Raw genomic sequence first — 56,510 nt, forward strand, 5'->3', positions numbered from 1 at the left:
GTGACACATCGTCGATGAGCATGCGTCCATTATATACATAGCTTGTCTATATATTTTCAATCGGCTATGTCGCCATATCCGAACGGCATCGGCGTGCGGGCGGCGTGCAGAACAGGGCGGATGCCGCGACCTCGGGTCGCGGCATCCGCCCCGTCATCTCAGCGGATCCAGTTGGAGCCGCCGTCCGACCAGCTGCCGCGCGTGGGCGGAGGGTGGTCGGCGCTGTGCACTCGCGATTCGCGCTCTCCGGAACCGTGCCGGAGAGCGGCCAGGAGCACCTGGCCGCAATAGCGCAGGCTGCGCTGCATGCCGTACTGCATGCCGCGCCCCATGCGGTCGAGGGATTTTTTCATCAGGGTGTCTTCGTGCCTTCCGTGTGCGCGTCCGGCGCCCGCCCGAGGGCAGGCGCAACGGACACTCGTGTGCCGTTCGTCGATCGACGAACGGTTTCCGAGTGCCATCGCGCGGGAAGTCGACCCTGTGCCGACACACCTCGTGTGCCGATCCTGTGCTCGGCCGCGGCCGAGAAGACCGCGGCTTAAACAACACAGGGCGTCGTCCCCGTCAAGGGACGACGCCCTCGATCGCAGATGTACTCGGTAAGGAGGAATCCGCGATCGCTGCGTCAGACTGCTCTGCGACCGGACCCGTCAGCGCACGCGCTGGGGTGTGTCCGGCCGGCTGCGCCTGTCACACTCACGAAGGAAAAGCCCTGACGGGCTTCGACTACTTGAGGGTGACGGTTGCGCCGGCCTCTTCGAGCTGAGCCTTTGCCTTCTCGGCGGCTTCCTTGGTGGCACCCTCAAGAACTGCCTTGGGGGCGCCGTCAACGAGTGCCTTCGCCTCACCGAGGCCGAGGCTGGTGATAGCGCGCACCTCCTTGATGACCTGGATCTTCTTCTCGCCGGCAGCCTCGAGGATGACGTCGAACGCCGTCTGCTCCTCGACCTCTTCGGCGGGAGCGGCAGCTCCACCACCGGCAGCGGCGACCGCGACGGGTGCAGCAGCGGTGACCTCGAAGACCTCTTCGAACTTCTTCACGAACTCGCTGAGCTCAATGAGCGTGAGCTCCTTGAACGCCTCGATCAGTTCGTCGTTTGACAGCTTTGCCATAATCTCTCTCCTTGTATCTCGTGTCTAACCGCGTGGCCGTTCAACCCCTGAGGGTCGTCAGCTCGCGGACTCCTGCTTCTCACGCAGCGCCTCGACCGTGCGAACGGCGTTGGAGAGCGGTGCGTTGAACAGATATGCGGCTCCGAACAGCGAGGCCTTGAAGGCGCCGGCAAGCTTGCCGAGCAGAACTTCACGGGACTCGAGGTCGGCGAGCTTGCCTACCTCAGCGGCGCTCAGGGGGTTACCGTCGAAGTAACCGCCCTTCACGACCAGAAGAGGGTTTGCCTTGGTGAATTCACGCAACGACTTGGCAACCGCGACGGGGTCGCCGTGCACGAATGCGATCGCGGACGGACCGACGAGCTCATCGTCGAACGACGAAATGCCCGCGTTGTTCGCGGCGATCTTGGTCAGCGTGTTCTTCACCACGGCGTAGCTCGCGTGCTCACTGATGCTCGTGCGAAGCTGCTTGAGCTGCGCAACAGTGAGACCGCGGTACTCGGTCAGCAGAACGGCCGTCGAGTTCTGGAATTGCTCCGTCAGCTCGGCAACCGTGGCTTCCTTGTTCGCCATGGCCATCCCTTGTCTCTCGTCTTGCTGACGCTCCGCAGGGTGCGGGGCGCCGCCAGAGACCGTCGGCGGCTGTCGAAGCGGTGAAGCGGAAGGCATAAAAAAAGCTCCGGGCACAGGAGCCGGAGCGCACACGACACGAGGTCGTGTTCTGAACTTCGTCACCTGCGTGGGCCTTCGTTTTCACGAACTTCGGTGGCGCGCCCTCGCGGGCACGCCAACGACCAACGGTCTTTGGCTTTCCACAACAGTAACACACCCGCCCGCGCCCGCGAATCCGTGCTCCCGAGACGTGCGCACCTGAGCCCTCGTTCCTCGATCCCCTTCGACACGCTCACGGGTCCGGAAACGAAGAGGAGCTCGGCGCCGGAGTGCGGACAGACCCTCCCGTGCAGGACAAGTCAGGAGGCTCGGGAATAGTTGACACAAGTCAATCAGTTACATATAGTTGACATAAATCAATTACATGAGTGGCGCACCGTCGAGCCATGAAATCCATCCTGAGAAATCGGAGAATCCCATGGCACGCACTGCCGCTGCGGATGTCGCAGCACCCCCCATCCCGATCGACGCCGATTCGTCGCCGGCGCCGATGAGCCACCGCCAGGTGCTCCAGGCCCTCTCCGGCCTGCTGCTCGGCATGTTCGTCGCGATCCTCGCCGGAACCGTCGTCTCCTCGTCGCTTCCCCGCATCATCTCCGACCTGGGCGGCGATCAGGGCGCCTTCACCTGGGTCGTCACGAGCACGCTGCTCGCGACCACGGTCAGCACGCCCATCTGGGGCAAGTTCGCCGACCTCTTCAACCGCAAGCTGCTCATCCAGCTCTCGCTCGTGATCTTCGTGCTGGGTTCGGCACTCGCCGGCTTCTCGCAGGACACCGGGACGCTCATCGTCTTCCGCGTCCTCCAAGGCCTCGGCGCGGGCGGCCTGACGGCTCTCAGCCAGATCCTCCTCGCCGACATCATCAGCCCCCGTGAGCGCGGCCGGTACATGGGCCTCTTCGGAGCGGTCATGGCGGTCGGCACGATCGGCGGCCCGCTCATCGGCGGTGTCCTGACCGACTCCATCGGATGGCGCACCAACTTCTTCGTCGGAGTGCCCTTCGCGATCGCGGCCATCCTGCTGCTGCAGTTCACGCTCAAGCTGCCGAAGCGCTCCTCGAAGGGCGTCAAGGTCGACTACCTGGGCGCCGCGCTCATCGCCGGCGGCGTCTCGCTGCTGCTCATCTGGGTGACCCTCGCGGGCAACCAGTTCGAGTGGGCGTCCGTGCCGTCGTTCCTGATGCTCGCCGGATCCGTCGTGCTCATCGGGCTCGCGGTGCTGACCGAGTTCAAGGTCAAGGAACCGATCATCCCGCTGAGCCTGTTCCGCAACCGCACCTTCACCCTCGCGGTCGTCGCGAGCATGGCGGTCGGCGTCGCGATGTTCGGCACCTCGGTCTTCCTGAGCCAGTACATGCAGCTCGCCCGGGGCGCGACCCCCACCCAGTCGGGACTGCTCACGCTCCCGATGATCGTGGGCCTGCTGCTCGCCTCGACCGTCGTCGGCAACCTCATCAGCCGCTTCGGCAAATGGAAGGCCTTTATGGTCACGGGCGGCGTGCTGCTGACGGTGGGCACAGCGCTCATGGGAACCATCCGCTACGACACGAACTATGTGCTCGTCTCGGTGTTCATGTTCATCCTGGGCGCCGGCGTCGGCATGGTCATGCAGAACCTCGTGCTCATCGTGCAGAACTCGGTCGAGCCGAGCCGCCTGGGCACGGCGAGCGCCTCGGTCGCGTTCTTCCGCAGCCTGGGTGGCGCGGCCGGCGTCTCGGTGATGGGCTCCATCCTCGCGACACGGGTCATGACGCTCATCACGGAGGGGCTCACGAGCCTGGGCGGACCCGCCGCAGGCGCGGCCGGCTCCCTCGAGGGCGGCACCATCCCGAACGTCGCGGATCTGCCCGGCCCGATCCGCACGGTCGTCGAGGCCGCCTACGGCGAGGCCGTCGGAGACGTGTTCCTCGTCGCCGTCCCGATCGCCCTCGTCGCCCTCATCGCGATCATCTTCCTGCCGAACGCGCTGCTCGGCACCAAGACGGCCGTCGAGCGCCTCAACGAGACGAAGGCCCAGAAGGAGGCCGAAGAGGTCGAGGATGTCGAGGAGACCCTCGTCGAGGTGACGGCCGGCATGATCGGCGCGACGCCGCAGACGGGCGCGATCGAGATCCAGCCTCCCGCACGTCCCTGACCATGGACACGGCTATGCTCCAAACGATGAGCGAGAGCGATCACAAGAGGATCGACGCGGCGATAGCCACCGTCGAGGATCAGTTCGGCGTGCTCGCCAACCGGGTGCGGGAGAACCTCCAGAACCAGGCGACGAAGGTGCATCCCGAGCTGCAGGCGGGAAGCTACAAGCTGCTCATGACGATCGCACGCGGCGGCCGCACGAGCGCCGGCTCCCTCGCCGAGACGCTGCACTCCGACAAGAGCGTCATCAGCCGCCAGGCGAAGGTGCTCGAAGAGCTCGGCCTCATCAGCCGCCACGCCGACCCCCGCGACGGCCGCTCGACCCTCTTCGAGGCCACACCCCAGGCGGTCGAACGGATCACGCAGATCCAGGCGACCAGGCGCGCGGAGCTGTACGAACGGCTCCGCACCTGGACGACCGACGAGGTGGAGACGCTCGCCGAGCTGCTCAAGCGGCTCGTCTGAACTGCACCCCGGCGCATGATCGTCTGACGGCACGTCACAGTCCCGCGGGCACGTGGAAAACCAGGTGCCCGCGGGACTTTCGCGTGCAGGGAGGCCGCGGGACTAGTCGCGCCAGGAGTGCTGCGGGTCGTAGCCCAGCACCCGGCGGGCCTTGTCGATCGACAGCAGGGTGTCGTGAACGCCCAGCTCGCGTGTGAGCGGGACGCCGGGGAACACCTCGGCGACGAGCTCGGCGTTCGGCCGGGTCATGACGGTGTCGGCGGCGGCGATGATGAACCGGTCGAAGCCCGTCACGTCGAGCTCGAGGGCCTTGAGCACGGCCTGGGCGCCGTCGCGGCCGTCGATGTAGCCCCAGAGGTTCCACTTGCGCCGCGCGGCGTCCGCGTCGAAGGAGGGGAAGGCCGCGTAGTCCTCCGGGTTCATGACGTTGGAGAAACGCAGGGCGATGATCTTGAGCTGCGGGTTCCAGCGCACGAGCTCGATCGCGAGCTGCTCCTCGAGGTGCTTGGTGAGCGAGTAGACGCTCTCCGGACGCGCCGGGTACTCCTCGTCGACGGGGATGTAGGGCGGCGGCACGTCGAACGGAAGACCGAGCACGGTCTCGCTCGAGGCGTAGACGATGTTCATGATCCCGGCGCGCTGGGCGGCCTGGAAGACGTTGAAGGTCACGATCATGTTGTTGTGGAAGGTCTGGATGTCGGAGACGATCCCGGGCGCGGGGATGGCGGCCAGGTGCACGATCGCGTCGAAGCCCGTGTGCCGGTCGTCGACCCCGAGGATCGCGTCGACCGTCTGGCCGTAGTCGCGCAGATCGACCTGCACGAAGCCGGCGCCGCGCTCCCCTGTCGCATCGAGGCTCGTGACCTCGTAGCCCTGCGCACGCAACTCGCGCACGACGGTGCGCCCCAACTTTCCCGACCCACCGGTGACTGCGATTCTCATGGTTCCATCATCTCGGATCGCGGGCGCTGCCGTCCGCCATCACCGGGCTCGTCCTCGACAGCGAGGCCCGGCCCGTCCGCCTCGACCGCCGACGCCTCGACGGCCGCGACCGCCCGGCCTTCCGCAACGAGCTCGCCCTCGTCGTCCTCGGCATCCATCATGGGCTCGTCCGACCGCGCGCGGGCGCCCTCTGCGGGCTCCACGAACGGCAGGTGCACCTCGAAGCGGGTGCGCCCCGGCCTGCTCTCCAGCGTGACGGTGCCGTTCTGGGCGGCGACGACGGCGTGCACGATCGAGAGGCCGAGGCCCGTGCTGCCGGTGGCGCGTGACCGCGAGTTGTCGCCGCGTGCGAAACGCTCGAAGATGACGTCCCGCACTCCGGCGTCGATGCCGGGGCCGTCGTCGGTGACCGAGAGCACCGCCTCGCCGTCGTGGGTCTCGAGGGCGAGCACGACGGTGGTGCCCGGGGGCGTGTGCACCCGCGCGTTCGTGAGGAGGTTCGCCACCACCTGGTGCAGCCTCGGGGCGTCGCCGAGGGTCTCGACGGGCTCGTCGGGCAGCTCCATCTCCCACTCGTGGTCGGGCCCGGCGACGTGCGCGTCGCTCAGCGCGTCGACGGCGAGCCTGCTGAGGTCGACGGGCCGGCGTTCGAGCTCGCGCCCCTCGTCGAGCCGCGCGAGCAGCAGCAGGTCTTCCACGAGGGTCGTCATCCGCAGCGACTCGGCCTCGATGCGCCCGAGGGAGTGCGTGACGTCGATGGGAAGATCGTGCTGCACACGGCGGGTCAGCTCGGAGTAGCCGCGGATGGAGGCGAGAGGCGTGCGCAGCTCGTGACTGGCATCCGCGACGAACTGACGCACCTTCGCCTCGCTCGTCGCCCGCGCGCGCAGGGCGGCGCCGACGTGGTCGAGCATCCGGTTGAAGGCGACGCCCACCCGGCCGACCTCTGTTCCGGGATCGGTGTCGCCCTCGGGAACGCGCGGCGCGAGCGAGACGTCACCGCGGTCGAGGGGCAGCTCCGACACCCGGGTCGCCGTCGTCACGACACGTTCGAGGGGGCGCAGGGCCAGGCGCACGAGACCGGCGGCGAGCAGCGCGACGAGCGCCATGCCCACGACCGTGACCACGGCGATGATGGCGATGAGCTTCGCGACCGTGTCTTGCAGGGGGCCGAGCGACAGTCCGATGACGAGCGCCTCGCCGCCCGGGCCGTCGAGGGTGAAGACCCGGTACGATCCCAGGTCGCCGCCGAGTTCGACCGTGTGCGGGCGATTGTCGTGCGGCATCCCCGCGATCTGCGCCTGCTGATCGCTCCCGAGCGACTGGATCTCACCGGCCCGGTCGAGGTAGCCGGCCGACAGTATCTCGCCCCGGGCCTCGACGACGGCCAAGCTGCCCTCCGGCTGCGCGGGGGCGTTGAGGATGAGCTCTGCCCAGGGCGGGCTCTCTCCGCGAGGAGACGGCGCGAGCACCGGGCTGCCGGGCTGGATGATGGCGCGCCCCGCTCGGTCGACGGTGTTCGTGAGCTGCTCGTCGAGCTCCGTCGTCAGATAGTTCTCGATGTACACAACACTCACCACGCCGATGACAGCGCTCACCACCGCGAGCAGTGTCACGACACTCACCACGAGCCGACGCCGAAGCGTCCACGAACGACGTCGGCGTGGGGTCAACCGGCGGCCTTGAGCATGTACCCGGCGCCGCGCACCGTGTGGATCATCGGCGTGCGGCCCTGGTCGACCTTCTTGCGCAGATAGGAGATATAGAGTTCGACGACGCTCGACTTGCCCCCGAAGTCGTAGCTCCAGACGCGGTCGAGGATCTGCGCCTTGCTCAGCACGCGCCGCGGGTTGCGCATGAGGAAGCGCAGCAGCTCGAACTCGGTGGCCGTGAGGTCGATGGGCTGGTTGTCGCGCGTCACCTCGTGGCTGTCCTCGTCGAGCACGAGATCGCCGATGACGATCCGCGGATCGACGGAGTCGGCGACCACGGCTGTCGAGCGGCGGATGAGGCCGCGCAGCCGCGCGACGAGCTCTTCGAGGCTGAACGGCTTGGTGACGTAGTCGTCTCCCCCCGCCGTCAGCCCGGCGATGCGGTCGTCGAGCGAGTCCTTCGCGGTCAGGAAGAGCACCGGGGTGTCCTGCCCGTCGGCGCGCAGGCGCGAGAGCACCTTCATGCCGTCGAGGTCGGGCATCATGATGTCGAGCACGAGGGCGTCGGGGCGGAACTCGCGCACGAGGCTCATCGCTTGGCGGCCGCCCGAGGCGGTCTTGATCTCCCAGCCCTCATAGCGCAAGGCCATGGCCACGAGGTCGGTGAGAGCGGCCTCGTCGTCGACGACGAGCACCCGGATGGCGCTACCGTCGCCTCGGCGTAGACGAGGGGCCGTCGCGCTCGCCGATGCGGGCGCGAAAACTGTTGCTTGTGTCATGTCTTCTAAGTATCTCCTGCTTCCTATGAACAGGCTGTGTGACCATAATGGCCGGTCAGGGCGATTTCATGATATTGGCAACTCGCATTGCCCGCTCATCTGCGCATCATGAGCGCGGCCCAGTGTTTTCATGGATCACACATAGTCCCGACATAGCCGCGCTCCCTAGCTTCGGAACCGGCCGACCCAGCACCCGTCCTGACGGTGCCGGCCCGACTCGAGGAGGACCATGTTCGCCAGTTATCTGCGCCGCGAGCTGCTCGGCAGACGCAAGCAGACGATCATCATCGCCATCGGGATGGCGCTCGCCATCGCGCTCGTCATCATCGTCACCGCGGTCGCGGCGGGGGTGAAGGATGCCCAGGCGACCGTGTTGCAGTCGGTATACGGCATCGGCACTGACCTCACCGTCACCAAGCCGGCCGAGACACCGACTCCGGGCGAGGGCGGCCCTCGCTTCCAGTTCGGCTCCGGCGAGGGGCAGACGGCGGACGGCAGCACGAACCTGAGCCGGTCCCTCCTGACTGCCGCTCGAGGAACCCAGACCTTCGACGCGGACGAGCTCGACACGATCACCGGCATCGCCCACGTCGCGGCTGCGGCCGGCACGCTCGCACTCACCAGTACGACATTCAACGGCGAGCTCCCCGACTTCTCCCAGCGGCAGCAGGGAGAGGCGCCCGGAAGCGGGCCTCCCGCGGGTGGCGCCGACGGCGGCGGCGGCAGCGCCTTCGACATCGACTCGTTCACGGTGCTCGGACTCGACCCCGACGGATCCGCGATCGGGCCACTCTCTGCCGCAACGCTCACCGACGGCCGTGCCTTCACAACAGATGACGCGAGCAGCGATGTCGTCGTGCTCGACGAGAGCTATGCGACATCCGCGGATCTCGCAGTCGGCGACACTCTCGCCATCGGGGGCTCCGACTTCGAAGTCATCGGGATGGTGGCGTCGAACGGGTCGGATGCCTCGACCGCGAGCAACGCATACATCCCGCTCGCTGTGGCGCAGAGCCTCGCCGAACTCGACGGGCAGCTCTCCACCGTCTACGTGCAGGCGACCTCCTCGACGGACATCGCCCAAGTGCAGGCCGACCTCGAAGCGGCTCTTCCCGAGGTGGCCGTCAATACCCAGGCGGATCTGGCCGAATCGGTCTCCGGATCGCTCAGCACGGCCTCCGATCTGATCTCGAGCCTCGGAACCTGGCTGTCGGTCATCGTGCTCGCTGCTGCGTTTCTTCTGGCGATCCTGTTCACGATCTCTGGGGTTGCACGGCGCACCCGTGAGTTCGGAACGCTCAAGGCGATCGGCTGGAGCAACCGCAGGATCGTGGGTCAGGTGGCCGGGGAATCCGTTGTGCAGGGCCTCCTCGGCGGCGTGCTCGGCATCGTCGTGGGCGTCGTCGGGATCGTCGTGGTCAACGTCATCTCACCCACTCTCACGGCCGCGGCTTCGGCGACGGCCTTCGCCCCACCCGGCGGCGGAGGGCGAGGGGGCGAGAGCGGATTTGGCGGCGAAAGCGGATTCGGCAGCGGCGGATTCGGCGGCGGCGGATTCGGAGGGGCGGCAGCGACCGCGAGCGATGTGACCCTCACGGCGCCGATCACGCCGAGTGTGATCCTCGTCGCTGTTGGCCTCGCTGTTGTGGGCGGCCTGCTCGCGGGCGCTTTCGGCGGCTGGCGCGCCTCCCGTCTGCGACCCGCGGAAGCGCTCCGGAGCGTCGCATGACCACGCTCACCACTCCCACAGAACCGAACAACCGTCTCATCGCAGCACCGAACCACGAAGAGAGCTCACCATGTATGAACTGACGACCGTCTCCAAGGACTACCCGCAGTCGCGCCGCACAGTCACGGCGCTCAGCAAGGTCACCCTGTCCATCCCCGACGGCCAGTTCGTCGCCATCCAAGGGCCGACGGGCGGCGGAAAGTCGACGCTGCTGCAGATGCTCGGCGCTCTCGACCGGCCGACGAAGGGCACAATCGCCCTGGGCGGCTCCGAGCTCTCGACGCTTCCGGATCGGGCACTCACCCGCATCCGGGCCCGCGAGATCGGCTTCGTCTTTCAGGGGTTCAACCTCATCCCCACCCTCACCGCCCAGGAGAACGTCGAGGCGGCCCTCGTTCCGTCACGGATAAGCGCCAGCGAACGCTCCCGGCGCGCGACCGAAGCTTTGGAATCCGTTGGCCTGGCCGAGCGCGGCACGCATCTGCCCGCCGAGCTCTCGGGCGGCCAGCAGCAGCGGGTGGCGATCGCGCGAGCTCTTGTGAAAGAGCCCGAGGTCCTGCTCGCCGACGAGCCGACGGGCAACCTCGACGAGCAGACCCGTGACGAGATCATGGACCTGCTCGAGGGGGTGCGCCGCGATCGCGGGCTCACTCTGATCATCGTGACGCACGACTCGGCCGTCGCCCGCCGAGCCGAACGGAGACTGCACATCAAACAGGGAAAGGTCACCGAGATGAGCTGACCCGGGTGTCCGCCCCGGGGACGGAGCAGCGGGAGGTACCGTGGACACGTGGCCGACCTTGTACTCTCGCTCCCCGGGATGGAGCCGGAGCCCCCGATCATCCCTCCCCACCTCTCCCGCGTCGTCGCCGACTCCACCGATCGAGTCGCCTGGCTCCGCGCACGCAGCCGGGGGATCACGGCCACGGATGTCGCGAAGCTGTCGACCCCGGCATCCATCGAGAAGGCCGCCCTCGACAAGCTCAACGGCACCGGCTTCTCGGGCAACGCCTACACCGACCACGGGCGCGCCCGGGAGCCCGAGATCGCCGCGTGGGTGCGCGAGCGGTACGGCATCGAGCCCAGCACGACTCTCTTCCACGCGGCGCACGAGCGTCGGCACCTCGCGACACCCGACGGCCTCGCTGTGACGGCGGCCGGCGCACTCGAGCTCGCCGAGATCAAGACGACGACGAAGCCGTGGCGGAGCGTTCCGCGCTCCTACCTGCGCCAGGTCTGGTGGCAGCAGTACGTGCTCGGCGCCGAGCGCACGCTCATCGTGTGGGAGGAGCACCGCGACTTCGTGCCCGTCGGCGAGGAGCCGGAGTGCCGCTGGATCGACCGCGACGAGCGCGAGATCGGCGAGCTCGTCGCGAAGGCGAACCAGCTCATCTCGCTCCTCGGACGTCTGACCGCCGCGGGCCTCGCGGCCGCGCCCGAGCCGCGCGACGATCCCGGCCGCTACTCCGACTACGTGCCCTCCTACCGAGCGCTGGGCTGATCGTGGCGGTCGCCTTGCTCCACGGCCTGGGCAACGACCGCTCACAGCTGCCCGCGCTGCTCGGCAGCACGATCCCCGCGTCGCAGACGGTCGTCGCGCCGGATGTGCGCGCCCACGGCGCCTCCCCGCTTCTGGGCGAGCCGCGGGACTTCCGCCTCGACGCCCTCGCCGCAGAGCTCGCCGAGCAGATCCGCGAGGGTCTCGCCGGCGACACCTCGCCGATCATCCTGATCGGCGTGTCGATGGGCGCGGCGCTGGCCCTGCGCATCGTGCTCGACGCGACGCTGCCCGTCGAGCGGGCCGTGTTCATCCGCCCGGCCTTCACGAGCGAGTCGCTGCCGCGCAATCTGCGGGCCTTCCCGGTGATCGGCGAGCTGCTCGCCGAGCTCGGGCCGGCGCGGGGCGAGGAGGTGTTCCGTTCGAGCGAGCTCTTCCGCGGCATCCGCGAGCAGTCGCCGGCGGGGGCTGCCGCCGTGCTCGCACAGTTCCGAACCCCGGATGCCGCGGCTCGCGCCATCCGCCTCGTCGAGGTTCCGCGCAACGTCGCCTACCGCGACCCCTCCGAGCTCGCCGCGGTGACCGTTCCCGCAGCCGTCGTCTCGGCGCAGCGCGACCCCGTGCACCCGGAGGCGATCGCCCACGAGTGGCACGGCGCTCTGCCCGAGGCGCGGCTGTTCACGATCCCCCCGCGCGACGACGGGGCGCGGGCGCAGGCCGCGGAGTGCCGCAGGGCCGTCGCCTCATGGTTGGGCTGGGCCCGTGGATGAAGCAGACCTGTGGATGAAGCAGACCTGTGGATGAAGCCGAACCTGTGGATGAAACTGTGGAGAATTGGGGAGAAACTCGGCGAATCGGTGGATAAGCGAGCCCTGCCTGTGCGAATCAGGGCATCTTGAGTTGAGATAAATCGTCTTCGATCAGGTATTTGACCTGAAAGCCCTCTCGATGGCCAGGACGCTCCCCGTCGCGACGACCGTTATCCACCGTCGAACGGCATGTGTATAGCCGTGTAGAGAACTCGCCGCGGCCATCCCGATCCGCCGGCCGATGGTCACGAAGAGGTAACTTTTATTGACGCCCCCGTAACACCGGTGACTCATTGACTGGGTTGACTGATGAGGGAGCACCGGGGGTCGCACGCGCGAAGCCGCAGCGATGCCCGACGAACCAGCGGAAGGCCGAACGATGAAGCAGAGCACCGCAGACTCCCAGCACAACGCAGTCCCATCGGCCCAACAGCTCCCGTCTCTTATGCGGGCGATGGTCATCGACGCGCCCGGCGGCCCCGACGCCCTGCATCTCGCCGAGGTGCCGACCCCGCAGCGCGTGAATGCCGAGCTGCTCATCAAGGTCGTCGCCGCCGGCATCAACCCCATCGACGCGAAGACCCGCGCAGGCGCCGGCGTCGCCTCCGCCCTGCCCTCGTTCCCGGCCGTGCTCGGCAACGACTTCAGCGGCATCGTCGTGCAATCGCCCTACGAGTCGCATCCCCTGCAACCGGGCGACGAGGTCTACGGCATGGCCATGGTGCCGAGGATCTCGGGCAGCTACGCCGAGTACGTCTCGGTGCCGAGCCTGAGCGTCGCACGCAAGCCCGGCAAGCTCTCGCACGTCGAGGCGGCCGGCGTGCCGCTCGCGGCCCTCACCGCCTGGGGCATGGTCGTCGAGGTCGCCCGCGCCCACGAAGGCCAGCGCATCCTCATCCACGCCGGTGGAGGGGGCGTCGGGCATTTCGCCGTTCAGTTCGCCGCCTACTTCGGCGCCCACGTCATCGCGACCGGCTCGAGCCGCAACGTCGGCTGGCTGCACGAGCTCGGGGCCGCGCAGACCGTCGACTACACGACCACGCGGTTCGAGGATGCCGTGAGCGAGGTCGACGTCGTGATCGACCTCATCGGCAACGTGCACGACGACACCGGCTCCCGCTCGCTCACCGTGCTGCGGCCGGGCGGGCTCATCATCAACGCGCCCACGGGCAGCTGGCCGGGTTTCGCCGAGGCCGCCGCCGCCGCCGGGGTCCGCGGCACCGGCTACAAGGTGGCGCCCGACGGCACCACCCTCGCCGTCATCTCCCGCCTGCTCGAGTCGGGCGACGTGCGCGTCTTCGTCGACCAGGTCTTCGAGCTCACGGATGCCGCGGCCGCCCATCGCGCGCTCGAGGAGGGCCACACCCGCGGCAAGATCGTGCTGACCCTGTGAGCGGGCGACGGGAACCGGGTCACGGCGGCCCGGCCGCGCAAATAGCATGGATGCATGACTGACGCCGTGACATCCGCCGAGACACCGGCCCGCGAGATCCTCGCCTGGGACGACTTCGCCACCGCCTCGCGCGACCTCGCCCGCACGGTGCTCGCGAGCGGCTTCGCGCCCGACGTCGTGATCGCCATCGCCCGCGGGGGCCTGCTGCTCGCGGGGGCGATCTCCTACGCTCTCGGCACGAAGAACTGCGGCAGCATCAACGTCGAGTTCTACACCGGGGTCGACGAACGCCTGCCCGAGCCCGTGCTCTCGGCGCCGATGCTCGACGCCCCGGCGCTCGCAGGCAAGCGCGTGCTCATCGTCGACGATGTCTCCGATTCCGGCGAGACCCTCGCCCTCGTCGTGCGCCTGCTGCGCGAGAGCGCCGACGAGGTGCGCACGGCGACGCTGTACACGAAGCCGCGCACGATCCTCGTTCCCGACTTCACCTGGCGCACGACCGACCGCTGGATCGTCTTCCCCTGGTCGGCTCAGCCGCCCGTCTCGGCGGGCGGCTGAGCGCGGCGCTCACGCCTCCGGCTCAGCCACGCCTCCCGTCCAGCGCGCCCCCCGTCCAGCGCGCCTCCCGTCCAGCGCGCCTCGGCTCAGCGTTTCGCGGCGACCGGGCGCTTGGGCGTCGGGTGCCCCTTGCCGGCCGGGCGGCCCGCAGCCGCAGCGCGTTTGGCGCTCCGGGGGTTCGCCGCGACGGCCCGCTCCGCCGCCTCGCGCGCGGCGGTGCGACGGCGTACGACCATCACGACGACGACGCTGCCCAGCGCGACCACGACGGCGGCGATGCCGATCCACAGCCAGCCCGTGAAGCCGGTGCGACCGGGGGCGGCGGGCGCGGCGGCGTCGACCGGGTCGGCTGACCCCGCGGCATCCTCACCGGCTGCAGGAGGCGCCGGCGGAGGGGCGACGTCGATCCCCACGGTGGATGTCGCGGCGACCGGCACGGTCGACGCGACGGTCACACTCCAGCTGCCCTCGGTGAGGATGGGCTCCTCGGTCGTGTAGAGACCGATGCCCTCGTCGGACAGCACGAGGGGAACGGGGCCCACGGTCGTGCCCTCCTTCGAGACGGCCGTCGCGATGGGCACGAGCTCGGCGGAGTCGACGGCGTGCCCGTCTTTGATGTACTGCGCGTTCACCACGAGGCCGCCGACGCCGTCGCCCGCGATGCGGAACTCGATGGGGCCGCTGTGCGCAGCGGCCGGCGAGGCGACGGCCAGGACGGCGCCCAGCGCGAGTCCGATCGTGACCGCGAAGGCGGCGAAAGCGCGGGCGACCGCGGAACGTGCTGGCACGTGATCCTCCTCAGGGGCGACCGTCGTTGGTCATCCTCTTGAGCGATACTACGAGGCAGTTTTGTTGAGAGTCAATTCATATGGATGCACGATGCCGCCGAACTGGCCGAAGCCGTGCATTCCCTGAAGATTCAGTGAACGAGCGCCCGCTCCATCACGTGGTCGTCGTGCAGTTCGGGCCCGAGTTGGAAGGTTTTGCTGCCCACGACGGCAAATCCGCTCTTCTCGTAGAAACGGATCGCCTTCGCGTTCTGCTTGTTGACACCGAGCCACACACCGGCCGCTCCGCGCTCGGTCGCAGCGGCGAGCGTCTCGCTCATGAGCGGTGCCGCGATCCCGGCCCCGTGGTGCCGGGCGTGCACGTAGACCTTGCTGAGCTCGACGGTGGGCCGCAGGCTCAGCACGCTGTCGATGTCGGCGTGCGGGTCGGCGAAGACGAGCATCGTGTAGCCGCTGGCCTCGCCGCCGACATCCGCGAGCAGAACGCAGCGGCCCGCGTCGGCCAGGTACTCCTCGAAGCGGGCGGCCGAGAGGTTCTGCGCGATGAACTGCTCGATCGCCTCCGCAGCTGTTCCGGGCGGGCAGGCGAGGGCGAAGGTCACCGCGGCGAGCGCCGCGACGCGTTCGGCATCCGCGGGGGTCGCGACGGAGATGGTCGGGCTCGTCATGACTCCAGGATACCGAGAGCGGGGGCCGGATCGAGGCGCCCGACGAGCCGGATGCGCTCCAATCGGCCCGCTGAGCCTCTCAGGGCCGAACACCCCTCAGCACCGCTCAGGACCGCTCGAAGCCGCTCCTCTAGAGTGGACAGCCGGGGCGGGCACGACCCCGGAAAGGTAGGACGGCCGGATGGCGAGACGGGCACGAGCGAAGCCGGAGCGGGTGAGACCGGCGCGCGACGAGCCCCTGCGTGCCGAGAAGCCCGCGCGGACGACCCCGGCACCCACGAAGCCCGCGCGAGCCCGGAAGCCGCGAGGCCGCCTGCGCCGCTGGTTCCGCACCAACCGCCGGGTGCTGCTCGCGGGCCTCGTGGTGCTCGGCGCGATCGTGCTGCTCACCGTCGAGGCCCCGCTCGCCACGAGCGTCTACGGCGTTCCCGCCTACGCGGCCATCGCCCTCTCGCTCCTGCACACCGGCGCCCTGCCCCTCGCGCTCTGGCGTCCGAGGCTCGCCGCGGCCGTCGGCACCCTCGCCGCCCTCGCCCTGATCCTCCTCGGCACGGGCGCTGCGAGCGCCCCCTGGCCCTGGCCGGTCGCATCGATGATCGTGCAGACCGCGCTCATCGTGATCCTCGGCCTGCGCGCGCCCTGGCTCGCCGCCGTCGTCACCTGGCTCGCGGGCGTCGCCGTCGCGGGCGTCATCGCGAACCTGCTGCCCGGGGGCGCCGACCCGGGCGCCGTCCTCGCCGACGTCGTCGTCTTCACCGCCGTCACGGGCGCTGCGCTCGGTGTCGGAATCACCTTGCGTCTGCGGCAGAACATCCGCGCCCAACTCGTGCAGGAGCAGGAGCTCACCGCCGAGGAGCACGCCAAACGCCTCCTCGCCGAGGAGAAGACCCGCATCGCCCGCGAGCTCCACGACGTCATCGCCCACAGCATGTCGATGATCAACGTGCAGGCCTCGACGGCGGTGTACCGGCATCCCTCGGTCGATCCCGTGCTCGCCGCCGAATTCGACGACATCGCCGCGTCGTCGCGGCAGGCCCTGGCCGAGATGCGCGGGCTGCTGAACGTGCTGCGCGACGCCGAGTCGGCCGCGGAGCTCGCCCCGCAGCCCCGGCTCTCCGACATCCCGGGTCTCGTCGAGCGGGCCGAGCGCGCGGGAGTCACAGCGACCCTCGACTGGTCGGGCGAGCGAGACGACGAGGGGGTGAGCGAGGTCTCGGCCCTCACCGCCTACCGCATCGTGCAGGAGGCGCTCAGCAACGTCATCCGTCACGCTCCGGGGGCGGATGTCGCGATCCGCTGCGTTCGCGACGCGCACGACCTCAGCGTCTCGGTCTCGAACTCCGCACCGCCGCGGGGCGTCGGAACCGGCGCCGGGGCAGGGCCGATCGCGCCCGCGCCGGCCCGCACCGGCCACGGCCTGCGCGGCATGCGCGAACGCGCCGCAAGCGTGGGAGGCACCGTGAGCTACGGGCCCGCACCCGACGGAGGGTTCGAGGTGCACGCCGTCGTGCCGCTCCGGCCCGCGTCCGGCACCGCCGAGCAGCTCGGCGAGGCCGAGCAGATCCCACCACAGGAACCGACCGAGCAAGGAGCCCAGCCATGACGATCCGCATCGTGATCGCCGACGACCAGGCCATGGTGCGAGCGGGGTTCGCCGCCCTCCTCGACGCGCAACCCGACATGGAGGTCGTCGGCCAGGCGGCCGACGGGGCGCAGGGTGTCGAGCTCGCGCGGCGCACCTCACCCGACGTCGTGCTCATGGACGTGCGGATGCCGGTGCTCAACGGCATCGAGGCGACCCGCGAGCTGCTCGCCGCCCCCGCCGACCCGCCGCCCCGGGTGCTCATGCTCACGACCTTCGACATCGACGAGTACGTCTACGACGCGATCCGCGCCGGTGCGAGCGGCTTCCTGCTCAAAGACGCGCTGCCCGGCGACCTCATCGCCGCCGTGCGGGTGATCGCGCAGGGCGACGCCCTGCTCGCCCCGAGCGTCACGCGCAGGCTCATCGAGCAGTTCGCCCACAGCGGCGCGCCCCGCCAGACCTCCTCCGCCGCGCTCGAGCGCCTCACCGAGCGGGAGCGCGACGTGCTGCTGCTCGTCGCCCGCGGCCGGCCGAACCACGAGATCGCCACCGAGCTGTTCATCGCGGAGCAGACAGTGAAGACCCACGTGAGCCGCATCCTGGCCAAGCTCGAGATCAGCAACCGCGCCCAGGCGGTCGTCGCGGCCTACGAGTCGGGGCTCGTCACCCCCGGGGGCTCCGCGGACCAGCCGCGCTGAGGCGGCGCGAGCGCGCACCCGCCGACAGCCACAGGGCCACCGCGAAGGCGGTGGTCGCGACGGCGGCGGAGACCACGGTGAAGCCGCCGACGAGCACGGTCACGACCCCGGCCGTCGCGCAGACGACGCTCAACGCGGCGCGCGGTGCGGAGATCGGGCCCGCCGTGCGGCCCGTGAACGAAGCGGGGCCCCGCTCGAGACGCCCGAGCCATGCGGCGACCGGCACGAGGGCGACGAGGATCGCGCCCAGCCACAGCCTCCGCGACATCCACCAGCCGGCGCTCGTGGGCTCCGGCCACGGCGCGCCCGTCACGAGCAGCGCGGCCGCGACGAGCACGAGAACGGGCATGTGCCACAGGTACACGGTCATCGAGCGGGCGCCGATCGCATCGACCGTGCGACGCAGGATGCCGTTGCCGTCGTCGCGCATCCAGCGCTCGAGGCGCGGGGCGAGGAGGGCGAGGAGGCACAGCTGCGCGCCGCCGAGCAGCAGCAGTGCGGCGGTCGGCGGGTTCAGGTTCACGAGCATGTCGGCGGAGTAGATCCGGCTCGCCGTCAGGAAGAGCAGCACGCCGAGGCAGGCGGCCACGCCGAACCGCAGCTCACCGCGACTGCGGTTCGCGAACCAGCCGTCGGCGTACCAGAAGCCCGCCTGCTGGATCGCGAGCCACACGAAGGCGAGGTTGAGGAACCCCAGGCCGTCGACGCCCGTGCGATCGCGCAGGATGTCGACGGCGACCACGGCGACCACGAGCAGCAGCAGGGTGCGCACCGGCATCCGCTCGTGCGCGCGGGCGAGGAGGGGCACCAGTGCTGCGGCGCCCAGGTAGACGCCGAGGAACCACATCGGCTGCGCCATCCGGAAGCCCAGCTCGCCGAGCAGCTCGGACGGCACACCGGCGATCGCGGCGATCGACAGGCCCAGGCCGATCGTGCCGAAGGCGAGAAGGGCCGGGAAGACGAGACGGTCGACGCGTCCGCGCACGAACTCCGCCGCGCTCGCGCCCCGCTCTCGCATCCGGCGCCACTGGGTGAGGCCGCTGAAACCGCCGACCACGAAGAAGAGCGGCATGATCTGCACGAGCCAGGAGACGGGCGCGAACCAGGCCCGGCCCTCGAAGGCGTTCACGATGCGCACCTCGCCCGTCTCGACCCCGATGCCGGCCATGAGGCCGTGCAGCAGCACGACGACCACGAGGCAGAAGGCCCGCACGAGGTCGATGACGCGGTCACGTTCCGCCGGGCGCGGGGCGGGGCCGCCGCGGGCTTCTGCGCCCTCCCCCGGAACGGCGCGTGCTGCCGGGACGGTGGGGTCGACCGCACGGGGGGCGGTGCGGGCATCCGGAATCGCGGGCGGAGCCGAGGGGAACGGCGGGGCGGAGAGGGTCATGCGGATGCTCCAGGGTCGAGGGGCGACGAGTCCTTCCGAGCGTAGAAAAACGGCCCCCGCTCCCGCGTCCCTCTGCGGAGCGCTCTCTCACCCCTACCCCGGTATCACCCCACCCAAATGCAGGGCCCTCTCCGGTCGGAGGGCACATCGAGGGGCTGTCCGAAGGGATGCCGGAAGATCTCCTGCATTCGGGTCATGCCGACACCTGCTCACACCGGCCCACACCGCCCCGCACGCAAAAGGGCCCGCCGAAGCGGGCCCTTTCACACACTCCAGCAGAGCCGGAGATCCAGCCGAGGCTAGATGGAGTTGACGTCGAGCGGGATGCCCGGGCCGAAGGTCGTCGAGACGGCGCCCTTCGTGATGTAGCGGCCCTTCGATGACGACGGCTTGAGACGCACGACCTCGTCGAGGGCGGCCTTGATGTTCTCGTCGAGCTGCTCGGCGGTGAAGCCCGCCTTGCCGACGACGAAGTGCACGTTGGAGTGCTTGTCGACGCGGAACTCGATCTTTCCGCCCTTGATGTCGGAGACGGCCTTCGCCACATCGGGCGTCACCGTTCCGGTCTTGGGGTTCGGCATGAGGCCACGCGGGCCGAGGACCTTACCGAGACGACCGACCTTGCCCATGAGCTCGGGGGTCGAGACAGCCGAGTCGAAGGAGGTGTAGCCGCCGGCGACCTTCTCGATGAGCTCGTCGCCACCGACCTCGTCGGCGCCGGCTGCGATGGCGGCCTCGGCCGCGGGGCCCGTCGCGAACACGATGACGCGGGCGGTCTTGCCCGTGCCGTGCGGAAGGATGACGGTTCCACGAACCATCTGGTCGGCCTTGCGGGGGTCGACGCCGAGCTTGAGCGCGACCTCGACGGTCGAATCGAACTTCTTCGACCCGGTCTCCCTGGCGAGGGCGACGGCCTCGCTCGGAGTGTAGTAACGGTCGGCCTCGATCTTCTCGGCCGCTGCCAAGTATGCCTTGGACTTTGCCATGGTGTTTCTCCTAAGTCTTACGCGGCGGATGCCGCGACTCTAAGTTGTGGTGTGTGCTGAGCCTGGCCGGCTCTCCCACAGTGGTGCCCGTCGGGGCAGGTGTTACGCCTCGACCGTGATTCCCATGGAGCGGGCGGTGCCGGCGATGATCTTGCTCGCAGCGTCGATGTCGTTCGCGTTGAGGTCGGACATCTTCTGCTCGGCGATCGCGCGGACCTGCTCCTGCGTGAGCTTCGCAACCTTGACGGTGTGCGGGGTTCCCGAGCCCTTGGCGACGCCGGCAGCCTTCTTGATGAGCTCCGCCGCGGGCGGGGTCTTCAGGATGAAGGTGAACGAGCGGTCCTCGTACACGGTGATCTCGACGGGGATGACGTTTCCGCGCTGGGACTCCGTCGCCGCGTTGTAGGCCTTGCAGAACTCCATGATGTTCACGCCGTGCTGACCGAGCGCCGGGCCGATGGGCGGGGCGGGGTTGGCGGCGCCGGCGTTGATCTGAAGCTTGATCAGACCAGTTACCTTCTTCTTCGGTGCCATTCTTCTTTTCCTTTTCGGTGATCGAGCCTGCCGGGATTCCCGGCGAGGTTCTCCCGCGTCCCCGGCCGTTCCGAGGTGCGGTGGTGTGTGTTAGAGCTTGGTGACCTGGTCGAAGCTGAGCTCGACCGGGGTCTCGCGCTCGAAGAGGGAGACGAGCACCGTGAGCTTGCCGCTCTCGGGCTTGATCTCGCTGATCGAGCCGGGCAGGCCCGCGAACGAGCCTTCCTTGATCGTGATGGTCTCGCCGACCTCGAAGTCGATCTCGGCCGGGATGACGCGGGCCGCAGCCTTCGCGCCCTTGCCGCCGGGAGCCTTCGACGCCGGGACGTCCTTGATCTCGACGAGGCTCTTGAGCATCGAGAACGCCTCTTCGAAACGCAGGGGCGTCGGGTTGTGCGAGTTGCCGACGAAGCCGGTCACACCGGGGGTGTGGCGCACGACCGACCAGCTGTCCTCGTTGAGATCCATGCGCACGAGCACGTAGCCGGGGATGCGCACGCGGTTGACCATCTTGCGCTGGCCGTTCTTGATCTCGACGACGTCCTCCATCGGGACCTCGACCTGGAAGATGTAGTCCTCGGCCTCGAGCGACTGCTTGCGGTTCTCGATGTTCTGCTTCACCCGACGCTCGAAACCGGCGTAGGAGTGGATGACGTACCACTTGCCCGGCAGGGAGCGCAGCTCGGTGCGGAACTCGTCGTAGGGGTCTGCCTCGGTGTCGGCATCCGCGTCGTCGGAGTCGCCCGCGTCGCCCGACGAGCCGGAACCCTCGGAGATCTCGGCCTCGAACTCGCGCTCGAACGCGTCGGCGTAGGGCTCGACCTCGGGCTCCTCGCCCGCCTCGATGGCCTCGTCGACCTCCTCCTCGTCTTCGACGGCCTCGAACGCGGCCTCGGCCTCGTCGGCGGAGTCGATGTCGAGTGCGTCGTCGATGATGGCGTCGGCCTCGGGATCCGCGGAGTTCTCGATCGCGTCGAGCGCCGCCTCCAGGCTCGCCTCGATGCCGCCGTCGTCGGTGTCCTCACCGTCGACCACGTGCACCGCCCTCACCTCGGCAGCCTCGCTCGCCTCCTCGTCGGATTCGAGCACGTTGCCGGTCTGTGCCTCGTCGTCTTCCGACGACTGCTCGGCAGCAGTCGACCAGTCGACGTCACCGCGCTTTCTCTCAGCCACAAAAACTCATTTCATTTCGTTGTCGTGCAAGCCATCTCATGTGGCCACTTCTCTTCGCGGCCCGCGTCGCGGGCGCACGGGTCAACCCGCGGGGGTGCCGTTTCCGAAGACATATGTCACGACGAGCGCGAACACCCAGTCGAGCCCGGAGACCAGGGCCATCATGATGACGACGAAGATCAGCACGACGCCCGTGTAGCTCAGCAGCTCCTTGCGGGTCGGTGTGACGACCTTCTTGAGCTCACCGATGACCTGCCTGATGAACAGGGCAATTCGCGCGAAGGGTGAGCGCCTTGCCTCGCGCTCCCTCTTTGCGCTCGCGACGATTTCCTCACTCGGCTCGTCGATGATTTTCCTGGCCACCTCGTTACACCTTTCATAGGCCGACACTTCGATGCCGACTTGCAGGGCGGACAGGACTCGAACCTGCAACCTGCGGTTTTGGAGACCGCTGCTCTACCAATTGAGCCACCGCCCTAGGGGCTGAAACCACACGGCTTCGCTGCGCACAATCTCTACGGTCTACCGTGATGGCTTGCCTGAAAATAGGCGCAAAAAAGCATGGCAGATTTCAACTACCTCGACCAAGTGTAGGTCACCGGCTCCGAGCTGTAAAGCCGGGCCGTGCCGCCCCCTTGTCGAGGATCGTGCTGTCTAGCCGATGTGGATTTCACATGCCGACGACTGGATGCCGCGCGCACGGGTAACAGTCTACGGGGGTCGCGCGCCCTGGCCTATGCTCGTACTCGTGGCAGACGAACTCCCTCGCATCTCCGCGCGCGTAGGCGCGATCGCAGAGTCGGCGACCCTCAAGGTCGACGCGAAGGCCAAAGCGCTCAAGGCGCAGGGCAAGCAGATCATCTCGTATGCGGCCGGCGAGCCCGACTTCCCCACCCCCGAGCACATCCTGGATGCCGCGGCAGAAGCCGTGCGCGACCCGAGGAACCACCGCTACACCCCCGCCGCCGGGCTGCCCGAGCTGCGGGAGGCGATCGCCGCCAAGACGCTGCGCGACAGCGGACTCGAGGTAGCGGCATCCCGGGTCATCGTCACCAACGGCGGCAAGCAGGCCGTCTACCAGGCCTTCCAGACGCTGCTCGACGACGGCGACGAGGTTCTCGTTCCCACGCCGTACTGGACCACCTACCCCGAGGCGATCAAGCTCGCCGGCGGGGTGCAGGTCGATGTCTTCGCGGGCGCCGACCAGGACTACCTCGTGACGATCGAGCAGCTCGAGGCCGCGCTCACCCCGCGCAGCAAGGTGCTGCTGTTCGTCTCGCCCTCCAACCCGACCGGCGCCGTCTACTCCCCCGAGCAGACCCGCGCCATCGGCGAGTGGGCGCTCGAGCGCGGCCTGTGGGTCGTGACCGACGAGATCTACCAGAACCTCACCTACGACGGCGTGCGCGCCCTGTCGATCGTCGAGGCCGTTCCCGAGCTCGCCGACCGCAGCATCCTGGTCAACGGGGTCGCGAAGACCTACGCGATGACCGGATGGCGCGTGGGATGGATGGTCGGGCCGAGCGACGTCATCGCCGCCGCCGCCAACCTGCAGTCGCACCTCAGCTCGAACGTCTCGAACGTCTCGCAGCGGGCCGCGATCGCGGCGCTGACGGGCCCGCAGGAGTCGGCCGAGATCATGCGCGAGGCCTTCGACCGGCGCCGCAAGACGATCGTCGCCGAGCTCAACACGATCCCCGGCGTCGTGACGCCCACCCCGAAGGGCGCGTTCTACGTGTACCCCGACGTGCGCGGGCTGCTCGGGCGCACCTGGGGCGGCGTGACGCCGACGACCTCGCTCGAGCTCGCCGACCTCATCCTCGACCAGGCCGAGGTCGCGACCGTGCCCGGAGAGGCCTTCGGCCCCTCCGGCTACCTGCGCCTCTCCTACGCCCTCGGCGACGCCGACCTCCTCGAGGGCGTGCACCGTCTCCAGCGTCTCTTCCGCGAGTAGACGCGAATCGGGGGTATTTACGCCGAAACACCCCCGACTCGCGTCCACTCGACTCGGTGGGGTGGGGATAAGTTGAGGGAGGGGGTGCGGGTGGGGGCATGCTCGGTGCGTGAACTCACGACAACCACTGCCTCCGCAGCTCCAGGGACGCGCTTTCTCGGTCGGTGAGGCTCTGTCGCTCGGCGTGCACCCCGACCGGCTGCGAGCAAGCGACCTGGCGAAACCCTTCCACGGCGCACGTCTGCCTGCCGGCGTCGACGGCGGGACCGGGCATCTCTCCCTCTGTCGCGCCTACCTGCCGGCGCTTCCCCCGAACGGATACTTCAGTCATGCCTCGGCCGCCGCGATCATGGGCATACCTCTTCCTGCGCGAGTGGCTCGGAGCACCGTCATCCATGTCTCACTTCCGCCTGGTTCACGAGGTGTGCGAACTCGCGATGTGGCCGGCCATGTGCTCGACGCGGGCCCGCACGATCTGCGGATGTGGGGAGATCTGCCGCTCACCGGACCCGAACGGACCTGGTGCGACCTCGCGGGTGCGCTCTCCCTCCGACAGCTCGTCGCTGCGGGCGACCACCTCATCCACCACCGGCAGCCGCTCACGACGCCGCACGAACTGCGTGCCGCCGTCGATCGTTTCGCCGGGCACCGGGGCGTCCGCGCCCTGCGGGCCGCGCTGCCGCTGCTCAGCGACAGGGCTGAGTCGCCCGCGGAGTCGGAGCTGCGCGTCGTGCTCGCCCTCGCCGGCTTGCCGACGCCGCTGGTCAACCACGAGATCCGCACGAGGACGGGTCGGTTCATCGCGCGGGTCGACCTGCTCTTCCCCGAGAACCGCCTCGTGGTCGAGTACCAGGGCGATCATCACCGCACCGATCAGAAGCAATGGCGGCGTGACCTCGCCCGCGCAGCCGAGCTGGAGTCGGAACGGTACCGCGTGACCGAGGTCACGGCCGACGACCTCCGCTCCGAGCCGGCCCTGATCGCCCGCATCCGCCGCCTCCTCTCTTTCCCCGTCCCCCTGAGTCGACACGAATCGGGGGTGTAGAGGCTCCGGAACCCCCGATTCGCGTCCACTCAGGGGAAGGTTGGCATCCATCGAGTGGGGGATACGGGGGTCCGGCGGGAGAGGGTGGCCGGAGGACGGGACGGGTGGGAGGGTGGACGCATGACGACAGCAGAGACAGCATCGGAGACGGCAGCACCAGCGGCCGGCACGGCAGTGAGCGTGCGCGGACTGCAGAAGGCATACGGGCACGTCGAGGCGCTGAGGGGCGTGAGCTTCGACATCCGTCGCGGCGAGACCTTCGCACTGCTCGGCCCGAACGGCGCGGGCAAGAGCACCACGATCGAGATCCTCGAGGGCTATCGCGACCGCACGGGCGGCACCGCGAGCGTGCTCGGCGTCGACCCCCAGCACGGCGGCCTGCCCTGGAAGGCCCGGCTCGGCATCGTGCTGCAGAGCTCCGGCGAGTCGGGCCAGGTGACGGTGCGCGAACAGCTCAGCCACTTCGCGGCCATGTATCCGAACCCGCGCCCCGTCGACGAGGTGATCGACGCGGTCGGCCTCGGCGGCAAGGCGAAGGCCCGCATCAAGTCGCTCTCCGGGGGGCAGAGACGGCGAGTGGATGTCGCGCTCGGCGTCATCGGGCGCCCCGAGCTGCTCTTCCTCGACGAGCCCACCACGGGTTTCGACCCGGAGGCGCGGCACCAGTTCTGGGATCTCATCCGCTCGCTCAAAGCCGAGGGCACGACCATCCTGCTCACGACGCACTACCTCGACGAGGCCGCTCAGCTCGCCGACCGGGTCGCGGCCATCGCCGGCGGACGCCTCGTCGACATCGGCGGGGTCGACGAGATCGGCGGCGAGGAGGCGCGGGTTCCGCTCGTGCGCTGGCGCGACGGGCGCGGCCCCCACGAGGTGCGCACGACCGAGCCCGGCACGCTCGTCGCCTCGCTCACGCGCGACGGGGAGCCCCGTGAGCTCGAGGTCATCCGGCCGAGCCTCGAAGACATCTATCTCGAGCTCGTGCGCTCGGAGGAGCGGGCGGGCGCGGAGGCGGGCGGAGGCCCCGGCGCGCCAGGAGGCCCCGGCGCGCCAGCTCCCACGAGCCCGGCGCTCACAACCACGACGACCACGACCGACTCGGAGGCCCGCTCATGAGCACCACGACGACGACATCGGCACCCGCCGCCGCGCGGTTCTCCCCCGCGCGCACCCTCCGGCTCGGGCTCGCCCGCGTCGACTACGAGACACGTGTCTACTTCCGCCAGGGCGACCAGGTCTTCTTCACCTTCCTGTTCCCGGTCGTGATGCTCACGATCTTCTCGGTCGCCTTCAGCGGCATGGGCGATGTGGGAACGAACCCGGACGGCTCGGGCGGCGTGAGCCAGGCGGCGTACTACCTTCCCGGAATGGTCGCGGCCGGCATCCTGCTGAGCGGGGTGCAGAACCTCGCCGTCGACATCGCGACGGAGAAGGGCGACGGCACCCTCAAACGGCTCGGCGGCTCGCCCCTGCCGGTCATGAGCTATTTCATCGGCAAGATGGGGCAGGTGCTCGTCACGAGCATCCTGCAGATCGCGCTGCTGCTCGCCGTGGCGGGCCTCGCCTTCGGGGTCGCGCTGCCCACAGACCCGGGCGCCTGGGCGACCTTCGTCTGGGTCTACCTGCTGGGCATCGTCACCTCGGCCGTGCTCGGCATCGCGCTGAGCGCCCTGCCCCGCAGCGGCAAGAGCGCGACGGCCGTGATCATCCCGATCGTGCTCGTGCTGCAGTTCATCTCGGGCGTCTACATCAGCTTCACGACCCTGCCGGAGTGGCTGCAGAACGTCGCGAGCGTCTTCCCGCTCAAATGGCTCGCGCAGGGGATGCGCTCGGTCTTCCTGCCCGAGAGCTTCGCGGCCGTCGAGCCGGGCGGATCGTGGGATCTCGGCTGGGTCGCGATCATGCTCGCTATCTGGTGCGTGGCGGGGCTCGTCGTCTGCCGGGCGACCTTCCGCTGGATCCGCAAGGACTCGTGAGCGGATGCCGCGCGCCCTCGTCTCGGCTGACGCGGGCGCCGCGCGGGGCGGGAGCGACAGGGCGCAGAGGCGGGAGAGGGGTGGGAGAGTAAGACGATGAAGAGCCGCAGCTGGTGGGATCTCGCCGTCGGGGCGAGCACGCTCGTGCTCGCCGTCATCGTCGGGGTCGGCTACACGAACACTCCCGACGGCCGCTGGGGCGCGTGGGCCGTGCTCGCGGTCGTGGCCGTCTGCTATGCGAGCTTCGGACGCCGCGGCATCCCGGACGGCGACAGCCCCACGAACATCCCCTTCACGATCGTGCTCATCGCGGGCACGGCCCTCGGCGTCTACTTCACGCCCAACATGCTCACCTATCAGGTCATCGTGCTGCCCCTGCTCTGGTGCCTCGCGGGCAGCACGCGCAACGCGATCGTGCTCAACGCGATCGCGACGGCGCTCTTCGCCGTGGCCTTCGTGGCCGGGCAGGGCGGCGGCTGGGATCTCGTCGGCCAGGCCGTGTTCATCCAGGGCCTCTCCTTCGCCTTCAGCGCCGTGTTCGGCCTGTGGATCTCGAACGTCTACGACTACGGCGAGGAACGCGCCCGGCTGCTCGAGGAGCTGACCGCGGCGCAGGACGAGCTCGCCGCGCTGCACCGCGAGGCCGGGGCGGTCGGCGAGCGCGAGCGGCTCGCACGCGAGATCCACGACACGATCGCGCAGAGCCTCACGAGCATCGTTATGCTCGCGCAGCGCATGCGGGCATCGGCGGGCACTGGCACAGGCACGGACACGGACACAGGCGGACGCTCGATCGCAGACCCGGCGAACGCGGCGCCCACCGGCCGCGCGGCGCCGCTCGACACGAACCTCGAGCTCATCGAGTCGACGGCCCGCGACGCCCTCGCCGATGCGCGCGCCCTGGTCTCGACCCTCGCGCCCGTCGGATCGGGCGGGCTCGAGGCATCCCTCACCCGTCTCGCCCGCCGTTTCGAGCGCGAGACGGGCATCCGCGTCGCGAGCGCCGTCGAGGCGAACGGGCTGTCGCGCGAGCTCGAGGTCGTGCTGCTGCGCTGTGCCCAGGAGGGGCTCGCGAACATCCGCAAGCATTCGGGGGCGGATGCCGCATGGCTCACGGTCGAGCGCCGCGACGACGTCGTGCGCCTCACACTGCGCGACGACGGGGTGGGCATCGCCGAGGACGCGCTCGACGCCGACCGCGGCTTCGGGCTCGCCGGGATGCGCGAACGCCTCGCCCTCGTGGGCGGGGAGCTCGAGGTCGGGCCGGGGGCCGCCGCGCCCAGACCGGATGCCGCGAGCGCCGACCACGCGGCGGGCACAACGGGCATCGCGGGCACCGGCAGCACCGCCACCGATTCGCCCGCCTCCCCGCCGCGACCCGGGACAACCCTCGCCGTCACGATCCCCGCGACGCCCGCACGCACCACGACGCCCGTCAACACACCCGGGAAGGCATCCGCATGACCCCGATCCGCGTGATCGTCGCCGACGACCACCCCATCGTGCGCAGCGGCATCGTCGGCCTGCTCGCCTCCGCGAGCGACATCGAGGTCGTGGGCGAGGCCGCCGACGGGCTCGAGGCCGCCGAGCTCGCCGAGGCGCTGCGCCCCGACCTGGTGCTCATGGATCTCAGGATGCCGCGGCTCGACGGCGTGGCCGCGACCGCACGGCTCGCCCAGACCGCCCCGGCCACCCGGGTGCTGATCCTCACCACGTACGAGAGCGACGAGCACATCCTCGGCGCGATCGAGGCGGGCGCCAGCGGCTACCTGCTCAAGGCCGCTCCGGAGGACGAGATCCTCGCCGGCGTCCGCTCCGTCGCGGACGGGCAGACGGTGCTCGCCCCCGCGATCGCGGCGACCCTCGTGAACCGGATGCGGGCACCCGCCGCCGCGGAGCGCCCGGCGCTCAGCGCCCGGGAGCTCGACGTGCTGCGGCTCGTCGCGGAGGGCCTCAGCAACCCGCAGATCGGACGACGGCTGTTCATCGGCGAGGCGACCGTCAAGACGCACCTCATCCACGTCTTCGAGAAGCTCGGCGTGAGCGATCGCACCCGCGCCGTCACGCTCGCCCTCGAGCTCGGCATCCTCTAGCCGGCCCGCCAGGCCCGTCTCGCACTCACCCTCCGCTCCCTCTCCTTCCCCACTCAAAACGACGGAGATAACGCTCGGAATGCGGCATCCAGGCCCAGAAATGCCCGTTTTGGTCAAAAACTCCGTCGTTTTGAGTGGGGAAGCGGAGAGGGGCAGGGGCAGGGAGGCCGGGATCAGAGCAGCTTGCGCTCGAGCGCCCAGGCGGTGAGCTCGTGGCGCGACGAGAGCTGCAGCTTGCGCAGCACCGCCGAGACGTGGGTCTCCACGGTCTTGACGGAGATGAACAGCTCGCCGGCGACCTCCCGGTAGCTGTAGCCGCGGGCGATGAGGCGCATGACCTCCTGCTCGCGCGCGCTCAGGCGGTCGAGCTCCTCGGTCGTCTCGGCGGTCTCGCCGGCGACCGCGCCGAAGGCGTCGAGCACGAAGCCGGCGAGGCGGGGCGAGAAGACCGCGTCGCCGTCGGAGACACGCCGCGCGGCGTCCGAGACCTCGCGCCCCGAAGCGCTCTTGGTGATGTAGCCGCGGGCCCCGGCACGGATGACGCGCACGACGTCGTCGGCCGCATCGGACACGCTCAGGGCGAGGAACAGCGTCTGCGGGGCCTGAGCCGCGGCCCGGCGGATGACCTCGGCTCCCCCGCCCCCGGCGCCGCCCGGAAGGTGCACGTCGAGCAGCACGACGCGCGGCTGCTCGCGCACGACGATCGCCACGGCCTCGTCGACCGTCGCCGCCTCGCCCAGCACGCGCACGCTCTCGTCGAGATCGGCCCGCAGCCCCGAGCGGAAGATCGAGTGGTCGTCGACGATCACGACCGTGAGCCCGTCGGCCAGCGAATCCTCGGCCGGCGATTCCCCCGCCACCGGCTTCTCAGCCATCGGCTCCCCTGCCATCGACTCCTCAGCCGGCATGCCCGTTCGCCTCCTCGTTCGGCAGACGCAGGATGACGCGGGTGCCCGTTCCCCCCGGGCCCGGGCCGAGCGATGCCTCACCGCCGGCTCGCGACATCCTGCCGATGATCGACTCTCTCACGCCGAGCCGCCGCTCGGGGATCGCGTCGAGCTCGAAGCCTGGGCCGCGGTCGGTCACGATGAGCTCGGTCTGGGTGCTCGACCTCTCCAGGTAGACCGAGACGTCGCCCCCGGCGTGCCGGGCGGCGTTGAGCATGGCCTCACGGGCGGCCGCGACGAACGGCTCGGGCGCCGGTGCGTCGACCCCGGTCGTCACGACCTCGAAGCGCACGGCGTGGTCGTGCTCGATCTCCACGGCGATGCGGCGCAGCTCGGCGCCGAGATCGCCGCCTTCGCGCGCCTCCCCGGTGAAGAGCCAGTCGCGCAGCTCGCGCTCCTGCGCGCGGGCGAGGCGGGCGGCATCCGAGCCGGGCCCCGCCTTCTGCTGGATGAGGGCGAGCGTCTGCAGCACCGAGTCGTGCAGGTGCGCGGCGATGTCGGCTCGCTCGGACTCACGGGCGCGCGCGGCGCGCTCCTCGCCGAGGTCGCGCACGAGCCGCACGATCCACGGGGCGACGACGATGCCCACCCCGATCAGCACGGCGACGGCCGCGACGACGACCGTCCACGCGTTGGGCTCATCGCCCATGACGAAGAAGAGCAGGATGCCGAGCGCCACGAGGACGAGCGCCCCGAGAGTGCGCACGAGGAGGGTGCGCGAGACCGCGAGCCCCGATCCCCCGGGGAAACGCGCGCTGTCACCGCTCGGTGCGCCGCGCAGCGCAGCGAGCTGGCTCCAGGCGAGACCGGCGCCGGCGATCACGACGATCGCGGGGATCACCGACTCGAGGGGCAGCTGCGCACCCAGCTGGTTGGCGACGAGCGCGACCCCGGCGGCGAGGAGGGCGAGGCCGAGCAGGATCTCGGTGATCGGCAGGCGGGAGGCGGCGCGCGCGGAGGCCTCCGGGTCGTCCGCGGCGTGCGGCTCGGGGGCGGCAGGGCCCGGCTCGGTCGCAGACCCGGTCGATCGGGGGGCGCCGGCCGCGGCATCCTGCGCAGGCGCCGTCAGAACCGCGGCGGGCACCCGCTCACGCACCCCCGACGCACTGGGCGTCGCTGCCCACAGCCAGGCGTACAGCAGGATGCCGGCACCGCCGCACACCGCGAGCAGGAGCGCGCTCGTGCGCACGAGGGTGACGGGCAGCCCCGTGTGCTCGGCGAAGCCCGCGCAGACGCCACCGAGGATCCTGAACCTCGGCCTGGTCATGATTGCGGTCTTCACACTGAGCATCCAAGCACGCACCGAGCGCGACGGCACGCACCCGAGGGGCGAATCAGGGTACCCCCGGGCCGGAATCAGGGCGATACCCCATGGTCGAGCGCCGCCCGCGGCGGAAGACTCGAGACATGACAAACGCGAACGGCCCCACGGCGCCGACCGACGACAGCACCGGGGCGAACGGCGCCCCGGCCGGCGCGCCCCGGCAGGGCGACTTCTTCGACTGGGTGCGCGACCTCGGCTTCGTGCGCGGCGACGACGCCTGGCTCGGCGGGGTCTGCGCGGCGATCGGTCGTCGCACGGGCCTCGACCCGATCATCGTGCGCGGCATCGCGCTCGTCATCGCCGTGCTCGGCGGCCCGGTCTTCCTCTTCTACGGCGCCGCCTGGGCCCTGCTGCCCGACGCGACCGGCCGCATCCACCTGCAGGAGGCGATCCGGGGCCGCTTCGACCCGGCCATGATCGCGATCGGCGTCTTCGTGCTCCTGACGTTCATGCCCTTCACCCACGGTCTCTGGTGGGTGGGCCCGCCCGACGTCTGGGGGATGCCCGACTGGCTCGAGGTGACCTTCCGCGCCGGCTGGATCATCGCCCTCGTCGCCGGGATCATCTGGCTCTCCGTCACCGTCGCCCGTCGCACGCCCCGCCCCCCGCAGCCCGGCACGAACCCCGGCAGCGGCCACCACGGGAGCACGAACCCCGGCAGCGGCCATCACGGGAGCCCGGCGAGCGCAGCTGCCGCCGCGGGTGCCGTGAGCACCCCGGATGCCGCGACCGCGGGCGGCCCGACCGCGGCCTTCGCCGCCGACGCCACTGGAACCGCGACGGCCCCGCCCGCCTTCGGCCCGGCGACGGATGCCACCGGCACCCCCGCCGCCGACACGGCCGGCACGGGCACGGGCACGGGCACGGGCACGGGCACGGGCACGGGCAGCACCGATACAACCAGCACCGGCGCGACCGCCACCCCGCCCCCGGCCGACCCCACCCCCACGCGGGACTACGCCGACTACTGGGGCAAGCGGCTCGGCGAGAGCGCATCGGCCCGCGCCGAGCAGTTCAGCCATGACATCAACCGCCACGTCGACGACTGGCGCGGCCGCCAGGCCGGAGCGGGCTTCACCGCGATCGTGCTCGGCCTCGCCCTCGTCGCCGGCGCGGCCACGGCCGGGATCGCCGCCCAGAGCCCGTGGAGCGACTCGGCCCTGGTGGCCGGGCTCGCCGCCGCGACCGCCGCGCTCGCGATCGGCATCGTGATCGCCGGCATCCGCGGCCGTACGAGCGGATGGATGAGCCCCTTCGCGATCGTGCTCGTGGCCGTGCTCGTGGTCACCGGCATCCTGCCCAGGGACACTCAGATCAGCGCCTTCGGAGCGCCGGACTGGACCGTGCGCTCGGTGTCGCAGACCGGTCCGGAGGCGTTCGCGATGATCGCGGGCGCACCGACGCTCGACCTGAGCGAGCTCACGGCGAGCTCGGACGGCGACATCGACGTCTACCTGCTGGCAGGCACGATCACCGTCGAGGTTCCCGACGACCGCAACGTCGTCGTCGAGTCGCACGCGCTCGTCGGCTCGGTGACCGCCGACGGCGACGAACGGGACGGCGCGCTCTTCCTCAGCAACGAGCGCCACGACTTCGACGGCGGCACCGGCAGCCGCACGACGACCGTGCGCCTGTGGAACCTGGTGGGCGCCGCCGACATCCAGCTCGACCGGACCAACGGCTAGACCGCCGACGACACGAGGAGACGCACATGACAGACAACACGCCCGACCCGTTCACCGCGGCATCCGCTGCCCCGGCCGGCGGCACCCCGGCATCCGCCGCCTCGACCGGCCACGCTCCGACCGGCCAGACTCCGACCGGCCGCATCCCGACCGGCCGCATCCCGACCGGCACCGCCCCAACCGGCACGGCCTCGGTCACCGCCCCGCAACCCCGCCGCTACCCGGCGCGCATCGGCACGATCATCTGGGGCATGCTGCTGCTCGCCTTCGCCGCCTACATGATCATCACGACGGTCGTGCCGCCCGTCGCCGACCCCGTCACCCTCATCACGGGCGCCCTCATCGCCGGCGGCCTCGCCCTCGTCATCGTAGGCATCGCCGCCGCCTCCCGCCGCCCCTGATCCCGCGAGTGGACGCAAATCGGGGGTGTTTCGGTCGAAACACCCCCGATTTGCGTCCACTCGCGGGATGGGCGGCTAGGCGTTTTCTTTGCGGAAGGTGCGGGTGCCGACCCAGAGGCCGACGACGAAGAGCACGAGCGTCCAGAGCACACCCCAGAGCACCGTGACCGTGCCGAAGTCGCCCGCGAAGAAGTCGCGCACGGCGTTGACGACGTACTTCGTGGGCATGAAGTCGCTCACGACCGCGAGCCACTCGGGAGCACCCGTCGCCGTGCTGATCGGCAGCAGGATGCCCGAGAGCAGCAGCACGGGCAGCGCGATGCTGTTGAGGATCGGCGCCATCACGTCTTCGCTCTTCGTCGTGAGGGCGAGGGCGTTGGATGCCGCGGCACACGCCGCGCCCACGAGCAGCACGAGCACCAGGCCGAAGAGCATGCCGGCGATCGAGCCGCGCAGGCCGAAGGCGAAGCCGAGCGCGATGAGCACGACGCCCTGCACGAAGAGCAGCACGACATCGCGCAGGATGCGGCCGAACAGCAGGGCGGTGCGGCTCGCGGGGGTCACCCGCTCCGCCTCGATGACGCCCTCGCGCCACTCGGAGACGAGCCCGAAGCCCGCGAAGAGCGCCCCGAAGAGGCCGAGCTGCACGAGCAGCCCGGGCACGAAGAAGGTGTAGGCGTTGTCGGTGCCGATCTGGGCCGCGAGCGGTTCGAGCAGCGGGCCGAAGAGCACGAGGTAGAGGATCGGCTGGGCGAGCCCGATGATCACCCAGGCGGGGTTGCGCAGGTTCATCCGCATCTGCCTGCGGAAGACGATGCCGGTGTCGTGGAAGAAGGTCATGAAGGTCTCCTGTCGCTGTCGTCGGATCTCAGGCTGCGGCTTCGTCGCGCAGCGAACGGCCGGTCATGGTGAGGAACACGTCGTCGAGCGTGGGGCGGCGCACCTCGATCTGCTCGAGGGCCACCCCCGCCGAGTCGAGCGAGCGCAGGAGCCCGGGCAGCACCGTGCCCGCGCGGGGCACGCGCACGCTCACGGTGAGCTCGGCGACATCCGCCGCCGTGCCTCCGGCGAGGGCTGTGAGCTGCGCCGCAGCCGTGGTGACGTGGGCGGCGTCGGTGAGCACGAGCTCGATGAGGTCGCCCGCCACCTGGCTCTTGAGCGCCTCGGGCGTGTCGCTCGCGACGATCGAGCCGTGGTCGATCACGAGGATGCGGTCGCACAGCGCGTCGGCCTCGTCGAGGTAGTGCGTCGTGAGGAAGACGGTCGCACCGCGCTGGGTGCGCAGATCGGAGATGTGCGTCCAGAGGTTGGCGCGCGCCTGCGGGTCGAGGCCCGTGGTCGGCTCGTCGAGGAAGACGAGCTTCGGGTCGTGCACGAGACCCATGGCGATGTCGAGGCGGCGGCGCTGGCCGCCCGAGAGGGTGCGCGGAGCCCGCGTCCACATGCCGTCGAGGTCGAGCTGCTCGAAGAGCTCCCTGCCCCGCCGCTCGGCCTGCTGCCGGCTGATGCCGTAGAGCATGCCGTGGTCCATGATCTCTTCCCCGGCCCGCGCCTCGCCCGAGGTCGAGCCGCTCTGCGAGACGTAGCCGATGCTGCTGCGCACCTTGACGGGGTCGGCCGCGAGGTCGTAGCCCGCGACCGTCGCCGTGCCCTCCGTGGGCTTGAGCAGGGTCGTGAGCATTCTCAGGGTCGTGGTCTTGCCCGCCCCGTTCGGGCCGAGGAAGCCGACGATCTCGCCCTCCTCGACATCGATGTCGACACCGGCGACCGCCTTCACGGCCACCTTCTCGCGCCCGCGTTTGGTGTCGAACGTTCTGGCCAGTCCTCTGGCGTGGATCATGTGCACTCTCCCTGGATTCCTCGATGCCGGCCGGCTCGCGCCGCTCGACGGACTGCTCGGTCGCTCGCGTATGTGGACAGTGTTCACACGCTCCGCTCCATCATGTCGCATGCGGCCGACACTGGATGTCGCGACATCCGCAATTCGCGATATATCGCGTTCACGCAACTTACGATATATCGCGTCTTATTGTCAAGTGCCGGACGTGCCGCGCATAGTGCCTGTGGGCCCGTGCCCGTATTTCATTTCCCGCCCCGTGACCCACAACGACGGAGATTCTGCCCGCAATGGCCCGAAAAGGCGCGGGAAGCCCGGAAAAGGCGGAAAAGTCCGTCGTTTTGAGTGGGGGGAGGAGGGAGAGAGGGGGTGCGGGGCCCGGAGGTGAGCGAGGAGGCCCGAGCGAGTCGAGCGGGCGCGGGAAGGCGGCTAGAGGAAGACGCCGAGGAGCACGGGCTCGGGCTGCAGGATGACACCGAACTCCGACTGCACGCGGCTCTGCACAAAACGGGCGAGCTCGGCGACATCCGACGCCGACGCCGACGCCGTTCCCGAGGTGACGATCGCGAGCGTGTGCTTGCTCGAGATCGCGGCCGTCGACCCCGGCAGACGGAAGCCGCGCGAGATCCCCGCCCGCTCGATCAGCCACGCCGCGCTGAGCTTCACCGAGGCGGATGCCGGCTGCCCGAGCCACGGGAGTGCGAGCTCCGCACCCCGCTCGACATCCTCGAGCGAGGTCACGAGCGGTGCCCCGTTCGGCTCGCCGACGGGCCACCGCGGGGCGTCGGAGGGGAGGGTGCGGGCGAAGTGCTCGTTCACGATCGGGTTGGTGAAGAACGACCCGGCGCTCACCGAGTCGGGGTCTGCGGGGTCGAGCACCATGCCCTTCGAGGCGCGGAGGGCGAGCACGGCCCGACGCACCTCCACGATCGGCACGCGCGCGCCCAGCGGAACGCCGAGGGCGTTGGCGAGCTGCGCGTAGGCGACGGGGGCTCCGAGGGGCAGGCGGCCTGCGACATCCTGAGCCGAGTCGTCTGCCGTGGCGAGGTCGAGCTCGACGGCGAGCACCACGCCCCTGCGGCCGTTCTTGAGGGCCGAGCTGCGGTAGCCGAGCTCGAGCTCCGCGGCCGTCAGCCGCACCACCTCGCCGCTCTCGGCGTCGAGGAAGTCGACGGCCGCGAGCACCGACGACAGCTCCTGGCCGTAGGCCCCGATGTTCTGCACGGGGGCGGCGCCCGTCGATCCGGGGATGCCGGAGAGCGCTTCGATGCCGGCCAGGCCCTCGGCGACGGCCGTGGCGACGACCTCGTCCCACGGTTCGCCGGCCTGCACCCGCAAGCGCACCCTCCCGGGCGCGGCGCCCGGGACGCGCTCGATGCCGCGCGTGGCCACCCGCACGACCGTGCCGGGGAAGCCCTCGTCGGCGGCGACCGTGTTGGAGCCTCCGCCGAGCAGGAACCACGGCTCATCCGTGGCCCACACCGCGCGAACCACCTCGACGAGGTCGGTCTGCGTGCGCACCTCGACGAGCCGGGCGGGCGGGCCGCCGACCCTCAGGGTCGTGAGTTCGGAAAGCGCTGAGGTCATGCGAGGTCGACGCGCACCTGGGCCTTGCCGAGCACCGTCTCGTCGTTGCAGATCACGGTGAGATCGACGCGGGCGGTGCGCGCCTCGACGTCGAACTGCGCGATCTTCGCCGTCACGAGGATGCTCGCGCCGGCCACCGGATCGACGACCACGGGCCGCGTGAACCGCACCTGGTAGTCGAGGATGCGCGCGGGGTCGCCGAGCCAGTCGACGACGGGCTGCACGGCGAGGCCCATCGTGAGCATGCCGTGGGCGAGCACTCCGGGCAGGCCGACCGAGGCGGCGACGTCGTCGCGGTAGTGGATGGGGTTGAAGTCGCCCGAGGCGCCCGCGTAGCGCACGAGCGAGTCGCGCTCGAGCTCGAAGGCGCCCGCGGCCACGGTCTCGCCCACCTCGAGGTTCTGCACGTCGAAGTCGCTCATGCGTCCCCCCTGACGACGAGGGTGGATGTCGCGGTCACGACGTGCTCTCCGTCGGCGTCGACGATCTGCGACTCCGCCGTGACCATCGAGTTGCCGCCGAGCGACTTGACGCTCGTGACGGTGAGCGTCGCGGTCAGCTCGTCGCCCGCGACGACGGGACGGGTGTAGCTGAAGCGCTGCTCGCCGTGCACGACCCGGCTGAAGTCGATGCCCGCATCGGGCTCTGCGAGCAGCTGCTCGAGGGTGCGCTCGGTGACCACGATGGGGAACGTCGGCGGGGCGACGAGGTCGGAGTGGCCGGCCGCGCGGGCGGCGTCCACGTCGGTGTTGATCGGGCTCGTGGCGAAGACGGCCCGCGCGAACTCGCGGATCTTCTCGCGCCCGACGAGATACGGCTCCGTCGGCGGGAAGACGCGCCCCTGGATGTCTGGGTTCACACTCACCCCCTCATCTTAAGGCGGTGGGGTCGCGAGCGGCGACGACGGCAGCCCGTGCAGCGACCGCACCCGGATCGCCTCGCGGGCGGCCGAGCCGCATCAGCTCCGCCGCTCGGGCAGGGGAGGCGTGTCGATCCGGGCTCGCAGGATCGGCGGCGCACCACCGCGCGGACCCGCGCGCCGGCAGGACAGGAGGTCGACCGCGTCAGCCGGCGAGCGCGCGCGCCAGGAACTCCGTCGAACGCGCCCAGGAGTCCGCAGCGGCGTCCGCGTCGTAGCGCGAGCCGGTGTCGTTGAAGAAGGCGTGGCCGGCGTCCGGGTAGACGGTGGCCGTGAAGTCGACGCCGGCGGCGGCCATCTCGCGCTCCACCTCGGGCAGCGCCGTCATGAGCCGTTCGTCCTGCCCGCCGTAGAAGGCCAGCACGGGGCAGTGGATGCCGGCGATCCGATCGGCCTCGGGAGCCTGACCGTAGAACGGCACGGCCACCCGCACCCGCGTGTCGGCCGCCGCGAGCGCGAAGCCGTAGGTTCCGCCGAAGCAGAAGCCGAGAACGCCGATGCGCCCCTGCACACCCGGCTGCTCGACGAGGTAGTCCACGACCCGGCCGAGGGCGGCCGTGGCCCACTCCCCGTATTCGGGAGCATAGGCGGGCGCGAAGCTCTCGCGCAGCCGTGGCTGGGCGGCGAGCCTCTTCTCCTCGTCGGGCTCGCTCATGAGGGCCATGAGCTCGAGCCCGGCGTCGGGGGTGATGCCCACGCCGCTCAGCAGGTCGGGGGCGATCACGAGGTAGCCCTGCGCCGCGTAGCGGTCGGCCACCTGCCGGATGTGCTCGACGAGGCCCCAGATCTCGTGGATCAGGATGAGCGCTCCGCGGATCTCCCCCGTCGGCTCGCTCCGGTAGGCGGTCAGGATCTCGCCGTCGCGACCCTCGCCGCCGCCGCTGCCGTCGTCGCCGCCGAGCTCGATCGTCACAAATGAGGACATATCAACAGTTTAGGCACGGGGTGCGAGCGCTCGCGATGGATCGGGATACATTCGAGGGATGCGGCTCGGCGTACTCGACATCGGTTCCAACACTGTTCACCTCCTGCTCGTCGACGCGCACCCCGGCGCACGGCCGATCCCCTTCGCCTCGCACAAGCGCCCCCTGCAGCTCGTCGCCCATCTCGACGACGCCGGCAACATCACCGAGCGCGGGCAGCACGAGCTCGTCGAGTTCGTGCGGGAGGCCCGGGCCTTCGCCGAGCAGCACGAGGCGGAGGACGTGCTCGCGTTCGCGACATCCGCCATTCGCGAGTCGACCAACGGCGAGGCCGTGCTCGAGCGGGTGCACGCCGAGACGGGAACCCTGCTCGTCGAGCTCAGCGGCGAGGAGGAGTCGGCGGTCACCTTCCTCGCGGTGCGGCGGTGGTTCGGCTGGGGCTCCGGAACGGTGCTCAACCTCGACATCGGCGGCGGCTCCTTCGAGCTCGCGCTGGGCGCCGACGAGCAGCCGGATGTCGCGGCATCCGTGCCTCTCGGCGCCGCGCGCCTCACCCGCGAGCTGCTCGTGGGCGACCCGCCCACCGCCACGAGCGTGCGCGACGCGCGCCGGCATGTCCGCTCCGTGCTCGCCGAGCCCGTGGCGCAGCTGCGCGCGCACGTGGCGCCGACGCTCGTGACGGGAACCTCGAAGACCTTCCGTTCGCTGGCCCGCATCACGGGCGCCGCGCCCAGCTCGGCCGGGGTGTTCGTGCGCCGCGAGCTGCGCCTCGCCGATCTGACGCTGTGGGCCTCCCGGCTCGCCGCCATGTCGTCGGACGACCGCGCCGCCCTGCCCGGTGTCTCCCCCGCACGGGCGCGGCAGCTGCTCGCCGGAGCGATCGTGGCCGAGGCGGCCATGGAGGGGCTCGGCGTGGATGCGCTGCAGATCTGCCCGTGGGCTCTGCGCGAGGGTCTCATCCTGCGCCGCTTCGATCACCTCGTCTCGGCCTGAACGCTCGGGCGCCGGCTCCGACCTCCCGACGTTCGCCGGCTCGACGGTCGTGCGACCGCGCGGTCCCCGCGACGAACAGCTGATCGAGTGCGGTGAGGGGCCCGAGAGAGCCGGGGATCAGAAGTCGCGCAGGTTCGCGCGCAGGCCTCCCCCGCCGAACGAGTCGCGCAGGATGCCGCGGCGGCGCAGCTCGGGAACGACCTGGTCGAGCATCCGATGCACCGTCACGGGGTGCAGGTCGCCGTTGATGATGAAGCCGTCGTTGTCGGCCGACTCGCCGAGCCCCTCCACGAAGTCGGCGAACTGGCCCGCGGTGCCCACGAAGCCGCTGCCGTCGGCGAGCCTGCCCTTGCGCGCCTTGCGGGTGGCGATCTGCCGCAGGGTGTCGGTCTCGAGGTCGCCATCGCGGCCGACGAGGTTGTTGATCGTCCCCTGCGAGACGTGCTGGCCGAAGACGCCGGGGCCGATGGGCCGATCGAGGTCGAGCACGGTCAGATCGGTCTCGAGGTCGCTGGACTGCGCCGCCAGGACCTCGACGAGCACCTCGTCGGCGGGATGCTCGGAGGCGCGCACGACACGGTCGACCTCCTCCTCGCTGGCCACGATCTCGGGCTTGATCACGAAGAGCACCGCGATGTCGGAGGGCAGCCGGCCATGCGCCACGGCGGAGTCGTGGATCTTCTGCCGATAGGCCCGCACGCTCGCCGCGTCGAGAGGCGCGAGCGCCAGCTGCACGTCGGACTGGTGGCCGGCGAACGCCAGTCCGCGGCCGGATCCGCCCGGCGAGACGATCACGGGGTCGCCGCTGCGCTCGTCGAACGGGATGGCGTTGAGCGGGCCGTCGAGGCTGAAATACTCGCCACGGTGCTGGAAGGCGTCGAGCTTCGAGGCATCCGCGAACTGCCCGGTCTCGACGTCGGCGAGATAGGCGCCCTCGCCCCAGCTGTGCCAGAGCCGCCGCACGACGTCGAGCCACTCCTCGGCGCGGTCGTAGGCGGCATCGTGGCCGAGCTCGGGCAGGCCGAAGTGGCGTGCGCTCTTCACGTCGGTCACGACGTTGGCTCCGAAGCGGTTGCCGCTGAGGTGCTGCAGGGTCGCGAACTGGCGCGCGGCCAGGTACGGAGGAGTGGCGCCCGCGTTCACGGTCGGCGTGACGCCGAGGTGCGTTGTGGCGGCGAAGAGGTAGGGCGTGAGCATCAGCGGGTCGTGCTTCGGGCCGCCGTACGCGGTGTTCACCCGCAGGTTCAGCGTCTCGGGAGAGCCGAGCGACAGGGCGTCCTCGATGATGAGCAGGTCGAAGCCGGCCTGCTCGAGCTCGCGCACCGCCTGCTGGTAGATCTCGGGGCGCTGCCAGGCGTAGTTCCAGCGATAGTCGGGGCGGCCCCAGCCCTGCGGGCCGAAGCCGCGACCGAAGAACCATCCGAAGTGCTGCAGTCGTGACATCCCCCCAGTCTCATCGAGACGCGGCCTCTCGGGTCGAATGTGTCGTTGTGTGAATGGCCGGCTGGCTCCGGAAGGGGATCGCCCGTACCGTTGCGGAATCGAGAGGGAGCACGAGAGACGTCAATGACCACGACCCAGCAGCCCTACGGCGAGGGCAACTTCGGATTCGGCACCGAGCAGGTGCACGCCGGCGAGATCGTCGACGGCGACTTCGGGGCGCGGATCACCCCGATCTACCTGACCGCCGGCTTCCTCTTCGACTCCTTCGACCATGCGCAGGAGAGGTTCGCCGGAGAGGACGGCGGCCTGGTCTACACGCGCTACGGCAACCCCACGAACACGGCCGTCGAGGCGAAGCTGACCGCCCTCGAGCGCGGCGTCGACTCCCTCCTGGTGGGCAGCGGCCAGGCCGCGATCACCGTCGCGCTGCTCGGCATCCTGCAGTCGGGCGACCACTTCCTCTCCACGCCGAGCCTCTACGAGGGCTCGAAGACGCTGTTCCGCGAGAACTTCGCCCGCCTGGGCATCGAGGTCGAGTTCGTCTCAGACCCCCACGACCTCGCGGAGTGGCGGCGGCGCGTGCGCCCCAACACCCGAGCGGTCTACGGCGAGACCATCCCGAACCCCAAGAACGACCTCATCGACCTCGACCTGATCGCCGGGTTCGCCCGCGAGCAGGGCCTGCCGTTCGTGGTCGACAGCACGGCGTCGACCCCCTACCTGATCAGGCCGATCGAGCACGGCGCGAACATCGTGGTGCACTCGGCGAGCAAGTTCCTGAGCGGGCACGGCGCCTCGCTGGCCGGCGTGGTGGTCGACGGCGGCACCTTCGACTGGGGCCGGCACCCGCAGAGGTTCCCGCAGTTCTCCGCGCCCGCCGGCGGCCCGGGAAGCCCGAGCTACGTCGAGCGCTTCGGTGCGAAGGCCTACCTCGAGTACACCCGCACCATCATCGCGGGCCGCTTCGGCCCCACGCTCTCGCCCTTCAACGCCTTTCTGCTGCAGCAGGGGCTGGAGACGCTCTCGCTCCGTATCGAACGGCACTGCCGCAACGCGCTCGCCGTGGCGAGCTGGCTCGAGCAGCAGCCCGAGGTGCTCTCGGTCGACTATCCCGGGCTCCCCTCCAACCCGTCGTACCCGATCGCCGTCAGGGACTACCCGCGAGGAACGGGCTCGGTCTTCGGCTTCACCCTGCGCGGAGGAGTCGACGACGCACGCACCGTGGTCGACTCCGTCGAGCTGTTCAGCAGGATGTCGCACATGGGCGATGTGCGGTCGTTGATCCTGCACCCCGGCAGCACCTCCCACGCCCACCTCTCCGAGCAGCAGCGGGAGCAGCTCGGCATCCACCCCGGCCTCGTGCGCCTCTCGATCGGCATCGAGGACGAGCCCGACCTCATCGCCGATCTGGAGCGCGCCTTCGGGGCGCTGCGTTCAGCGACCACCGCCGAGCCCGCACACGAGCCGGCAGCGCCCGCCGAGCGTGTGGTCTTCCACTAGCGCGATCCACGAGGCGACCGGCAGGCCCGGATCGGCAGACACGAAGACATGGCGTCGGGCTCGTGCCATCCGTGGCGACTCGCACTGCAGCAGCCGGAGCTCCCGCCACCTCGTATATCAGACCATCCGCACGGGCACGGGGGTGCCATCGGCTCGCGTGGCGACCGTTGCGCCCGACGCGTCCACCGTCACGGTGATGAGCTCGGACGAGCCGTCTGGGGCGGTGAGACGAATGGACTCGACGCGCACTCGACCCGGATAGACGTGAAGCTCGACATCGGCCCGGAAGTCGTAGTCCGCTCGGTCGGCGCGGGTGCCCCGCGGGATCACGGCTCCCTGCCGCACATAGAGCGGCAGGCTGTCGAAGCCGTGCGTCTCGGTGACCCAACGACCACCCTGCACCCGCTCACCCGTGAGCAACGACGTCCAGGTGCCCTCCGGAAGGTAGAACGTCACCTCTCCCGACTCAGTGAAGACCGGTGCCACCAGGATGTCGTCCCCCAGCATGTATTGGCGATCGAGGTAGGCGACCGCCGGGTCTGCCGGAAAGGCGAGGAACATCGGGCGCATCATCGGCACGCCCCGATCGGACGTCTGACCCGCCGCCGCGTAGAGATACGGCATGAGCGACAGCTTCAGCTCGGCAAACCGGCGAGTGATCTCAACGGCCTCGTCGTCGAACTCCCACGGCACCCGATACGAGGTCGACCCGTGGAGCCTCGAATGAGATGAGAGCAGCCCGAACGCCACCCAGCGTTTGAACACCGCGGGGTCCGGTGTTCCCTCGAAGCCTCCGATGTCGTGACTCCAATAGCCGAAGCCCGACGCCGCGAGCGAGAGACCTCCGCGCAGACTCTCGGCCATCGACCGGAAGGACGCATAGTTGTCGCCACCCCAGTGCACGGGCATCGCCTGACCGCCGGCGGTCGCTGAGCGTGCGAACAGCACGGCCTCACCCTCGCCACGCTCCTCGCGGAGCACCTCGAACACGGCCTCGTTGTAGAGCTGGGTGTAGAGGTTGTGCATGGTCTCGGGCGCGGAGCCGTCGTGCCACACCACATCGAGCGGGATACGCTCGCCGAAATCCGTCTTGATGGCGTCGACACCCTGTCGCAGCAGGCGACGCACGAGGTCTTGGAACCACCGCCGCGCATCCGGGTTCGTGAAGTCGACCAGCGCCATTCCTGCCTGCCACCAGTCCCACTGCCACACAGACCCGTCGGCGCGCGCGACGAGGAAGCCCTGCGTCCTCGCCTCCTCGAACAGTGCCCCCCGCTGGGCTATGTAAGGATTCAGCCACACCGAGACGCGGAGACCTTTGTCGTGCAGACGCGCGAGCATCTGCTCGGGATGGGGAAAGACCCGGGCATCCCAGATGCCGTCTGTCCAGTTGAACTCGCGCATCCAGAAGCAGTCGAAGTGGAACACCGAGAGCGGGATGCCGCGCTCGGCCATGCCGTCGACGAATGTCGTCAGGGTGGCTTCGTCGTAATCGGTGGTGAACGACGTCGACAGCCACAGGCCGAACGACCACGCCGGTACGCGGGGCGGACGGCCGGTGAGCTCCGTGTAGCGCTCGAGCACGTCTTGCGGGGTCGGCCCGTCGATCACGAAGTACTCGAGCGCCTCGCCCGCCGTCGAAAACTGCACACGTTCGACCGACTCCGAGCCCACCTCGAACGAGACGTGCTCAGGGTGGTTGACGAAAACGCCGTAGCCCCGGCTCGACACATAGAACGGGATGTTCTTGTACGAGAGCTCGGAGCTCGTTCCGCCGTCGGCGTTCCAGATGTCGACCGACTGCCCGTTCTTGACGAAGGGGCCGAAGCGCTCGCCCAGACCGTAGACGGTCTCGCCCACCTCGAGGTCGAGTTGCTCGTGAACGTAGTGTTTCGCAGGAGCCAGACCCGTGCGGGTGTAGCCGGCGACACCGGCGGGCTCCGCGCTGACCGACGCCCCATCGGCCAGTGTGATGTAGCCGACGGATTTGTGACCGGAGCCGGTGAGCCGCCGGCCGTTGTGCTCGAAGTCGAGGCGCCAGGGTGCGCCGGCACTGATGCGGGCGGTGAGAGCGCCGGTGGTGAGAGTCGCACCGCCGGGAGTGCCGGTCGCGTCGGCGAAGGCGATCGACCCCTCGCCATTGCGCGCACCGGGGAGGCGGAATCCGGGCGACGGCCGGGTTCCCGTGTGGTGTTCGATACGCACCCGCACCACGCCCTCGAGCGGCGAGCTCAGCGTCACGGTGAGCAATGGCTGGTTGAGCGTGTCACCGCGACCCCGGATGCGGGCGGTCGGCGCGGTGACGACAAGCGTGCCGTCGCGCTGATCGATGTCGTAGGCCTCGTGCGCGTACTCGGCAACAACGCCCGGCCGCAGAACCCAGAATCCGTCGGTGAACTTCACACCCATCCCTTTCGACCGCACGCCATCATCGAAGCGCTTCGATTGATGGTAGAGCGCAAACCATAGTGGAGCAAGTCGGACGGGGCTTCGGCCCGCTCGGTCAGGTCGTGCGCGGGGCGACCGTTGTGCCACGGTCGGTGAGGGTGGGGCCGAGCAGCCGCACCTCGGATGACTTGCCCTCGTCGCTGAGCTGAGCGAGCACCATCTCGACCGCGATGCGGCCGATGCGCTCGGCGGGCAGATCGATGCTCGTGAGCGGCCGCGGCAGCGACAACGCGACGTTCTCCGGCCCGACCGCGATGACAGAGATGTCGTCGGGGATGCTGCGCCCGGCTCCCACGAGGCCTGCGACGATGTGCGGAAGCGCGATCTCGTTGTGCACCAGCACACCCGTCACTGCCGACGCAGAGCCGAGCAGCTCAGCGACGGCCGCCTGAGCGCCGACCATCGAGCTCGGAACCGAGAGCTCCCGATAGCCGACCCCGGCCGCGACGGCCACCTGCGCAAATGCCGAGTTCATGCGCTCCGCGTACGAGGTGTGCCGCGCAAGCACCTCGGGAGGAGCTCCGAGCAGCGCGATCTCGCGATGCCCGAGATCGATCAGGTGCTGGGCGCCGAGTGCACCGGCGCGCCCGAAATCGAAGTCGATGCAGGAGAGACCCTCGGTGTCGCCGGGAAGGCCGATGAGCACCACCGGCTGCTCCAGGTTGCGCAGCTGTCTCAGGCGGGGGTCGTCGGCCTCGACATCCATGACGACGAGCGCATCCACCATGGATCCGGAGGTCACCCGGGCGACATCCGACTCGTCGCCGTGAGTGACGAGAAGCACATCGTACTCATGGGAGTGCGCAGTGGCGGCGATGCCCGAGACGAACTGCATCACGACATTGAGGTCGACACCCGCGCGCAACGGCGCCATAAGGCCGATGGTGCGCGTCTGCGCGGAGGCGAGCGCTCGCGCACCCGCGTGTGGACGATAGCCGAGCTCGGCGACAGCGCTCTGGATGCGCCTGCGGGTCTCCGGCGAGATCGGCCGCTTTCCCGAGAGCGCGTAGCTCACCGTGGAGAGCGAGACGCCGGCAACCCGTGCCACATCGGCGATCGTTGCCATGCATGCTCCAATTCTTCGCTGCCGCAGCCCGAGGTCGTGAGGTGACGCCGAGGTCATCCAGGGTGCAGAGATCAGTGTGCCAGGTGAGGTGGACAATCACGCAGCCCACATGTACAGTAACCCACGTTGTATCGAAGCGCTTCGATGATGCGAGGAAGGATCGTGGATGATGCGTGGTCTCCGTCAGCTCACCCAAGAACTCGGCATCGCCTATGGCGGCGACTACAACCCCGAGCAGTGGAGCCCCGAGGTGTGGCGCGACGACGTACGGCTCATGGCCGAGGCGGGAGTCTCCCTCGTGACGGTGGGCGTCTTCAGCTGGAGCAGGCTCGAACCCCAGCCCGGCCGATACGACTTCACCTGGCTCGACGAGGTGCTCGACCTTCTGGCCGATGCCGGGATCGCCGTCGACCTCGCGACACCGGTCGCATCGCCTCCGCCGTGGCTCGGGCACCTGCATCCCTCGACCCTCCCCGTCACTGCCGAGGGCGTTGTGCTCGGATACGGAGCCCGCAGCCACTTCTGCCCCTCCTCACCCGAGTACCGCGAGGCCGCGCGGACGATCGCCGAGCGGCTCGCGCAACGCTACGCGACGCACCCGGCAGTACGTCTCTGGCACGCAGGCAACGAGTACGGCGAGCGCTGCTACTGCGACCGCTCCGCCGAGGCCTTCCGCGGTTGGCTCCGAACGGCTTACGGCTCGATCGACGCGCTCAACGCGGCCTGGGGCTCGGATGTCTGGAGTCAGCGATACAGCGATTGGAGCGAGATCCTCCCTCCGCGGGCGATGCCCTACCATCGCAATCCCGCGCACGACCTCGACTTCCGGCGGTTCAGTTCCGATGCGCTGCTCGACCTCTACCGCGAGCAGCGCGACACCATCCGCCGATTCGACACCGATCGCCCGATCACCACGAACCTCATGGGATTCTTCGCGGGCACCGACTACGCGAGCTGGGCCGCCGAGCTCGACATCATCGCCGACGACGCCTACCCCGACCCTGCCGACCCGCACTCCGCGAGCGACGCCGCACTCACCGACCACCTGATGCGCGGCCTGGCGAACGGGGGTTCGTGGATGCGCATGGAGCAGGCCACGAGCGCCGTGAGCTGGCGGCCCCACAACGCCACCAAATCGCCTGCGCGACTGCGCACCGAGGTACTGCAGGCGGTTGCGCACGGCTGCGATGCGGCCTGCTTCTTCCAGTGGCGCCAAGCGCGCACCGGGCCGGAGCGGTTCCACTCCGCGATGCTGCCCTCGGCAGGTCCCGACACCGCGGTGCATCGGGGTGTCAGAGCGCTCGGGCAGGATCTGCGGATGCTGCGCGAGATCGCGGGAACACGCGTCGAGCCCTCGCGGGTGGCGCTGCTCTGGGACTGGACGTCATGGTGGGCCGCGACCCAGGAGGCCATGCCGACAGACCGACTCGAACCCCTCGAGACGCTTCGGCACTGGCATCGCGCGCTGTGGACCCTCGGCGTGACCGTCGACGTGGTCTCGGATCCCCGTGATCTCAGCGGATATGACGCCGTCATCGCACCGAGCCTGTATGTGCTCGAGCCCGAACTCGCGACCACGCTCGACGAGTTCGTGGCGGGCGGCGGCGTACTCGTGTGGGGTCCGTTCTGCGGAATCGCCGACCGGCTCGGCGCACTCTGGCAGGGTCGCACACCCGCACTCCTGCGCCACGTGCTCGGAGTCTCCGCCGAGGAATGGGTTCCCCTGCCGGTCGAAGGCGCCGAGCTGAGCTTCTCCGCCGAGCTTCGTGCCGCGCCATCCGACCCGTACGACGCAGCTCCCTCGACCGCGAACGCACGCGCCACCGTGCTCGGCGAACGCACGCGCAGCGACGGTGCCGAGACGCTCGCGAGCTACATGTCCGGCCCGCTCGCGGGATGCGTCGCGGTCGCGCGACACCGGTACGGCACAGGCCAGGCGTGGTACATCGGCACCGAGCTGGTTGCCGGGACCGAGTCCGGTCACGACGCCGGCGCCACGAGCGACAGGGGTCCGCTCGCGGAGGTGCTGGCAGCCGCGCTGGCGGCGGCGGACGTGAGCATCGTGTGCCTGCCGAGGGGCATCGAGGTCGCGGCGCGCGGCGACGCCGTCTTCGTCATCAACCACACCGAGACATCCGTCGCCCTCGACCTCATCGCCGCCGCCGCCGGATCCCCCACGTTGGCCCGATTGCTCGCACGGTACGCCGCCGGCGACCCGATCGACGCCGACCCTGCGGTCGACCTGCTGACCGGCCGCCCCCTCGTTCTCGACGCAGACCGCTTTCTGTCGCTCGACCCACTCGCCGCGCTGGTGCTCGCACCGGCAACCGGCGGCCCCACCGACCTCGCATCAGCTGGAGACCGATGACATCCCACACGCTCTTCCCCTACCAAGACGAGACGATCGCGATCGACAAGCGCGTCGACGATCTGCTCAGCCGGCTCTCGCTCGCAGAGAAAGCCGGCGCTCTCTTCCACCCCATGGGCACCCTCGAGCCGATCGACGTCGGCAACGCCGAGTTCGGGCTGCCTCCGCTGCGCAGAACACTGCTCGACCAGCACATCACCCACTACGGACTGCTCGGCAGCACTGCAACCCCGCGGGAGTTCGTCGAGTGGCACAACGCGGTGCAGCGGGTCGCGCTCGAACGTCCCCTGGGCATCCCGGTCACTTTCTCTACTGACACACGCCACCCGGTCACCACCGACCCCCGGAACGCCCTCACCGGCAACCCCGAGAGCGAGTCGCCCGCGGGCTTCTTCTCCCAGTGGCCCGAGACCCTCGGCCTCGCCGCCATCGGCGATGACGCCCTCGTGGAGCGATTCGCGGACATCGTGCGCCAGGAATACCGGGCCGTCGGGCTCACCGTCGCACTGCACCCCCAGCTCGATCTGGCGACCGAGTACCGATGGCCGCGGATCTTCACCACGTTCGGTGAAGACGTCGACCTCGTCAGCCGATTCGCCCGCGCCTATGTTCGAGGGCTGCAAGGCGAGCACCTCGGTGGCGACTCGGTCGCGGCCATGATCAAACACTTCCCAGGCGGAGGGCCCCAGCTCGACGGGCAGGACCCGCACTTCCCCTACGGCAGGGAGCAGATCTACCCGGGCGACGCATTCGAGACGCACCTGAAACCCTTCATCGCCGCACTCGAGGCAGGCGCCTCGCAGGTGATGCCGTACTACGGAATGCCCGTCGGCACCGACTACGAGGAGGTCGGCTTCGGCTTCAACCGTTCAGTGATCACCGGAATCCTTCGCGAGCGTCTGGGCTTCGACGGCATCGTCTGCACCGACTGGAGCCTCATCACCGATCACCTGGCCGTGGGCGACGAAACCTCCGCGCGTGCGTGGGGCGTTGAGCATCTCACCGAAGAGGAACGGGTGCTCAAGGTTCTCAACGCGGGCGCAGACCAGTTCGGCGGCGAATACCGCACCGACCTCATTCTCGGTCTGGTCGCCCAGGGACGACTGAGTGAGGCCCGCATCGATCTGTCGGTACGGCGCATCCTGCGCGAGAAGTTCACTCTGGGTCTGTTCGATCACCCCTACCTCGACCCCGCGTACGCCGATCGCGTGGTGGGTTCGCCCGAGTTCGTAGCGGCAGGGCTCGACGCACAGCGCCGCTCGCTCACCCTGCTGAAGAACACCGAGGATGTCCGTGCGAGCGCAGCGGTCGAGGCATCCGCTCCGATGCCTCGCAACGCGACACTCCCGCTCGCGCCGGGCATCGCCGTCTATGCCGAGGGGATCCCCGCCGCGGCGCTCGCCGATCGCGCGACCGTGGTCTCCTCGCCCGAGGACGCCGATGTCGCCGTGCTGCGCCTGCACACTCCGTTCGATACGCGCGACGGTCTCGCCGCCGGATTCCACACCGGCTCGCTGGAGTTCCCCGCCGACGTCGTCGAGAGAGTGCGGGTGCTCGCCGAGCTCCTTCCCGTCGTTCTCGTCGTGTACATGGATCGCCCACCCGTGCTCGGACCGCTCGCCGACATCGCCTCAGCCGTTCTCGCCGACTTCGGCGCCTCGCATGCGGCGCTCGTGCCCGTGCTGTTCGGCGAGGCGAGTCCCGAAGGCCGACTGCCCTTCGACCTGCCGGGCTCGATGGCGGCCGTCGTCGAGAGCCGCACCGACGTGCCGTTCGACACCGCCTCTCCGCTCTTCCGATGCGGATACGGGCTGAGCTATGCAGGCACCGACACGACCGCGAACCCAGAGACACCGACCTCAGAACAACACACGACACCCTGACCCACCGAGAAAAGAGGAACTCATGAAAACACCCCGGAAGCGGCGCACTGTCGCGGCGCACCGAAAAGGACTCGTTGCGGCCGCGACCCTCACAGCGGCGGCCCTGCTGATGAGCGGATGCTCGGCCGACGGAGGCGACACCGACTCCAGCGAGTCCGGCCCCGTGACGCTGAACTATTGGACCTGGATGACGAACATCGAAGACGTCGTCGACGTCTGGAACAAGGAGCATCCCGACATCCAGGTCGCCGTCGACCGACTCGCGGAAGGCGATGACCTCGTCACGCGCATCGTCACGGCGGCCAAAGCCGGCAACCTGCCCGACATGATGCAGGTGGAGTACCAGTCGCTGCCCATCCTCATCTCGAACGAGATCGTCGCCGACATCAGCGACACCACCGCGCCGCTCGTCGACGACATGGCTCAGAGCGCATGGGACCAGGTGAGCTTCGGCGGCGCCACCTACGCGATTCCCGGCGACATCGGACCGCTCATGATGTATGTCCGCGCCGACCGCTTCGAGGAGCTCGGTCTCGACGTACCCACCACCTGGGAGCAGTTCGCCGCCGAGGCCAAGGAGATCCACGACGCAGACCCCGCCAGCTACGTGTCGTCGTTCGACGCGACCTACCCCGGCTGGTTCGCGGGACTGTCGCAACAGGCCGGCGCGCAGTGGTGGTCGACCGAGGACGACTCCTGGGTCGTCGACATCGACGACGCCCCCACCACAAAAGTCGCCGGATACTGGGGCGACCTGCTCTCACAGGGCCTGCTGAGCACCTCACCCACCTACTCCGCCGAATGGAACTCGGCCATGGCGGGCGGGAACATCCTCGCCTGGATCGCGCCGGTGTGGGGCGCCGGAGTCATCGAGGGCATCGCCCCCGATACCGCCGGGGACTGGCGTGCGGTGGCGCTTCCCCAGTGGAGCGAGGGCGACGAGGTCACGGGATACTGGGGCGGCTCGTCCTCCGCGGTCGCCGCATCTTCCACACACAGCGCCCAGGCCGAGGAGTTCCTCACCTGGCTCTACACCGATCCGGAAGGGCTGAAGGAGCTCGTCGACGTCGCGGGCCTCTACCCGGCAGCCATCGCAGGCCAGGAGTACGCCTCGACCACCAGCTCGCCTGCCATCCTCGAGGGGCAGACCGACTTCTGGCAGTTGGCCGGAACCGCCGCCGCGAACGCTCAAGGGTTCCAGTGGGCGCCGAACGTGAACTTCACCTTCTCGACCATGCAGGACGCGTTCTCCACCGCCATCGAACAGGGCACGAGTCTCGCCGACACCCTCGCGGGCATTCAGGACTCCAGTCGCAGCGATCTCGAAGAACAGGGCTACCCGGTCGTCGAATGATGTCCAACAGAACTCGAGGGAACGGGGGCGGGCGCACAGCCTACGTGCTGCTCGCCCCCGCCCTGCTGCTGCTCGCCGCCTTTATGCTGATTCCGATCGGCTACTCCCTGTGGCTCAGCTTCCGGGCCAACACGGCCGCGGGGGGCGGGCTTCTCGGGGCACGCAAGGAGCAGTTCGTCGGCCTCGACAACTATGTCGCCGCGCTCACCGACCCGGTGTTCTGGGAGGGTATGGGCCGTATGGTCCTCTACGGTGTCATCGTCGTGGGCGTGATGTTCGTGCTCGCGGTGCTCTTCGCGCTGCTGCTCGACTACGCCAAGACCCGCCTGCGGTCGGTCTGGCGCATCCTGATCTTCCTGCCCTACGCGGTGCCGGGTATCATCGCGTCGCTGATGTGGGGCTTCATCTACCTGCCCGACGTGAGCCCCATCCATCAGGTGTTCGAGGCCCTCGGCCTGCCGGGGCCCGACTTCCTCGGATCGGGCGCAGTGCTCTTCTCCACGGCGAACATCGCCATCTGGGGCGGCACCGGGTTCAACATGATCATCCTGTACACCGCCCTGCGCTCCATCCCCAGCGAGATCTACGAGGCCGCGCGCATCGACGGGGCATCGGAGCTTCGGATAGCCCTCCGCATCAAGCTCCCTCTCATCGCCCCCGCCCTGGTGCTGACGATGATCTTCGCGCTCATCGCGACGATCCAGGTCTATAACGAACCCACTGCGCTCAGCTCGATCTCCCACGCGATCACCAACTCCTGGATGCCCATGATGAAGATCTACACCGATGCCTTCGTACTCAACAACACCTATCTCGCAGCCGCGGAATCGGTGCTCATCGCGCTGCTGACCTTCGGGGTCTCGATGGGTGTTATGCGCGTCACGCGGCGGCAGCGAGGAGATGACTGATGGCACTCCTCACTCGCACTCTGCCACCGGCCCGCGACCTGCCCCGAGCCCGACGATCGCGTCTCGGCGGCCGCGGCGGTGTCATACCGACCATCGTGCTCGTGCTCGGCGCGCTCTACTGCGTGCTGCCGGTCTCGTGGATCGCCATCGCCTCGACGAAGACGCCGGGCGAGCTGTTCAGCACCTTCTCGTTCAGCCCCAGTTTCAGCGGCGGGTTCGCAGAGAACATCCAGGCGCTGTTCGCCTACAACGACGGCGTGTTCGTGCGCTGGACGCTCAACACCCTCCTGTTCGCCGGCGTGGGCGCGCTGGTGTCGGTGTTCGTCTCGGCGGCGGCGGGCTATGCCTTGGCGAAATACCGCTTCCGGGGCCGCGAGACCATCTTCAAGCTCATCCTCGCCGGTGTGCTCATCCCGCAGATCGCACTGGCCATCCCGCAGTATCTGCTGCTCTCGAATCTGAACATGACCGGCACCTACTGGTCTGTGCTGCTGCCCTCGCTCATCAACCCCTTCTCCATCTACCTGTGCCGCATCTTCGCAGCCGGATCGGTGCCGACCGAGATCCTCGAGGCCGGCCGCATCGACGGCGCGGGCGAGTACCGGCTGTTCTGGAGCGTGGGCCTGAGGCTTATGCTGCCCGGGCTCATCACGGTTTTCCTGTTGCAGTTCGTCGCGATCTGGAACAACTTCATGCTGCCCTACATCATGCTCTCGAAAGAGGGGATGTTCCCGCTCACAGTGGGCCTGTTCTCCCTGCTCAACCGCGGGGCCGGCGCAGCATCGCTCTACACACTCGTGATCACCGGCTCGCTCGTGTCGATCGTGCCGCTCATCATCCTGTTCCTCGTGTTGCAGCGCTACTGGCGGCTCGATGTGCTGAGCGGCGGTCTGAAAGGCTGAGCATCGCTCGGTCGTGCGGCGCCTGTCAGTCGCCCCAGCTCATACCCCAACTACCCTAGGGAACGGCGACCGCCTCGGCGGCCGGGTGGCCCTGCAGCAGCGTCCGCCCGTCGAGGTGCGCGGCGGCAGACCGCGAACGCCACGAGCATCCCGGCAGTGCGCCGGAAAGCCAGGCCGAAACGACAAGGCCAACACTCACGAGCTCAATGTCAGGCGTGACGACCTTGTGCATCCTCGTGCATTCTGTAGCGGGAGCGGGACTTGAACCCGCGACACCACGATTATGAGCCGTGTGCTCTAACCACCTGAGCTACCCCGCCGCGACCGACGTACCTATTCAATACGGAAGCCGGAGCCCCCTGTGGGAATCGGACCCACTACCTCTTCCTTACCAAGGAAGTGCTCTACCAATGAGCTAAGGGGGCGTGACCATCTGCCCCGCACGCGGGCGCATTTTGGCACCAGTAGAGAATAGCATCTGCGACGAGGCCTCCCGAACCGCATGACGCCCGCGGTCGCCGCCGCCTCCGCATCCCGTCGCGAGTCGCGCCAAACCGTTGCTCACCCGCGCAGAACGAACGATTTGGCGCGACTCGCGGCGGCGCGCAGAGGGGAGACAGGGCGACTCAGGCGAGGGCGAGGATGGTGCCCTCGGGCGCGAACGGGGGCAGCGTGACGCCGGGCAGCGACCAGGCCGTGAACGACGGGCCCTCGCCCGTGAGGCGCAGGGCGGGCGAGGCGGGGGCGTCGTCCGCGGCGGCGAGCAGGGGGCGGTGCGGCTCGGCGAGTGCGAGGAGTGCGTCGCCGATGAGGCGGGTGTCGGCATCCGCCGTCAGTCTGCCGTGCTCGTCGACGGCGAGGCTGCCCACGCCCGGGCCTGCGGCGGCAGCCGAGCCCGCACGCACACCGTCACCCGCGACCCTGCCGCCCTCCGTGCCGAGCGCGACCGAGCCGGCCGGCAGCACGACCGAGAAGGCGGCCCGCGCGGCCACGACGAGCACGCTCTCCTCGGCGCTCTCGCGCACGAAGACGAGCACGTCGTCGCTCGCGTGCAGCCAGCGGATGCCGCCGCCGTTCAGTGCCGGATGGGAGCGCCGCACGGCGATGGTGCGCGAGTACAGCTCGATCGTCGACGCGGATGCCGCGACATCCGCCCAGGGAAGCGGCGTGCGCGACGCCTCGCCGTCCTCCCCCGTGAGGCCGAACTCGTCGCCCGCGAAGATGACGGGGATGCCGGGCAGCGTCGCCGCGAGCCCGAACGCGACGGGCACGGCACCCGGCAGAGCGCTCGTGAGGAACCGCGGGGTGTCGTGCGTGTCGAGCGCGTTCATGGTGGAGAGCCGGGTGCGCCACGGCAGCCCCGCAGCGAAGGCCCGGTGCGCCTCGAGCAGCTGTGCGCCCGTGAAGGCGGGAACGGCGCTCAACGCGAAGCCGATGCCGCCCTCCGCGCGCGAGCCGGGCTCCGACAGCCAGCTCCACACCGGGCGGGTGAAGTTCGCGTAGGTCATGGCGCCGTGCCAGGCGTCGCCGTCGAAGTCGCCGGCGGGGTCGTTGGTCGACTCGCCGAGCAGGATCGTGTTCGGGTTGACGGCGATCATCGTGCGGCGGATGGTCTGGCGCACCTCGCGGTTGAGATCCTCATCGAGGTAGCGGCCGGTCATGTTGGAGACGTCGATGCGCCAGCCGTCGAGCGAGTAGGGGGCGCCGAGCCAGCGCGCCACCACCGAGTCGGGGCCGTCGATGAAGCGACGGCGCAGCTCGCGGGAGTTCCAGTTGAACTTGGGCAGGCTGGGCACTCCGAGCCAGGAGACGTACTGGGTGTGGGCGTCGTCGAGCCAGTAGAAGAACTCGCTCTCCGGGGCATCCGGGTCTCCGTAGGCCGCGCGGAACCACTCGTGACCGTCGCCGCAGTGGTTCGTCGTGAGGTCGCCGATGACCTTCAGCCCGCGCTCGTGGGCGGCCTCGACGAGGCGCACGAGGGCGTCGTCGCCACCCAGCAGAGGGTCGACCTCGGTGAAGCTCGACGCGTCGTAGCGGTGGTTCGACCGGGCGGGGAACACCGGCGTGAGGTAGAGCAGGTTCGCCCCGAGCCGCTCCAGGTGGTCGAGGTGCTCGCGCACGCCGTCGAGGTCGCCGCCGTAGAACTGCTGCGACCGGCCCGGCGGGATGACGTCGACGGGGTCGCCCCACTCGGCGGCGATCGCCCAGTCGGGGGTCGGATGCGCGTCGGCCGCCGCCGAGCGCGCGAACCGGTCGGGGAACACCTGGTAGAGCACGCTCGAGCGCGCCCACTCCGGTGCGGCCGGGTAGGCGGCGAGCACGAAGTCGTCGACGTCGCGCGTCTCGGTCGTGTGCGTTCCCGTCGCGTTGACCCAGAGCTGCACCTCGTTCTCGAGCATCACGTGGAAGCGGTAGCGGTGCACGGGGTTCTCGACCTCGATCTCCGCCTCCCACCACTGCCAGCCGTCGACGGAGGCGATGAGGGATGCCACGGCGAAACGCGGCTCGTGGTCGGGATTCGATCGGGTGTGCACGGAGCGCACCGCGCCGATCCGCTCCGGGGTGCGCAGCCGCACGCGCACGAGGCCGCCGAGCACGGGGGCCTGATCGGAGACGTACAGCTCCGATCCGTCGTGGTGCGGCAGCAGGGGGTCGATGTGGTCGAGCGAGGCGTGGTGCATGGGGCTCCTGACGACTGGAGGACGGTGCGGATCGGCTCGGCGGCGAACTCGGGGCGAACTCGACGACGGCCTCGACGACGGCCCCGGCGGCGGCCCCACGGCAGTGCCGAACGGGGCCGCCCGACGGCGCTGCTCGGCGATGCAACTCAACCTAGCGCGTGCAAGGCAGCCACCGCCCCACTCAAAACGACGGACTTGTGCACTGTGTGAGCGCTCAACACCCTCTTCCTCTCCCGTTTTCCTCAGAATTTCCGTCGTTTTGAGAAAAGGAGAAAGGGGGGTTTCGGGGGATGCCGTAACGTGGCGCACATGACGATCGAGGACATCCCCGACTACGACGCGCCCACCGAGACGGAGACCGAGACGCTCGACGCCGTCATCACGGGCGACGAATGGTGGCGCACGGCCGTGATCTATCAGATCTACCCGCGCTCCTTCGCCGACGGCAACGGCGACGGGCTCGGCGATCTGGAGGGCATCACCCACCGTCTGCCCGCACTCGCGCATCTCGGCATCGACGCGATCTGGCTGTCGCCGTTCTTCACCTCCCCTCAGCACGACGCCGGCTACGACGTCGCCGACTACTGCGACGTCGACCCGATCTTCGGCACCCTCGCCGACTTCGACAGGATGCTGGCCGCCGCCCACGATCTCGGCATCCGGGTGATCGTCGACCTCGTGCCCAACCACTCCTCGAGCGACCAC

At 69.6% G+C, this 56,510-nt stretch carries 52 protein-coding genes and 3 tRNA genes (1 of these 55 running past the window's edge); 26 read left to right on the forward strand and 29 right to left on the reverse strand.

Annotation, left to right across the window (positions count from 1 at the left end; all coding sequences use genetic code 11):
- Nucleotides 1-158: 158 nt before the first annotated feature.
- The 3 genes from CLV54_RS17605 to rplJ form a co-directional block, all read right to left on the reverse strand.
- Entirely contained in the window at nt 159-353 is a 195-nt protein-coding gene (locus CLV54_RS17605) for a hypothetical protein (protein WP_157803011.1), read from the reverse strand.
- Nucleotides 354-726: 373 nt separating this feature from the next.
- Entirely contained in the window at nt 727-1,113 is a 387-nt protein-coding gene (rplL, locus tag CLV54_RS15250; protein WP_100345829.1) for a 50S ribosomal protein L7/L12, read from the reverse strand.
- 57 nt (nt 1,114-1,170) lie between these two features.
- A complete protein-coding gene (gene rplJ, locus CLV54_RS15255) occupies nt 1,171-1,686 on the reverse strand; it encodes a 50S ribosomal protein L10 (RefSeq protein WP_100345927.1) in 516 nt (171 codons plus the stop codon).
- 589 nt (nt 1,687-2,275) lie between these two features.
- Between rplJ and CLV54_RS15260 the strand changes: the two genes are divergently transcribed.
- Nucleotides 2,276-3,919 (forward strand): MDR family MFS transporter, encoded by a 1,644-nt coding sequence (locus CLV54_RS15260; protein WP_100345928.1) that lies wholly within the window; start codon nt 2,276-2,278, stop codon nt 3,917-3,919.
- A 26-nt stretch (nt 3,920-3,945) separates the two neighbouring features.
- Nucleotides 3,946-4,386 (forward strand): MarR family winged helix-turn-helix transcriptional regulator, encoded by a 441-nt coding sequence (locus tag CLV54_RS15265; RefSeq protein WP_157803012.1) that lies wholly within the window; start codon nt 3,946-3,948, stop codon nt 4,384-4,386.
- Nucleotides 4,387-4,488: 102 nt separating this feature from the next.
- On the opposite strand, the gene CLV54_RS15270 is transcribed toward CLV54_RS15265, so the two are convergent.
- From CLV54_RS15270 to CLV54_RS15280, 3 genes are read right to left on the reverse strand one after another with little or no spacing between them, the layout of a single operon-like run.
- Nucleotides 4,489-5,328 (reverse strand): NAD-dependent epimerase/dehydratase family protein, encoded by an 840-nt coding sequence (locus CLV54_RS15270; protein ID WP_100345831.1) that lies wholly within the window; start codon nt 5,326-5,328, stop codon nt 4,489-4,491.
- On the reverse strand, nt 5,325-6,944 hold the full coding sequence (locus tag CLV54_RS15275) for a sensor histidine kinase (RefSeq protein WP_245861766.1): 1,620 nt from the start codon (nt 6,942-6,944) through the stop codon (nt 5,325-5,327). Before CLV54_RS15275 ends, CLV54_RS15270 begins: the two co-directional genes overlap by 4 nt.
- 53 nt (nt 6,945-6,997) lie before the next feature.
- Entirely contained in the window at nt 6,998-7,759 is a 762-nt protein-coding gene (locus CLV54_RS15280) for a response regulator transcription factor (RefSeq protein WP_100345832.1), read from the reverse strand.
- 229 nt (nt 7,760-7,988) lie between these two features.
- Here CLV54_RS15280 and CLV54_RS15285 point away from each other — a divergent pair, with 229 nt between their 5' ends.
- The 6 genes from CLV54_RS15285 (at nt 7,989) to CLV54_RS15310 (ending at nt 13,746) form a co-directional block, all read left to right on the forward strand.
- Nucleotides 7,989-9,488, forward strand: coding sequence for an ABC transporter permease (locus CLV54_RS15285; protein ID WP_100345833.1), 1,500 nt, complete (start codon nt 7,989-7,991; stop codon nt 9,486-9,488).
- A gap of 70 nt (nt 9,489-9,558) precedes the next feature.
- Nucleotides 9,559-10,230, forward strand: a complete 672-nt coding sequence (locus CLV54_RS15290; protein WP_100345834.1) for an ABC transporter ATP-binding protein — start codon at nt 9,559-9,561, stop codon at nt 10,228-10,230.
- A gap of 78 nt (nt 10,231-10,308) precedes the next feature.
- Nucleotides 10,309-10,989: a YqaJ viral recombinase family protein gene (locus CLV54_RS15295; RefSeq protein WP_100345835.1), complete on the forward strand. Its 681-nt coding sequence runs from the start codon at nt 10,309-10,311 to the stop codon at nt 10,987-10,989.
- Nucleotides 10,990-10,991: 2 nt separating this feature from the next.
- Nucleotides 10,992-11,756, forward strand: a complete 765-nt coding sequence (locus CLV54_RS15300; protein ID WP_157803014.1) for an alpha/beta fold hydrolase — start codon at nt 10,992-10,994, stop codon at nt 11,754-11,756.
- A 418-nt stretch (nt 11,757-12,174) separates the two neighbouring features.
- On the forward strand, nt 12,175-13,188 hold the full coding sequence (locus CLV54_RS15305; RefSeq protein ID WP_245861767.1) for an NADP-dependent oxidoreductase: 1,014 nt from the start codon (nt 12,175-12,177) through the stop codon (nt 13,186-13,188).
- A 54-nt stretch (nt 13,189-13,242) separates the two neighbouring features.
- Nucleotides 13,243-13,746 carry a phosphoribosyltransferase gene (locus tag CLV54_RS15310; RefSeq protein ID WP_100345838.1) on the forward strand — a complete coding sequence of 168 codons (504 nt, stop codon included), beginning with the start codon at nt 13,243-13,245 and terminating at the stop codon, nt 13,744-13,746.
- 86 nt (nt 13,747-13,832) lie between these two features.
- On the opposite strand, the gene CLV54_RS15315 is transcribed toward CLV54_RS15310, so the two are convergent.
- Together CLV54_RS15315 and CLV54_RS15320 are read right to left on the reverse strand one after the other, a co-directional pair.
- Nucleotides 13,833-14,534 (reverse strand): hypothetical protein, encoded by a 702-nt coding sequence (locus tag CLV54_RS15315; RefSeq protein ID WP_100345839.1) that lies wholly within the window; start codon nt 14,532-14,534, stop codon nt 13,833-13,835.
- Nucleotides 14,535-14,665: 131 nt separating this feature from the next.
- Entirely contained in the window at nt 14,666-15,202 is a 537-nt protein-coding gene (locus CLV54_RS15320; protein WP_100345840.1) for a GNAT family N-acetyltransferase, read from the reverse strand.
- A gap of 181 nt (nt 15,203-15,383) precedes the next feature.
- Here CLV54_RS15320 and CLV54_RS15325 point away from each other — a divergent pair, with 181 nt between their 5' ends.
- Both CLV54_RS15325 and CLV54_RS15330 read left to right on the forward strand, forming a co-directional pair.
- On the forward strand, nt 15,384-16,805 hold the full coding sequence (locus CLV54_RS15325) for a sensor histidine kinase (RefSeq protein WP_157803015.1): 1,422 nt from the start codon (nt 15,384-15,386) through the stop codon (nt 16,803-16,805).
- The gene (locus CLV54_RS15330) at nt 16,802-17,485 is read left to right on the forward strand and encodes a response regulator (RefSeq protein ID WP_100345842.1); all 684 of its coding nucleotides are present in this window, start codon (nt 16,802-16,804) and stop codon (nt 17,483-17,485) included. Before CLV54_RS15325 ends, CLV54_RS15330 begins: the two co-directional genes overlap by 4 nt.
- Here the strand turns inward: CLV54_RS15330 and CLV54_RS15335 are convergent.
- The 6 genes from CLV54_RS15335 to CLV54_RS15360 all read right to left on the reverse strand — a co-directional run bounded on the left by CLV54_RS15335 (nt 17,451) and on the right by CLV54_RS15360 (nt 22,046).
- The gene (locus tag CLV54_RS15335) at nt 17,451-18,875 is read right to left on the reverse strand and encodes an acyltransferase family protein (protein WP_100345843.1); all 1,425 of its coding nucleotides are present in this window, start codon (nt 18,873-18,875) and stop codon (nt 17,451-17,453) included. The two genes, CLV54_RS15330 and CLV54_RS15335, sit on opposite strands and share 35 nt — an antisense overlap.
- Nucleotides 18,876-19,174: 299 nt before the next feature.
- Nucleotides 19,175-19,861, reverse strand: coding sequence for a 50S ribosomal protein L1 (rplA, locus tag CLV54_RS15340; protein ID WP_100345844.1), 687 nt, complete (start codon nt 19,859-19,861; stop codon nt 19,175-19,177).
- Nucleotides 19,862-19,963: 102 nt separating this feature from the next.
- Nucleotides 19,964-20,395: a 50S ribosomal protein L11 gene (rplK, locus tag CLV54_RS15345; RefSeq protein ID WP_100345845.1), complete on the reverse strand. Its 432-nt coding sequence runs from the start codon at nt 20,393-20,395 to the stop codon at nt 19,964-19,966.
- A 90-nt stretch (nt 20,396-20,485) separates the two neighbouring features.
- Nucleotides 20,486-21,568, reverse strand: a complete 1,083-nt coding sequence (gene nusG / locus CLV54_RS15350) for a transcription termination/antitermination protein NusG (RefSeq protein WP_100345846.1) — start codon at nt 21,566-21,568, stop codon at nt 20,486-20,488.
- 81 nt (nt 21,569-21,649) lie between these two features.
- On the reverse strand, nt 21,650-21,931 hold the full coding sequence (secE, locus tag CLV54_RS15355; RefSeq protein ID WP_100345847.1) for a preprotein translocase subunit SecE: 282 nt from the start codon (nt 21,929-21,931) through the stop codon (nt 21,650-21,652).
- 42 nt (nt 21,932-21,973) lie between these two features.
- A tRNA-Trp gene (locus tag CLV54_RS15360) sits at nt 21,974-22,046 on the reverse strand.
- Between the two features lie 270 nt (nt 22,047-22,316).
- Here CLV54_RS15360 and CLV54_RS15365 point away from each other — a divergent pair.
- From CLV54_RS15365 to CLV54_RS15395, 6 genes are all read left to right on the forward strand, one after another.
- Nucleotides 22,317-23,522, forward strand: coding sequence for a pyridoxal phosphate-dependent aminotransferase (locus CLV54_RS15365; RefSeq protein WP_425430289.1), 1,206 nt, complete (start codon nt 22,317-22,319; stop codon nt 23,520-23,522).
- A gap of 424 nt (nt 23,523-23,946) precedes the next feature.
- Nucleotides 23,947-24,567 carry a PDDEXK family nuclease gene (locus CLV54_RS15375; protein ID WP_157803016.1) on the forward strand — a complete coding sequence of 207 codons (621 nt, stop codon included), beginning with the start codon at nt 23,947-23,949 and terminating at the stop codon, nt 24,565-24,567.
- Nucleotides 24,568-24,687: 120 nt separating this feature from the next.
- Nucleotides 24,688-25,683 (forward strand): ABC transporter ATP-binding protein, encoded by a 996-nt coding sequence (locus tag CLV54_RS15380; RefSeq protein ID WP_100345851.1) that lies wholly within the window; start codon nt 24,688-24,690, stop codon nt 25,681-25,683.
- Nucleotides 25,680-26,543 (forward strand): ABC transporter permease, encoded by an 864-nt coding sequence (locus CLV54_RS15385; RefSeq protein ID WP_100345852.1) that lies wholly within the window; start codon nt 25,680-25,682, stop codon nt 26,541-26,543. Before CLV54_RS15380 ends, CLV54_RS15385 begins: the two co-directional genes overlap by 4 nt.
- 96 nt (nt 26,544-26,639) lie before the next feature.
- Entirely contained in the window at nt 26,640-28,007 is a 1,368-nt protein-coding gene (locus CLV54_RS15390; protein WP_100345853.1) for a sensor histidine kinase, read from the forward strand.
- On the forward strand, nt 28,004-28,636 hold the full coding sequence (locus CLV54_RS15395; RefSeq protein ID WP_100345854.1) for a response regulator: 633 nt from the start codon (nt 28,004-28,006) through the stop codon (nt 28,634-28,636). The genes CLV54_RS15390 and CLV54_RS15395 overlap by 4 nt, the downstream gene beginning before the upstream one ends.
- Before the next feature lie 173 nt (nt 28,637-28,809).
- On the opposite strand, the gene CLV54_RS15400 is transcribed toward CLV54_RS15395, so the two are convergent.
- Nucleotides 28,810-29,511 (reverse strand): LuxR C-terminal-related transcriptional regulator, encoded by a 702-nt coding sequence (locus CLV54_RS15400; protein ID WP_100345855.1) that lies wholly within the window; start codon nt 29,509-29,511, stop codon nt 28,810-28,812.
- A 22-nt stretch (nt 29,512-29,533) separates the two neighbouring features.
- Complete coding sequence (locus CLV54_RS15405) at nt 29,534-30,850, reverse strand: ATP-binding protein (protein WP_245861768.1); 1,317 nt, start codon at nt 30,848-30,850, stop codon at nt 29,534-29,536.
- 140 nt (nt 30,851-30,990) lie between these two features.
- On the opposite strand from CLV54_RS15405, the gene CLV54_RS15410 reads away from it, so the two are divergent.
- Nucleotides 30,991-32,592, forward strand: a complete 1,602-nt coding sequence (locus tag CLV54_RS15410) for a PspC domain-containing protein (protein WP_170062012.1) — start codon at nt 30,991-30,993, stop codon at nt 32,590-32,592.
- A gap of 26 nt (nt 32,593-32,618) precedes the next feature.
- Complete coding sequence (locus CLV54_RS17610) at nt 32,619-32,993, forward strand: hypothetical protein (protein ID WP_157803017.1); 375 nt, start codon at nt 32,619-32,621, stop codon at nt 32,991-32,993.
- 75 nt (nt 32,994-33,068) lie between these two features.
- On the opposite strand, the gene CLV54_RS15420 is transcribed toward CLV54_RS17610, so the two are convergent.
- The 6 genes from CLV54_RS15420 to CLV54_RS15445 all read right to left on the reverse strand — a co-directional run bounded on the left by CLV54_RS15420 (nt 33,069) and on the right by CLV54_RS15445 (nt 38,261).
- On the reverse strand, nt 33,069-33,833 hold the full coding sequence (locus CLV54_RS15420) for an ABC transporter permease (RefSeq protein ID WP_100345859.1): 765 nt from the start codon (nt 33,831-33,833) through the stop codon (nt 33,069-33,071).
- A 28-nt stretch (nt 33,834-33,861) separates the two neighbouring features.
- Complete coding sequence (locus tag CLV54_RS15425; RefSeq protein WP_100345860.1) at nt 33,862-34,833, reverse strand: ATP-binding cassette domain-containing protein; 972 nt, start codon at nt 34,831-34,833, stop codon at nt 33,862-33,864.
- A 426-nt stretch (nt 34,834-35,259) separates the two neighbouring features.
- Entirely contained in the window at nt 35,260-36,417 is a 1,158-nt protein-coding gene (locus tag CLV54_RS15430; RefSeq protein WP_100345861.1) for a UDP-N-acetylmuramate dehydrogenase, read from the reverse strand.
- Nucleotides 36,414-36,839: a MaoC family dehydratase gene (locus tag CLV54_RS15435; RefSeq protein WP_100345862.1), complete on the reverse strand. Its 426-nt coding sequence runs from the start codon at nt 36,837-36,839 to the stop codon at nt 36,414-36,416. The genes CLV54_RS15430 and CLV54_RS15435 overlap by 4 nt, the downstream gene beginning before the upstream one ends.
- Nucleotides 36,836-37,282, reverse strand: coding sequence for a MaoC family dehydratase N-terminal domain-containing protein (locus CLV54_RS15440; protein WP_100345863.1), 447 nt, complete (start codon nt 37,280-37,282; stop codon nt 36,836-36,838). The genes CLV54_RS15435 and CLV54_RS15440 overlap by 4 nt, the downstream gene beginning before the upstream one ends.
- Before the next feature lie 199 nt (nt 37,283-37,481).
- Nucleotides 37,482-38,261, reverse strand: coding sequence for a dienelactone hydrolase family protein (locus CLV54_RS15445; protein WP_100345864.1), 780 nt, complete (start codon nt 38,259-38,261; stop codon nt 37,482-37,484).
- Between the two features lie 58 nt (nt 38,262-38,319).
- Here CLV54_RS15445 and CLV54_RS15450 point away from each other — a divergent pair, with 58 nt between their 5' ends.
- On the forward strand, nt 38,320-39,252 hold the full coding sequence (locus CLV54_RS15450) for a Ppx/GppA phosphatase family protein (RefSeq protein ID WP_100345865.1): 933 nt from the start codon (nt 38,320-38,322) through the stop codon (nt 39,250-39,252).
- A 117-nt stretch (nt 39,253-39,369) separates the two neighbouring features.
- On the opposite strand, the gene CLV54_RS15455 is transcribed toward CLV54_RS15450, so the two are convergent.
- Nucleotides 39,370-40,695, reverse strand: coding sequence for an LLM class flavin-dependent oxidoreductase (locus CLV54_RS15455; RefSeq protein ID WP_100345866.1), 1,326 nt, complete (start codon nt 40,693-40,695; stop codon nt 39,370-39,372).
- Between the two features lie 123 nt (nt 40,696-40,818).
- Between CLV54_RS15455 and CLV54_RS15460 the strand changes: the two genes are divergently transcribed.
- Entirely contained in the window at nt 40,819-42,195 is a 1,377-nt protein-coding gene (locus tag CLV54_RS15460; protein ID WP_100345867.1) for an O-acetylhomoserine aminocarboxypropyltransferase/cysteine synthase family protein, read from the forward strand.
- A 117-nt stretch (nt 42,196-42,312) separates the two neighbouring features.
- Here CLV54_RS15460 and yicI read toward each other — a convergent pair whose 3' ends face one another.
- Together yicI and CLV54_RS15470 are read right to left on the reverse strand one after the other, a co-directional pair.
- Nucleotides 42,313-44,598, reverse strand: a complete 2,286-nt coding sequence (yicI, locus tag CLV54_RS15465) for an alpha-xylosidase (protein WP_100345929.1) — start codon at nt 44,596-44,598, stop codon at nt 42,313-42,315.
- A 100-nt stretch (nt 44,599-44,698) separates the two neighbouring features.
- Nucleotides 44,699-45,709: a LacI family DNA-binding transcriptional regulator gene (locus tag CLV54_RS15470; protein WP_100345868.1), complete on the reverse strand. Its 1,011-nt coding sequence runs from the start codon at nt 45,707-45,709 to the stop codon at nt 44,699-44,701.
- Nucleotides 45,710-45,875: 166 nt separating this feature from the next.
- Here CLV54_RS15470 and CLV54_RS15475 point away from each other — a divergent pair, with 166 nt between their 5' ends.
- Genes CLV54_RS15475 through CLV54_RS15495 form a run of 5 tightly spaced genes read left to right on the forward strand, consistent with a single transcriptional unit; the run spans nt 45,876 to nt 53,124 of the window.
- Nucleotides 45,876-48,077 carry a beta-galactosidase gene (locus tag CLV54_RS15475; RefSeq protein ID WP_100345869.1) on the forward strand — a complete coding sequence of 734 codons (2,202 nt, stop codon included), beginning with the start codon at nt 45,876-45,878 and terminating at the stop codon, nt 48,075-48,077.
- Nucleotides 48,074-49,960: a glycoside hydrolase family 3 protein gene (locus CLV54_RS15480; protein ID WP_100345870.1), complete on the forward strand. Its 1,887-nt coding sequence runs from the start codon at nt 48,074-48,076 to the stop codon at nt 49,958-49,960. The genes CLV54_RS15475 and CLV54_RS15480 overlap by 4 nt, the downstream gene beginning before the upstream one ends.
- 22 nt (nt 49,961-49,982) lie before the next feature.
- The gene (locus tag CLV54_RS15485; RefSeq protein WP_157803018.1) at nt 49,983-51,314 is read left to right on the forward strand and encodes an ABC transporter substrate-binding protein; all 1,332 of its coding nucleotides are present in this window, start codon (nt 49,983-49,985) and stop codon (nt 51,312-51,314) included.
- Nucleotides 51,311-52,222, forward strand: a complete 912-nt coding sequence (locus tag CLV54_RS15490) for a carbohydrate ABC transporter permease (protein ID WP_100345872.1) — start codon at nt 51,311-51,313, stop codon at nt 52,220-52,222. Before CLV54_RS15485 ends, CLV54_RS15490 begins: the two co-directional genes overlap by 4 nt.
- Nucleotides 52,222-53,124 (forward strand): carbohydrate ABC transporter permease, encoded by a 903-nt coding sequence (locus CLV54_RS15495; protein WP_100345873.1) that lies wholly within the window; start codon nt 52,222-52,224, stop codon nt 53,122-53,124. The genes CLV54_RS15490 and CLV54_RS15495 overlap by 1 nt, the downstream gene beginning before the upstream one ends.
- 55 nt (nt 53,125-53,179) lie before the next feature.
- On the opposite strand, the gene CLV54_RS17615 is transcribed toward CLV54_RS15495, so the two are convergent.
- From CLV54_RS17615 to CLV54_RS15510, 4 genes are all read right to left on the reverse strand, one after another.
- Nucleotides 53,180-53,356, reverse strand: a complete 177-nt coding sequence (locus CLV54_RS17615) for a hypothetical protein (RefSeq protein ID WP_157803019.1) — start codon at nt 53,354-53,356, stop codon at nt 53,180-53,182.
- 14 nt (nt 53,357-53,370) lie between these two features.
- Nucleotides 53,371-53,444, reverse strand: a tRNA-Met gene (locus tag CLV54_RS15500).
- A 33-nt stretch (nt 53,445-53,477) separates the two neighbouring features.
- A tRNA-Thr gene (locus tag CLV54_RS15505) sits at nt 53,478-53,549 on the reverse strand.
- Between the two features lie 201 nt (nt 53,550-53,750).
- Nucleotides 53,751-55,805, reverse strand: a complete 2,055-nt coding sequence (locus tag CLV54_RS15510; protein ID WP_211294571.1) for a glycoside hydrolase family 13 protein — start codon at nt 55,803-55,805, stop codon at nt 53,751-53,753.
- Between the two features lie 309 nt (nt 55,806-56,114).
- On the opposite strand from CLV54_RS15510, the gene CLV54_RS15515 reads away from it, so the two are divergent.
- Nucleotides 56,115-56,510 carry the 5' end (the start) of a glycoside hydrolase family 13 protein gene (locus CLV54_RS15515; RefSeq protein WP_100345874.1) on the forward strand. The gene runs 1,374 nt beyond the window's last position, so the window shows 396 of its 1,770 coding nt (coding positions 1-396); the start codon lies at nt 56,115-56,117; its stop codon lies off the right edge, out of view.

It is taken from the genome of Compostimonas suwonensis (genome assembly GCF_002797855.1).
GTDB classification, from domain to species: Bacteria; Actinomycetota; Actinomycetes; order Actinomycetales; family Microbacteriaceae; genus Compostimonas; species Compostimonas suwonensis.

Coding starts and splice junctions, on each gene's coding strand:
- CLV54_RS17605 (WP_157803011.1), bottom strand. CDS start 353: ATGAAAAAATCCCTCGACCGCATGGGGCGCGGCATGCAGTACGGCATG.
- rplL (WP_100345829.1), bottom strand. CDS start 1,113: ATGGCAAAGCTGTCAAACGACGAACTGATCGAGGCGTTCAAGGAGCTC.
- rplJ (WP_100345927.1), bottom strand. CDS start 1,686: ATGGCGAACAAGGAAGCCACGGTTGCCGAGCTGACGGAGCAATTCCAG.
- CLV54_RS15260 (WP_100345928.1), top strand. CDS start 2,276: ATGAGCCACCGCCAGGTGCTCCAGGCCCTCTCCGGCCTGCTGCTCGGC.
- CLV54_RS15265 (WP_157803012.1), top strand. CDS start 3,946: ATGAGCGAGAGCGATCACAAGAGGATCGACGCGGCGATAGCCACCGTC.
- CLV54_RS15270 (WP_100345831.1), bottom strand. CDS start 5,328: ATGAGAATCGCAGTCACCGGTGGGTCGGGAAAGTTGGGGCGCACCGTC.
- CLV54_RS15280 (WP_100345832.1), bottom strand. CDS start 7,759: ATGACACAAGCAACAGTTTTCGCGCCCGCATCGGCGAGCGCGACGGCC.
- CLV54_RS15285 (WP_100345833.1), top strand. CDS start 7,989: ATGTTCGCCAGTTATCTGCGCCGCGAGCTGCTCGGCAGACGCAAGCAG.
- CLV54_RS15290 (WP_100345834.1), top strand. CDS start 9,559: ATGTATGAACTGACGACCGTCTCCAAGGACTACCCGCAGTCGCGCCGC.
- CLV54_RS15295 (WP_100345835.1), top strand. CDS start 10,309: ATGGAGCCGGAGCCCCCGATCATCCCTCCCCACCTCTCCCGCGTCGTC.
- CLV54_RS15305 (WP_245861767.1), top strand. CDS start 12,175: ATGAAGCAGAGCACCGCAGACTCCCAGCACAACGCAGTCCCATCGGCC.
- CLV54_RS15310 (WP_100345838.1), top strand. CDS start 13,243: ATGACTGACGCCGTGACATCCGCCGAGACACCGGCCCGCGAGATCCTC.
- CLV54_RS15320 (WP_100345840.1), bottom strand. CDS start 15,202: ATGACGAGCCCGACCATCTCCGTCGCGACCCCCGCGGATGCCGAACGC.
- CLV54_RS15325 (WP_157803015.1), top strand. CDS start 15,384: ATGGCGAGACGGGCACGAGCGAAGCCGGAGCGGGTGAGACCGGCGCGC.
- CLV54_RS15330 (WP_100345842.1), top strand. CDS start 16,802: ATGACGATCCGCATCGTGATCGCCGACGACCAGGCCATGGTGCGAGCG.
- CLV54_RS15335 (WP_100345843.1), bottom strand. CDS start 18,875: ATGACCCTCTCCGCCCCGCCGTTCCCCTCGGCTCCGCCCGCGATTCCG.
- rplA (WP_100345844.1), bottom strand. CDS start 19,861: ATGGCAAAGTCCAAGGCATACTTGGCAGCGGCCGAGAAGATCGAGGCC.
- rplK (WP_100345845.1), bottom strand. CDS start 20,395: ATGGCACCGAAGAAGAAGGTAACTGGTCTGATCAAGCTTCAGATCAAC.
- CLV54_RS15380 (WP_100345851.1), top strand. CDS start 24,688: ATGACGACAGCAGAGACAGCATCGGAGACGGCAGCACCAGCGGCCGGC.
- CLV54_RS15385 (WP_100345852.1), top strand. CDS start 25,680: ATGAGCACCACGACGACGACATCGGCACCCGCCGCCGCGCGGTTCTCC.
- CLV54_RS15390 (WP_100345853.1), top strand. CDS start 26,640: ATGAAGAGCCGCAGCTGGTGGGATCTCGCCGTCGGGGCGAGCACGCTC.
- CLV54_RS15395 (WP_100345854.1), top strand. CDS start 28,004: ATGACCCCGATCCGCGTGATCGTCGCCGACGACCACCCCATCGTGCGC.
- CLV54_RS15400 (WP_100345855.1), bottom strand. CDS start 29,511: ATGGCTGAGAAGCCGGTGGCGGGGGAATCGCCGGCCGAGGATTCGCTG.
- CLV54_RS15405 (WP_245861768.1), bottom strand. CDS start 30,850: ATGACCAGGCCGAGGTTCAGGATCCTCGGTGGCGTCTGCGCGGGCTTC.
- CLV54_RS15410 (WP_170062012.1), top strand. CDS start 30,991: ATGACAAACGCGAACGGCCCCACGGCGCCGACCGACGACAGCACCGGG.
- CLV54_RS17610 (WP_157803017.1), top strand. CDS start 32,619: ATGACAGACAACACGCCCGACCCGTTCACCGCGGCATCCGCTGCCCCG.
- CLV54_RS15420 (WP_100345859.1), bottom strand. CDS start 33,833: ATGACCTTCTTCCACGACACCGGCATCGTCTTCCGCAGGCAGATGCGG.
- CLV54_RS15425 (WP_100345860.1), bottom strand. CDS start 34,833: ATGATCCACGCCAGAGGACTGGCCAGAACGTTCGACACCAAACGCGGG.
- CLV54_RS15430 (WP_100345861.1), bottom strand. CDS start 36,417: ATGACCTCAGCGCTTTCCGAACTCACGACCCTGAGGGTCGGCGGCCCG.
- CLV54_RS15435 (WP_100345862.1), bottom strand. CDS start 36,839: ATGAGCGACTTCGACGTGCAGAACCTCGAGGTGGGCGAGACCGTGGCC.
- CLV54_RS15445 (WP_100345864.1), bottom strand. CDS start 38,261: ATGTCCTCATTTGTGACGATCGAGCTCGGCGGCGACGACGGCAGCGGC.
- CLV54_RS15450 (WP_100345865.1), top strand. CDS start 38,320: ATGCGGCTCGGCGTACTCGACATCGGTTCCAACACTGTTCACCTCCTG.
- CLV54_RS15455 (WP_100345866.1), bottom strand. CDS start 40,695: ATGTCACGACTGCAGCACTTCGGATGGTTCTTCGGTCGCGGCTTCGGC.
- CLV54_RS15460 (WP_100345867.1), top strand. CDS start 40,819: ATGACCACGACCCAGCAGCCCTACGGCGAGGGCAACTTCGGATTCGGC.
- CLV54_RS15470 (WP_100345868.1), bottom strand. CDS start 45,709: ATGGCAACGATCGCCGATGTGGCACGGGTTGCCGGCGTCTCGCTCTCC.
- CLV54_RS15475 (WP_100345869.1), top strand. CDS start 45,876: ATGATGCGTGGTCTCCGTCAGCTCACCCAAGAACTCGGCATCGCCTAT.
- CLV54_RS15480 (WP_100345870.1), top strand. CDS start 48,074: ATGACATCCCACACGCTCTTCCCCTACCAAGACGAGACGATCGCGATC.
- CLV54_RS15485 (WP_157803018.1), top strand. CDS start 49,983: ATGAAAACACCCCGGAAGCGGCGCACTGTCGCGGCGCACCGAAAAGGA.
- CLV54_RS15490 (WP_100345872.1), top strand. CDS start 51,311: ATGATGTCCAACAGAACTCGAGGGAACGGGGGCGGGCGCACAGCCTAC.
- CLV54_RS15495 (WP_100345873.1), top strand. CDS start 52,222: ATGGCACTCCTCACTCGCACTCTGCCACCGGCCCGCGACCTGCCCCGA.
- CLV54_RS17615 (WP_157803019.1), bottom strand. CDS start 53,356: ATGCACAAGGTCGTCACGCCTGACATTGAGCTCGTGAGTGTTGGCCTT.
- CLV54_RS15510 (WP_211294571.1), bottom strand. CDS start 55,805: ATGCACCACGCCTCGCTCGACCACATCGACCCCCTGCTGCCGCACCAC.